Genomic DNA, 56,021 nt, shown 5'->3' on the forward strand with positions numbered 1-56,021 from the left:
ATCGCCCGCGCGATCCACGGCCGCGCCGACGCCGGGAACCCCAGTACCACCAGAGATCTCGCCGATGCGCAGGCTTTGTTGCCGACGGACGTTCCCACCGCGGTGACGTTCTCGGCCGCGCTCATGGAACTCGGTGCGGTGATCTGCAAGGCCCGAACGCCGGACTGCGGCCGCTGTCCGCTCCCGGAGTGTGCGTGGGTCTCGGCCGGTCGGCCGCCCCTCGAGGGCCCCGCGCGCTCCGTCCAGAAGTTCGCCGGGACCGACCGGCAGGTGCGCGGACTGCTCATGGACGTGTTGCGCGGCAGCGATTCTCCGGTGGCCAAGCCGCGGCTCGACCAGGTGTGGACCATCGATCCCGGTCAGCGGGAGCGAGCCCTGGCCTCACTGCTCGACGACGGATTGATCGAGCAGACGGCGCACGGGGACTTCGCCCTGGCCGGGGAGGCCGGGCGCTGACGCGCGACGACGGTCAGCGGGCGCGAAGGAAGTCGGTGACGATCCGGCGGTAGTCCTCGGGGCGGTCGTCGTGGACCAGATGCCCGGCGCCGGCCACCACCACGTGGGTCGACAACGGTTGCAGTGCATGCATTCTCGCCATCTGTCCCGACGGTGTCACGGAATGCCCGGCCTCGATCAGCAGCACCGGGGCGCGGACGGACGTCCACTCCGACCAGAAGTCGCGGCGACCCCACTCGTCCGCGATCGCGCGAAAGGTCGCCACGTCCCCGTGCAGCCACCAACCGTCGTCCCGTCGCTCGAACGAGTCGAGGAAGTACCGGCCGGCGACGTCGCCGAACCAGGACCGGACCGCGTCGGCATCGGGAAACGGCTGCGGCCACGCCTCGATCGAGGCCGCCCACCCGGCCGACGTGAGACCGCGGAAATCGGGCGCCATGTCCTCGACCACCAACGCGCGCACCAGATCCGGCCGTCGTGCCGCGAGGCACCACCCGTGCAGCCCGCCCATCGAATGACCGATCACCGTCGCGGGTCCGACGTCCCCCAGCACGTCCACGAGGTCGTCGACGAAGTCGTCCGTCGTCGGCACCGCACGAGATTCTCGCGCACCGCGATGTCCCTCGGCGTCGACGACGTACACCTGTCCGAACGCGCGCAGCCAGGGCACCTGACGACCCCAGGTTCGCCCACTGCCCATCAGCCCGTGCAACAGCACGATCGGCTCGCCCGTTCCCCCGACGTCGGTCAGCACGGCCACCACGACGCCCACCGTAGCCCCGCCGGCCTCGGTCGACCGCCCGGTAGCCTCGCGGTATGCCAGTGGTGAAGATCAATGCCATCGAGGTTCCCGACGGCGCGGGACCGGAACTCGAGAAGCGCTTCGCGGCGCGCGCCGGCGCGGTCGAGGGCTCGCCGGGCTTCCTCGGATTCCAGTTGCTTCGTCCGGTCAAGGGCGAGGACCGCTACTTCGTCGTCACCCAGTGGGAGGACGAGGAGTCGTTCCAGGCCTGGTCGAGCGGACCCGCCCGCGCCGCCCACTCAGGGGAGCGTGCCAAGCCGGTCGCGTCGGGTGCGTCGTTGCTCGAGTTCGACGTGGTCCTCGACGTCCCGGCCACCCGAACGGGCGACACGCCCGAATAACCCGGCCGTACCGGACCTCGGGACGGTCCCGCGGGACGGAATGGCTAGGGTCGGAGGCGACATCCCGGTCGGGGCACCCGCCTCGATCTCCCGACGGACGAGGCGGCGCACATGCGGCTGGCACTACCCCGGAACGGCGGCCACCGCACGATCGTCGCCGTCGTGGTCGCCCTCGGTCTGACCGCGTGCGGCAGCGTCGATCCCCTGCTCGAGTCCGGGGCGGCCCGCGGCGCCGCCACCACCTCCGCCGAGTCGGAGCCCGTCGAGCGCCCGGCCGCCGCGGTCACGCCCGTCGCCGACACCCTGCTCGGGTGGATCACCACGACCGACCCACTGTCCATCGACCCCGTCGCCGTCGACGCCCTCGCGACCCCCGAACTCACCGGTGAGCTGGCCCCCATCGGCGGACTGCTGGGCCCGATCGCCCAGATCCAGCAGAGCGCGCCGATCACGGTCACCGATCGCGTCGACGAGGGATCGGAGTCCACGGTAACCCTGCGGACGGGTCGGGGCACCGCAGTGACCCTCCGACTCGCCGCCGAGGGCGGGCGTCTGGCCGGAATCCAGGCGCTGCCCGACACCCCCGACGTGGCGACGTTCGCCGACGTCGACGCCGCTCTGCTCGCCCTCGGCGCCCGGACCTCCTTCACCGTCTCGCGGGTCGACGCCGGGAGCTGCACCACCGTCCACGACCTGAACTCGGGCGAGACACTCCCCCTCGCGTCCGTCGCCAAGCTCTACGTCCTGGGAGCCGTCGCTCGCGCGGTCGACGCCGGCACGCTGACCTGGGACGAACCGCTCACCGTCACCGACGCCCGCAAGTCGGCCCCGTCGGGACGATTACAACTCGCACCCGAAGGCACGGTCGTCACCGTGCGCGAGGCCGCCGACGCCATGATCGCGATCAGCGACAACACCGCCACCGACCTGCTGATCGATCGCGTGGGCCGCGCGGCGGTCGAGGCGGAGGTGGCCGCGACGGGCAGTTCCGACGTCGCTGCGCTCACGCCGTTCCTCACCACCCGCGAGTTCTTTCTGCTCGGTTGGGGCCGCCCCGACGGCCGGGCGCAGTGGCGCGACGCGAGCACCGCCGAACGACGGCAGATCCTGGCCGGGATCGCCGACCGGACCATCGACAGCAATCCGGTCGACCCCGCGACGGCCGATCTCGACTACGTCGGCATCGCGACGCGGCCGGCCACCGCGGATGGTATCGGGTGGTACGCGAGTGGGTCCGACCTCTGCGCGGCACTCGCGTCGCTGTCGGTCGGGCCGCAGAACGACGTCGTCCGGCAGATCCTCGCCCAGAATCCGGGTGGGCAGTTCGACCCGACGCGGTGGACCTACGCGGGATACAAGAACGGCAACGCCCCCGGCGAGGTCGCCGGTGCCTGGTTGCTGACGGACACGGCAGGGCAGGACTGGGTGATCTCGATCCAGCTCGCCTCCGACACCCCGATCGGCCCGCTGGACAACGCGTACGCCTTCGAGCTGGTGACGCGCAGCAGCGCGTTCCTCTGACACGCGAACGCCCCGCGCCACATCCTCGGGATGCAGGCGGGGCGTCGGGGACGGTGTCAGTCGAGCGAAGCGTCCAGCGTGATCTCGACGCCGGTGAGCGCCTTGCTGACCGGGCAGGTGTCCTTGGCGTCCTGCGCCGCCTTGGCGAACCCGTCGGCGTCCAGACCCTCGACCTCACCACGCACGGTGAGTGCGATACCCGTCAGCTTGAAGCCCTGCGTGTCCGGGCCGAGCGAGACGTCAGCACTGACCTCGAGGCTCTGCGGCGTGCCGCCGGCCTCGGCGATGAGGGCCGAGAGCTGCATCGCGTAGCACGACGTGTGAGCCGCGGCGATGAGCTCCTCGGGGCTGGTGGTGCCCCCCGCGTCCTCGGCGGCGCGCTTGGGGAACGAGACATCGAACGTCCCGGCCTTGGAGCTGGACAACTCCACCTGGCCGGACCCCTGCTCGAGGGTGCCGTTCCAGGCGGTGCGTGCGGTACGAGTAGGCATCTGCGGGTGAACCTTCCGATCGGGTGACAAGGATTCCGACATCACGAGGATGCCCGAACGGGCCGATTTTCATGCCTCGCCGCGGTCCCCGCCCGTCACTGCGGCGGCGGTCCCGCGGCGAGAACGGACACGACGTTGCCGGACGGGTCCGTGAACCACGCGATATCGGGCCCACGGCCCCGCATGACGCCGTGCTCGTCCTGCGGGAAGCCGTCGTACCGCAGGAAGTCGACTCCCTTGCCCGCGAGGTCCGCCACGGCGCTCGCGACGTCGGCGACCGGCAGATTGAGGACCGTGTGCTGCGCCGGGACGTGGTCCGGCTTCGGATAGAGCAGCACCGTCGTTCGACGGTCGATCCGCAGCCAGGCCGTGCCCATCGCGGTCGGCAGAACGCGCATGCCCAGCACGTCGCGGTAGAAGGCGGCGGCCTCCTCGATGTTTCGCACCGCGACCCCGCAGAACGGGGTGGTGGGCGCACCCATCTCCGCTTCCGCCTCGTCGCTCAGACGGATCAGTTGGATCCAGTTGCCGTCCGGATCCCGGGCGGTGGCGAACAGATGGCCGTCGCGGTTCTCCAGGGGACTCACCCAGGTGCCACCGAGGTCGTCGATTCGTGCCGCCACGGCCGCCGGGTCGTCGGGCTCGAGATTGAGGATGGACCGGGCGCCGTCCCGGTTGGGCCCGGTGACGTCGTCACGCTTGTCGAACATGACGAAGAAGCCGTCCAGGTCGAGCACGGCGTACGGCCCCATCTCGCGGTACACGGGCGCGTCGAACACCGCGCTGTACCACTCGGCGAGCGCGTCGGGGTTCTCGCTCGACAGAAGCATGCTGTTCACGGTTGCGGTAGCCATACCCGTACCGACTCCGCCGGGGCCGGGAACTCATCGGCCCCTCGCTCCCGCGCTGTGGTTTCCCCGGCGCTGCGAACGAGCAGCGCGGCTGCACGGTCGCAGCGCGGGTATGCACGCGGCCGGACACGACGAACGGGCCGCACCTCCTGAGGGGTGCGGCCCGTTCTCGTGACGTCTACTCCGAGCTCTCGCCCGACTTCGCCAGATCCACCGTGAGGTCGTCGGGAAGCGTGATCGGCTTCTTCTCGCCTCGGAAGGTGAACACGGCGTCCTCGCCCTGGCCCTCGCCGTCCCAGTTGTCGACGTCGACCAGCACGATCTGACCGGGCTCGACCTCGCCGAAGAGGATCTTCTCCGACAGCTGGTCCTCGATCTCGCGCTGGATGGTCCGACGCAACGGGCGGGCACCGAGGACCGGGTCGAAGCCGCGCTTGGCCAGCAGAGCCTTGGCCTTGTCGGTGACCTCGATGGCCATGTCCTTGTTCTTCAGCGCCACCTCCACGCGGCTCAGCATGAGGTCGACCATGCGAATGATCTCGTCCTGCGTGAGCTGGTGGAACACGACGATGTCGTCGATGCGGTTGAGGAACTCGGGCCGGAAGTGCTTCTTCAGCTCGTCGTGCACCTTGAGCTTCATGCGCTCGTAGTTCGAGCTGTTGCCCTCACCCGAGCTGAAGCCGAGGCCGACGGCCTTGGAGATGTCCGACGTACCGAGGTTCGAGGTGAAGATCAACACGGTGTTCTTGAAGTCGACCGTGCGTCCCTGACCGTCGGTGAGACGGCCGTCCTCGAGGACCTGCAGGAGCGTGTTGTAGATCTCCTGGTGGGCCTTCTCGATCTCGTCGAACAGCACCACGGAGAACGGCTTGCGACGCACCTTCTCGGTGAGCTGGCCGCCCTCTTCGTAACCCACGTAGCCGGGAGGCGCACCGAACAGACGCGAGGCGGTGAACCGGTCGTGGAACTCGCCCATGTCGATCTGGATGAGGGCGTCGTCCTCGCCGAAGAGGAAGTTCGCCAGGGCCTTCGACAGCTCGGTCTTACCGACACCCGAGGGGCCGGCGAAGATGAACGAGCCCGACGGGCGCTTGGGGTCCTTCAGACCGGCGCGGGTGCGACGGATCGCCTTCGACACGGCCTTGACGGCCTCGACCTGACCGATGATGCGCTTGTGGAGCTCGTCCTCCATGCGCAGCAGACGGGTGGTCTCCTCCTCGGTCAGCTTGAACACCGGGATGCCGGTCCAGTTGCCCAGGACCTCGGCGATCTCGTTGTCGTCGACCTCGGCGATGACGTCCAGGTCACCGGAACGCCACTGCTTCTCGCGCTCGGCGCGCTGCGCGACGAGCTGCTTCTCCTTGTCGCGCAGGTTCGCGGCCTTCTCGAAGTCCTGCGCGTCGATCGCGGACTCCTTCTCGCGACGCGCGTCGGCGATCTTGTCGTCGAACTCGCGCAGGTCCGGCGGCGCGGTCATCCGGCGGATGCGCATGCGCGCGCCCGCCTCGTCGATGAGGTCGATCGCCTTGTCCGGCAGGAACCGGTCGTTGATGTAGCGATCCGCCAGCGTGGCGGCGGCGACCAGTGCGCTGTCGGTGATGGAGACGCGGTGGTGCGCCTCGTACCGGTCGCGCAGACCCTTGAGGATCTCGATGGTGTGGTCGACCGACGGCTCGCCCACCTGCACCGGCTGGAAGCGGCGCTCGAGTGCGGCGTCCTTCTCGATGTACTTGCGGTACTCGTCCAGCGTGGTGGCACCGATGGTCTGCAGCTCGCCACGAGCCAGCTTCGGCTTGAGGATCGAGGCGGCGTCGATCGCGCCCTCGGCGGCACCCGCGCCGACGAGCGTGTGCAGCTCGTCGATGAACAGGATGATGTCGCCGCGGGTGTTGATCTCCTTGAGCACCTTCTTCAGGCGCTCCTCGAAATCACCGCGGTACCGGCTGCCGGCGACCAACGACCCGAGGTCGAGGGTGTACAGCTGCTTGTCCTTCAGCGTCTCCGGAACCTCGCCGTTGACGATGGCCTGTGCGAGACCCTCGACGACGGCGGTCTTGCCGACGCCGGGCTCGCCGATGAGCACCGGGTTGTTCTTGGTGCGGCGGCTCAGCACCTGCATAACACGCTCGATCTCCTTCGAGCGGCCGATGACCGGATCGAGCTTGCCCTCGAGGGCGGCCTGCGTCAGGTTGCGTCCGAACTGGTCGAGCACCAGCGACGTGGACGGCGTGCCGGCCTCGCCGCGGCCGCCGGTTCCGGACTCGCTGGGCTCCTTGCCCTGGTAGCCGGACAGCAGCTGAATGACCTGCTGGCGCACGCGGTTGAGATCGGCGCCCAGCTTCACCAGGACCTGGGCGGCGACGCCCTCGCCCTCGCGAATGAGGCCGAGCAGGATGTGCTCGGTGCCGATGTAGTTGTGTCCGAGCTGCAGCGCCTCGCGGAGGCTGAGCTCGAGGACCTTCTTGGCACGGGGCGTGAACGGGATGTGCCCGGACGGCGCCTGCTGGCCCTGGCCGATGATCTCCTCGACCTGGCTGCGCACACCTTCGAGGGAGATCCCGAGCGACTCCAGGGACTTCGCCGCCACGCCTTCACCCTCGTGGATGAGGCCCAGCAGGATGTGCTCCGTGCCGATGTAGTTGTGGTTGAGCATCCGGGCCTCTTCTTGGGCCAGGACGACGACGCGCCGTGCGCGGTCGGTGAACCTCTCGAACATCGCTCTCCCTCACACTCATGGCGGGCGGGTTCCGACACTCTGGTGCATCGAACCCCGGTCCCCCACGACTCACTCTAGTTGTCGTGACCGGGAGGGTGCCGGTCAGCGGGGAAGTTCCGCCGACGGCGAACGACGTGCATTCCGCACGTGCGCTCCGCCGGGGCGACAGGCCGCCCCGCGGCGAACCCTCGTACCGGACACAACGCACGGGGCGGGCCGATCGTTACCAGTCGGCGGGTGCGACATGGGACGCGGCCGTCCGCCGTCAGCGAACGGCCACGGAGACACTCGTGACCGAGAATAAAGAATGCGCCGTAGGATTGGATGTCGTGTCATTCGTCCGAATGACGACGGACGACGAGCCGCATTCCTGCCGACCGATCAGTTACGGCGTTCCCAGGCGCGCACGATCTCCGACGATATGCGGCCGCGCTCGCTGATCTCGAAACCCTGTTCCTTGGCCCATTCCCGGATCGCCGCGCTCCGGGCCCGATCCGCCGCGCCGCGCGGTCGCGACCGTCCCGCCGTCGGCGCCGTTCCCGGCTCCGAGTTCCCCCGCGACGTGACGCGACGCGCGTGATGGATCCACTTGTCCATGTGTTCACGCAGATCAGCGGCGTTGGATTCGGACAGGTCGATCTCGTACCACGTGCCGTCGAGACCGATGGAAATCGTCTCGTCGGCGGGGACGTCGTCCATGTCGTCAACCAACGTGACAGTGACCTTTTTGACCATTTTCACATTCCCCCGATCCCCGACCACGGCGGCTTTGTGTACCGTGCCAGACCATATTACGCGGAAAGCCCGATCGAGGGCACCTCTCGGACCGGAAAGCCCGTTTCGGGTCAGTGGCGTCCGCGGTCCGGCCGGACGAGCGGGAAGAGGATGGTTTCGCGAATCCCGTGTCCCGTGAGCGCCATCAACAGTCGGTCGATGCCCATTCCGGTGCCCGTGGTGGGCGGCATTCCGTACTCCATGGCCGCGAGGAAGTCCTCGTCCAGCACCATCGCCTCGTCGTCACCGGCCGACGCGAGCCGGGCCTGGTCGGCGAAGCGGTCGCGCTGCACCACCGGATCCACCAGTTCCGAGTAACCGGTGGCGAGCTCGAAGCCGCGAACGTAGAGATCCCACTTCTCGACGACGCCCGGCGTCGAGCGATGCGCGCGGACCAGCGGCGACGTCTCCACCGGGAAGTCGCGGACGAAGGTGGGCACCGTCAGCTGGTCGCGGCAGCTGTGTTCCCACAGCTCCTCGACGAGCTTGCCGTGGCCCCATCCCTTGCCCTCCGGCACCTCGAGACCGACCCGGTCGGCCAGGGCGCGCAGCTCGTCGACGCTCGTGTCCGGAGTCACCGACACCCCGATCGCCTCCGACAGCGACGGATACATCTCGATGCTCCGCCATTCGCCGGCGAAGTCGTACTCCGTCCCGTCGGCGAGAGTGACCTGCAGGCTGCCGTACACCGCCTGCACCACTTCCTGGATCAACTCGCGGGTCATGACCGCCGAGTCGTCGTACGTGCCGTAGGCCTCGTAGGTCTCGAGCATCGCGAACTCCGGCGAGTGCGTGGAATCCACACCCTCGTTGCGGAAGTTGCGGTTGATCTCGAAGACTCGGTCGATGCCGCCGACCACGGCGCGCTTGAGGAACAGTTCCGGAGCGATCCGGAGGTACAGGTCGATGTCGAGCGCATTCGAGTGCGTCACGAAGGGTCGCGCCGCGGCGCCGCCGTGGAGCGTCTGCAGCATCGGAGTCTCGATCTCGAGGAACCCTCGCCGCTCGAGACCGTCCCGCAGCGCACGCAGCGCCCGGACCCGCCGCCGCGCGTTCTCCCGCGCCTCCGGCCGGACGATGAGATCGACGTACCGCTGCCGGACCCGCGACTCCTCCGACATGTCCTTGTGCGCCACCGGCAAGGGACGCAACGACTTCGACGCCATCGCCCACCGGTCCGCCATCACCGACAACTCGCCGCGTCGCGACGCGATCACCTCGCCGCCGACGAACACGATGTCGCCGAGATCCACGTCCGACTTCCACTGCGCCAGCGACTCCTCACCGACACCGGCGAGCGAGATCATCGCCTGCAGTTGCGTCCCGTCGCCGTCCTGCAGCGTCGCGAAGCACAGCTTGCCGGTGTTGCGCAGGAAGATGACCCGACCGGCCACACCCACCCGCTCCCCGGTATGGGTGTCGGGCGCGAGGTCCGGATGCGCCGCGCGGACCTCGGCGAGCGAGTGGGTGCGGTCGACGGACACCGGGTAGGCCTCACGTCCGGACTCCAGCAGGCGCGCGCGCTTCTCGCGACGGATGCGCAACTGCTCCGGGGTGTCGTCGGGCGCGGGGGTGGGGGCTGCGTCGGTCACGGACGTTCAGCCTAGTGCGCCGGTCACCGGGCCTAGTGCGCGACCAGCGCACGCCCCTCACGGAGGCAGTGCCGCGCCCGGCCGACGACGCCCAGCAGACCGGCCGCGCGAATGGCCTGGTACCCGCCGACGACGTCCGTCGCCCGGTGCAGTCCGAGCTCCTGCAGCGCGGCGGCGGCGAGCGAGGAGGTGTATCCCTCCGAGCACAACACGATCCATTCGACGTCGTGGTCGACCGCGGCCGCGAGGCGTGCGGAGGACAGCGGATCGAGCCGCCACTCGAGCACGTTGCGTTCGACGGCGAGCGCACCGGGCATCGTGCCCTCCACCGCCCGCTGCGCCTGCGGCCTGATGTCCACGAGGATCGCCCCGCGAGCGACGGCGGCGGGCAGGTCCGCCGCCGGCATGCGGCGGTAGGTCGCGCGGGCCCGGTCGAGCATCTCGTCGATGGTCATCACGCGCTGCCCTCCGGGACGTCGGTCAGCTCGGTGCGCGTGCGACGCAGCCCGCCGCCGGCTCCGATGTCGTAATACGACATTGCCGTGAGCGGCGGTGAGTAGGCGTGCACGCTGAGGGTCGGCGTGGACTGCGCTGCGGCGGACCCGTCGTCCGTCGGCGCGTGCGTCACGTCGTGGACCCAGCCGAGCGGGAACAACGCCTGGTCACCGGCGCGAAGAAGCCTGTGCTGCAACGTGGTTCCGTTCCAGCGGTACTCGCTCAGCGCCCCGGAGAGCACGGTCAACGCACCCAGCGACCCGGCATGATCGTGCAGTTCGGTCGACCGATCGGGGACCCAGCTGATGAGCCAGAGGTCGACGATGTCGTCGGAATGGATGCGCGCGGACCACCGCTCGTCCAGCGGGAAGCCGCCCGGGGGCAGCAGCGCGTCGTGACGACCGTCGAGCACGTCGGCGGCGCTCTGATCGGTCAGTCGGAGCAGGTCCGCCGGCCGCAGTGACGTGGGTGCCAGCGTGGTCGGCACTGCCTCGGGGGCGAAAGCGCCGGGCCGGGACACGGCCGAGCGGGTGGAGGGACGACGAGAAGGGGTGCGCGTACGCGCAGGGAGGGACAGCACAGCGGAACTCCAGGGAGGTGTGACGACGAGTCGGGGGCAGGCGTCAGCCCCGACAACACTCCCGGTTCGCGCAGTAGGTCACGGCGACCAGTGTGGCAGAGACCCGACGAGTCCGCCACCCCTCCCGATCCGACACCGACCGACTCGATCAGCGACGCCGGGCGCGGTTCCGCTCGTGCACCAGCTGCAGTCCGTCCAACGTGAGGGTCGGCTCGACCCGATCGATCACCGTCGATTCCGGTGCCACGAGCGACGCACTGTCTCCCGTCGCCACCACGACCACGCCGGGTGACTCCATCCCCGGCACCTCGGCGCGAATTCGGGCGACCACTCCGTCCACCAGACCGGCGAATCCGATGACCGCACCGGACTGCATGGCTTCGACGGTGTTCTTGCCCAGCACGTGTCGGGGGCTGACCAGCTCCACCTTGCGCAGCGCGGCGGACCGCGACGCCAGCGCGTCCATCGAGATCTCGAGCCCCGGGGCGATGACGCCGCCCAGGAACTCACCCTTGCCGGAGACCACGTCCACACACGTCGAGGTGCCGAAATCGACCACGATGCAGGGGGTTCGGAACTTCTCGTACGCGGCCAGGCAGTTGACGATACGGTCGGCCCCGACTTCCTTGGGGTTGTCGACCAGCAACGGCACACCGGTACGCACACCGGGCTCGACGACCACCTGCGGGACGTGGGACCAGTAGCGCGCCAACATGGTTCGCATCTCGCGCAGCACCGACGGCACCGTCGACAGAGCGGCGACGGCGGTGATCCGGTCGACGTCCGGGCCCAGGAGACCGCGGAACGCGAGCGCGATCTCGTCCGCCGTCATCGCCGGATCCGTCCGAAGGCGGCGCTGGACCGTCAGGCTCGCATGGACACCGCTGCCGGTGAAGACGCCGAGGACCGTCGTGGTGTTCCGAACGTCGACGGCCAGCAACATCAGTAGGACACCGCGACGTCACGCCCCAGGGTGCGCGGCGAGATCAGCCCCGAGTCGGCCGGCACGTCGGCCGGGTCCGCGCCGAGATGAACCGGGCGGTTGTCGGCGTCGACGAAGACGACCCGAGGCGCGTAGTCGAGGACCTCCTGCTCGTTCAGGATCCCGTACGCGATGATGATGACCAGGTCTCCGGGATGCACCAGATGTGCTGCTGCCCCGTTGATTCCGATCACGCCGGACCCGCGGGTCCCGGCAATGGCGTAGGTCTCGAGCCGGGCGCCGTTGTCGATGTCGACGATGGTCACCTGCTCGCCCTCGAGCAGACCCGCCGCGTCCAGCAGGTCCTGGTCGACGGTGACGGACCCGACGTAGTGCAGATCGGCGTGCGTGACGGTGGCGCGGTGGATCTTCGACGTCATCATGGTGCGAAGCATGGCGTGGTCCTCGGGGTGTGGGGTGTCGTGAGGTGGGGATCAGGAGTGGCCGAGATGACGATCGCCGGTGGGGTCCGCGGGCGAACCCAGGGCCACTCCGACGTTGTCGATCAGGCGGGTCGTGCCGACGCGCGCGGCGACCAGGAGTCGGCCCCGCCCCTCGTCGGGCGGGTCACGCAGGTCGGCGCCGCGCAACTCCAGGTAGTCGACGTCCACGTCGGGCGCGGCGGCGAGCACGGCGCTCGCGGTCGAGAGCACGGCATCTGCACCGCGGTCGCCCGCGTGCTGACCGGCCACCAGCGCCGCGGACAGGACGACGGCGGCTTCCCGCTGCTCCGGCGTCAGGTAGCGGTTGCGCGAGGACAGGGCCAGTCCGTCCGACTCGCGCACCGTCGGGACACCGACGATCTCGACGTCGAGGTTCAGATCGCGCACCATCTGGTGGATCAGCACCAACTGCTGGTAGTCCTTCTCACCGAAGTACGCGGCGTCCGGGCCGACGATGGTGAGCAGCTTCGCTACCACCGTCAACATCCCCGCGAAATGGCCGGGGCGAGAGGCACCTTCGAGTTCCGAGCCCAACGGACCCGGGTGCACCGTGGTGCGCGGACCGTCCGGGTACATGTCCGACACCGAGGGCACGAAAGCCAACTCCACGCCGGCCTCACGCAGGACGTCGAGGTCGGCGTCGAGCGTCCGCGGATAGGCGTCGAGATCCTCGCCCGCGCCGAACTGCAGCGGGTTGACGAAGATCGAGACCACCACTACGGCGCCCGTCCGGCGCGCCATCTCCATCAACTGGACGTGCCCCGCGTGCAGCGCACCCATGGTGGGCACCAGAACCACCCGTCGTCCGGACGTACGCAGGACACGCGTCACGGTCCGAATCGCCTGCGGCGCATGATGCGTCGTCAATTCACCCGGCACGAACATGCCGCTCTCTCCGGTCACGACTGCCTCCTCAGGCGATCGACGATGTGGGTGGCACCCGTGCGTTGCGCACTGCGCAGGGACAGCGCGCGGTATCCAGCGGCGAGATCGTCGTCGAGGGCCGTCAACGCTTGCAGGTGCGCGTCGACCATGTCGGCGTCGCCCCGCGCTACCGGACCGGTCAAGGCGGCGGGCCCGCTGCGGAGGACGTTGTCGAGCGCCGCCGACAACAACGGCGCGAGCACCCGTTCCGCCACGCCGCCGGGGCGCGACTCCACCGGCTGCTGCCCCGTCAGTTCCGTGTCGGCGAGCGCGGTGCGCAGCGCGTCGAGAGCGTCGTTGACGACGGTCACCAGATGGTTGCTGCCGTGCGCCAACGCGGCGTGGTACAGCGTGCGGGCGTCCTCGCGGACCCCGACCGGTTCGCCGCCGATCTCGAGAACGAGCGACTGAGCGATGGCGAACCCGATCTCGTCCGCGGCGGTGATGCCGAAACACGCCGACGAAAGTCGCTCGGTGTCCTCCGGCTTGCCGCTGAACGTCATCGCCGGATGGACGGCCATGGTGACCACGCCGTTGCCCGCGAGCGGCGCGAGAACACCGACGCCGTTGGCCCCGGACGTGTGCAGGACGAGAGTTCCCGGGCTCACGGCCCCGGTGCGGGCCAGTCCCTGGACCAGGGCGGGCAGTTCGGCGTCCGGCACGGCGAGAACCAGCAATTCGCTACGAGCCGCGACCTCGGCCGCGGGGAGCACGGCGGCGTCCGGGAGACGGGTGCGCGCCCGCGCGAGCGAGGCGTCCGACACGGCGGAGCAGCCGAAGACGACGTGACCCACGCGGTCCAGGGCTTCTCCGAGCGCGGTACCGACGCGCCCCGCAGAGACGATGCCGACGGACAGACGCGCCGGCGCAGGATCGGTGGTCACCGATAATCTCCGTTCGTTCCAGTCCCGCCTGGCGGGTACCGGACTACTCGTGAGTGATCGAGCGCCACAGTAGTGCCGGGGACCGCACGGACGCCATGCGATGCACGTCACATGCCCGATCGGTCGGCGGCGCGACGGTATCGGCTCAGTCGGCGGCGCGACGGTGCTCAATCAGTCGGCGTCGCGACGGTGCTCAATCAGTCGGCGGCGCGACGGCGGCGCCGACCCCCACCCGACGCCGTGTCCGCCGACCCCACCGCGGCGAGGATTTCCGCCACCGACCGTCCCTGGCTGTGGGACCCGGGTCGCGGATCCTCGGCTGCGGGGGCCTGCTCGTCGGTGGGCACGCTGCGCGCCACGCGCGGGGGCGGGGCGACGTCCGGAATCGGGTTCGGCTCCGGTGCGGGCTCGGGTTGCGGCTCCGGCGTGGGCTCGGGCACCGGCTCGGGCTCCGGGACCGGTGTGGGCTCGGGCTCCGGAACCGGTGTCGGCTCGGGATCGGGCAGCGGGGCGGGTTCGGGCGGCGCCGGCACGGTCTCTGCGGCGACGGCGGGGCGCACCGGGGCCGGGCGGAAGGTGCCGTCGGCGTCGAACTCGCCGCCGATGATCGAGGTCTCGGCGGTCACCGGATCGTCGAACGGTCCCGCGAACCCGGCGTGTCCGTACGACGGCTCCGGGCTGTAGGCGGGCGCACGGCCCCGCGAGTTCCCGGGGACGTACAGGCCGGACGGAGCGGCCTCGTATCCGTGCGCGCGGTCGGCGATCTCGCGCATCCGATGTGCTTCGGCGAGGGCCGCGCGATCGTCCGGCAGGTCCCCGTCGAACAGCATCTCGAGGCTGCGACGCAGCGCGACGAGTTCGGCCCGCAACGCGCGCACCTCGTCCGAGCTCTCCCCGACCTCGGCACGCACCCGGTTCTCGACGCCCAGTTCGTACTCGCGCCGCGCCGCGATCTCGCGCTCGAGCTGGAGTTCGTAGACGGTCTGGAGGTCACGGGCCTTCATGCGATCGGCCGCGGCATCGCGTCGATACTTGGTCATCGCGAAGGCGCCGACGATGGCCGCCCAGAGCGCGGCCACGATGCCGACCCGCAGCAGCGGAACGCTGTCGCTGAGGATCAGCACCACGCTCGCGACGACGCCGAGAAGCACCAGACCAGCGAGAACGGTGTGATCGCCGCCACGTTTCGTGCGACGGTTCGCCTTGCCACGCCCGGTCTCCGTCATGTGTTCCAGGGTAACGGCAGCGAGGTCTGTTGCCTGTCACCAACCCGCCCGGAACGACGAGGTCAGGACGGGGCGGGATCGTCACCGGGTTCGTCGGGTGTGCGGCAGCAGTGCTCGACCCACAATGCGGCGCCCACGGTCACGACACCGGCGACGGCTCCGACGACGACGCCCGGCAGGTCCTCGCTCGCGGCCCGCAGAACCCCGCGCAGCGGCACGAGGTGGACCAGGACACCGGCCCAGACCCCGGCAGCGGCGGCGCCCACCAACGCTGCGGCCTTGGCCAACGCCGCAGCCCGCGCGACCGTGATCGGATGCAACTGCCCGGGCCCCGGCCCGATCCGTCGCGAGCGCAACCGCGATCGCACGACGACGCCGACCACCACCAGCACGACCGCCACCGGATAGAGCGACGCCCCCGCGAAGGGAGAGATCGGCGGGACGGTGCCGTAGAACGTCCGGATCAACAGCCATGCGGCGACGGCCGCGGTGACAGCGATCACCGCGAGGTCGCGGAGTCGGGTCGCCGTCATCGCACGGCGTCCACGCGTCGGACACCGTCCCGGTCGGCGGGACTCAGCGCGGCCAGATGATCACGGACCGGCACCCCGCCGAGGACGGCGTCGGGGTCGACGTCGAGCCACGGCCGCAGTACGAAGGCCCGCAGGTGAGCGCGGGGGTGCGGCAGGGTGAGGTCGGGATCGTCGCTGACGACGTCGTCGCACACGATCACGTCGACGTCGAGCGTGCGCGGCCCCCACCGCTCCGCACGGATGCGCTCGGCGACCTGCTCGAGCCGCTGGGCCCGCAGCAGCCATTCCCGCGCGTCGGCGTCGGCGTCCTCCGCCACCACGACGAGGTTCAGGAAATCGTCCTGCTCGACGCCGCCCCAGGGCGGCGTCGCGTACGTGGGTGAGACGGCGACGACGGTGTCGCCGAGTCCGTCGACGGCGGCACCGAGCAACGATCGCGAGTCGCCCAGGTTGCTCCCGAGCGACAGCACGACGCGGCTCACGGTCGCTCGCGCGTCACCACGACGGCGACGTCGGCGAAGGTGAGCGGGATCGGGGCAGACGGCTTGTGCACGGTGACCTCGACGCGCGACACCCGCGAATCGGTGAGCACGCCGTCGGCGATCTCGCCCGCCACGGTCTCGATGAGATCGCGCGGCGGGCCGGCGATCACGGCGGCCGCCGCCTCGGCCAGCTCGCCGTAGTGCAGGGTGTCGGTGAGATCGTCCGACGCGGCCGCGGGTCCGAGATCGAGATGCACGACGAGATCGACGACGAAGTCCTGGCCGTCGCGACGCTCGTGCTCGAAGACTCCGTGGTGGCCGCGAACCGTCAGCCCGCGGAGTTCGATGCGGTCGGTCACGGGTGTCCTCCGTCGTCGTCGGAAGCCGTCCACCGGTGGTGAACGGCGAGGGCGTCGACCGTGCTGCGGACGTCGTGCACCCGCACACCCCAGGCACCGGCCGAGGCCGCGAGGACCGAGATCGCCGCCGTCGCGACGTCGCGTTCGCCCGGCGGGCGGGGCACCCCGTCGCGGGCCAGAAGGGTGCCGAGGAACCGCTTGCGCGACGCGCCCACCAGGACCGGGAGCCCGGTGTCGACCAGGCGAGCGAGTCCACGCAGCAACGCCCAGTTGTGGTCGGCGTTCTTGGCGAAGCCGAGGCCGGGATCGAGCACGATCCGGTCCTCGCTCACGCCCGCGTCGACGGCGGCGTCCACCTGGCGAAGCAATCCCGTCCGCACGTCGTCGACGATGTCGCCGTACTCCTGCGCGCTCGGCGATCCGGGGCGGTGCGTCCAGTCCGGGGTGGCCGACCAGTGCATGAGCATCCACCCGACGCCGGCGTCGGCGACCGTGCGCGACATCGCCGGGTCGGCGAGTCCCGCGGAGACGTCGTTGATCCAGCTCGCCCCGGCCTCGACCGCCGCGGCGGCGACCGACGCCCGCATCGTGTCGACACTGACCGCCACGCCGCGCTCCGCCAGCGCCCGCACCACGGGGACGACGCGCGCCGTCTCGACGGCGGGTTCGACGCGATCCGCACCCGGACGTGTCGACTCCCCACCGACGTCGACGATGTCGGCGCCCTCGTCGATCAACTCGATCCCGCGCGCGACGGCGCGCTCGACGTCGAGAAAACGGCCACCGTCGGAGAACGAATCGGTGGTCACGTTGACCACCCCCATCACGACGGGCGGGCGGCCGGATCGGGCGGACGTCGCCGGCGCGGGATCGGTCACGGCAGCACTATCCACGCAGAATGAGGTCCAACGCCTCGGATCGGGACACCGCACTGGACTGGAACACACCGCGCACGGCGGAGGTGGTGGTCCGTGCGCCGGGCTTGCGGATGCCGCGCATCGCCATGCAGAGGTGTTCCGCCTCCATCACGACGATCACGCCGCGCGGCTCGAGCTTGCGCATCAGTGCATCCGCCACCTGGGTGGTGAGCCGTTCCTGCACCTGGGGACGCTTCGCGTAGAGATCGACCACGCGGGCGAGCTTGGACAGCCCGGTCACCCGTCCGGAGGGCCCGGGGATGTAGCCGACGTGTGCCACGCCGTGAAACGAGACCAGGTGGTGCTCGCAGGTGGAGTACATCGGGATGTCCCGCACCAACACCAGTTCGCGGTGGGACTCGTCGAAGGTGGTGTCCAGCACCGAGTCCGGGTCGACGAACAGTCCCCCGAACACCTCCGCGTAGGCCCGCGCCACCCGCGCGGGAGTGTCCTTCAGACCCTCCCGGTCGGGATCCTCGCCCACGGCGAGCAGCAGTTCACGGACGGCGGCCTCGGCGCGTTCGCGATCGAACGGGCGCCCGTTGGAGACGGACACCGGCTGATCGTAGGACTCGTCGACACGACTGAGAGACACGGTTTCGGCCCCTTCCGATGAGGCACTACGGGCGCTGGCGGCGCCGCCCTAGGGGACGGCACCGCCGCTGCGGCGGAGAACGTCGAGCGGACGTCGACGTGTCGAGCGACAACACCTGCGTCGCCACCGGTGGCGACGGCCAGACTCTAGCGGGAGTCCGGACCCTCCCACCGCTGGGTCGGCGGCGGTGTGGACGGCGGTTCGGTGCCGGGCACGTCCGAGCCGGCCTCACCGGGCGGAGAGTACCGACCCTCGGGCTGCGGATCGCCCTGACCGTACGGCTCGGGATACGGCACGGGCTCCACCTGCGGCTCGCGGTAGGGCTCCGGCTCGGCCTGCGGCTCGCGGTAGGGCTGGGGCTCCTGGTACGGCTGGGGCTCGCCCTGCGGTTGTCCGTAGCCCTGCGGCTGGCCGTAGCCCTGCGGTTGCCCGTAGCCCTGCGGCTGCCCGTAGCCCTGCGGCTGCCCGTATCCCTGCGGCTGCCCGTACCCCTGCGGCTGCCCGTATCCCTGCGGCTGGCCGTACCCCTGCGGCTGTCCGTACCCCTGCGGCTCGCCGGCGCCCGGCCCGTACTGGCCCGGGTAGCGCGGGACGTCGTCCTCCCGAGGCGGCCACCCGGGGGCGGACCAGCCGGCGGGAGCGCCGTAATCGGGCACCGACATCCCGGGACGGCCTCCGCGGTGGGCGCCACCGCCGGTGACGTTCCGCCCGTCGCTCCAGCCGCGCGGACCGTTCTGACCCGATCCGTGCTGGTTGCCGCCACCGTTCGAGGTGCCGCCGTACGGCGCGCTCCCGTTCGAGGGGGTGTTTCCGTTGGGCGCGCTGCCGTGGGGGGCGCCACCGTTGCCGTTGCCGCCGTTCCATCCTGCGGAGGCGTCGTTCCATCCTGCGGAAGCGTCGTCCCGGCCGGACCCGACCAGGCTGGGCTCCTTGACCACGGACACCGGCGGCCACGGCTCGCCGCGCTCGGCGGCGAGTTCGCGCGGCGTCTTCACGGGCGGCTTGGTGGACGGCGTGCGATCACCGAAGTCGTTGAAGGTGGTGATGCGGGGCCGCTTCTCGACGCCCGTGAAGATCTGCTCGAGATCCTTGCGGGTCAGCGTCTCGCGTTCGAGCAGCTGCGTGGCGAGTTCGTCGAGGATGTCGCGGTACTCGTTCAGGATGGACCACGCCTCGGTGTGGGCGGCCTCGATGAGGTTCCGCACCTCGCCGTCGATCTCGCGGGCCACCTCGTGCGAGTAGTCGGACTGCTGTCCCATCGACCGACCGAGGAACGGGTCGCCCTGTTCCTGGCCGTACCGGACGGCGCCGAGCTTGCTGCTCATGCCGTATTCGGTGACCATCGCGCGGGCGATCTTGGTGGCCTGGTCGATGTCCGACGACGCGCCCGTGGTGGGCTCGTGGAACACCAGCTCTTCCGCGGCGCGTCCGCCCATGGCCATCACCAGGCGCGCGATCATCTCGGACCGGGTCATCAGGCCCTTGTCGTCCTCCGGCACCGTCATCGCGTGGCCGCCGGTGCGGCCGCGAGCGAGGATGGTGACCTTGTAGATCGGCTCGATGTCGGGCATCGCCCAGGCGGCGAGCGTGTGGCCGCCCTCGTGGTACGCGGTGATCTTGCGCTCGTGCTCGCTGATGATGCGGCTCTTGCGGCGCGGCCCGCCGATGACGCGGTCCACCGACTCCTCGAGCGCGGCCTCGGTGATGACCGTGCCGTTCTCACGGGCGGTGAGCAGCGCGGCCTCGTTGATGACGTTCGCGAGGTCGGCGCCGGACATGCCGACGGTGCGCTTGGCCAGACCCTCGAGGTCGGCGTTCTGAGCGATCGGCTTGCCCTTGGAATGCACCGCCAGGATGGCGCGACGGCCGGCGAGATCGGGAGCGCCGACGGGAATCTGCCGGTCGAAGCGGCCGGGACGCAGCAGCGCGGGGTCGAGGATGTCGGGACGGTTGGTCGCCGCGATGAGGATGACGCCGGTGCGGTCACCGAAGCCGTCCATCTCGACGAGCAGCTGGTTGAGGGTCTGCTCGCGTTCGTCGTGACCGCCGCCGAGGCCCGCACCACGCTGGCGACCCACGGCGTCGATCTCGTCCACGAAGATGATGCAGGGGCTGTTCTGCTTGGCCTGCTCGAACAGGTCGCGCACGCGGGAGGCGCCGACACCGACGAACATCTCGACGAAGTCCGAGCCGGAGATGGTGAAGAACGGCACGCCCGCTTCGCCGGCCACGGCGCGCGCGAGCAGCGTCTTACCGGTGCCGGGCGGGCCGTAGAGCAGCACGCCGCGAGGGATCTTCGCGCCCAGCGACTGGTACCGGACCGGGTTCTGCAGGAAGTCCTTGATCTCGTAGAGCTCCTCGACCGCCTCGTCGGAGCCCGCGACGTCGGCGAACGTCGTCTTCGGCATGTCCTTGGTGAGTTGCTTGGCCTTGGACTTGCCGAATCCCAGTGCGCCGCCGCGGCCACCGCCCTGCATACGCGCCATCACGAAGACGAACAGGCCGAGCAGGATGATCATCGGCAGCAGGAACAACAGGATCGAGCTGAACCAGCTGTCGCGGGTGACGCGGGTGTCGAAGCTCTCGGCGCCGGACGCCGCGACCTTCTCGTAGATCTGACCGGCCACCGAATCGGGATACTGCGCGATGATCTGCGTCTGGCCCTCGGTGGCGTCGTTGCCCTGGTTCAGCTCCAGACGGACCTGCTGCTCGCGGTCGTCGATCTGGGCGGTCTTCACGTTCCGGTCGTCCAGCTGGGACACCGCGGTGGAGGTGTCCACGCGCGTCCACCCCCGCGTGTCGTCGCCGAAGTAGCTGAAGGCGAAGATCACCAACAGGATGGCGGCGACGATCGCCAGGTTGCGGAACAGGGTCTTGCGGTTCATACAGCGTCGCCTTCTGGGGCCGTCGGGCTCGTCGTCTCGTGCGTGGTTCGGGGCCGGGCACACCCTCTTCCCGACACCACACCGGAAAGGGTCAGGTTACCGCGAAGGTGGTCCTGCCCGCCGATGCACACAATCGGCCCAACGACGACGGACCGGCGATGGTTCCCCGTGCGCGGCGGGCCGTGGTCAGGAACGCGGGCGATTCGCGCGCGGCAGCACGTACCAGAAGCCGACCAGCAGCGTCGCCACCACCGCCGCGGCGACGAGCGACGCGAGCTCACCGACGACGATCTCGAACGTCAGGGCGGCGGCGCCGACCAGCGTCACTCCGAGCATCGCGATGCCGCCGATCGCGAGGCGGTTTCCCGTGGTGACCAGGACACCGATCGCGCGCTGCCGGAACAGCAGACGGTGCATCCCCACCGGCGCCACCAGGAGGATCGTCGCCATCGTGGACGCCGACACCGTGACCAGGTAGACGGCGTGACCGACGGTGGAGAGGTCGGGGAACCGACCCTGGAACGGCAGAGTCAGCAGGAAGCCGGTGAGCAGTTGCACACCCGTCTGCACCACGCGCAGCTCCTGGAGCAGCGCGAGCCAGTTGCGATCGAGCTGCTGCGTCGGGGTCTCGCCGCGCACCTCGCGGTTCCACTCGACGTGATCGTCGTCGTCCGTCAACGGTGTCCCCTTCCGCCCCGTCAGGTGCGGTCGGTGGCCGTCCGCGTCCAGGGTCGCTCGCGTTCGAGCTGAGCGGCGAGCGACAACAACACCGATTCGGATCCGGGCGGTCCGGCGATCTGCGCCGCCAGCGGAGTCCCGGAACGAGGATGCGTCCCCGGCACCGGCACGCTCAGGGCCGGCCAGCCCAGCAGGTTCCACAGCGCCGCGAACGGCGCGTACCGGATGTTGGCCGCCAGGTTGCTCACCCAGCTCTTCTCGCTCCACCGGTCGGCGGCGATGGGCGGCTGCGCGAGCATCGGCGTCACCACCACGTCGACGTCGGCGAAGTAGGCCGTCGCGCGCCTCTCCAGCGCGTCGATCTGCGACGACCGCACCCAGCGCCGACCGAATCGGCCGGCGGCGACGTGACGACGCGTGCGCTTCTGCAACGCCGATCGGTCCAGGCCGGCGGCATCGGCCGCCGCGCCCGCGGTCCAGCGCGCCAGTTGGCCCACCGGGCTCGCGGGGTACGGCAGCTCGGCGGACTCGACGCGGTGGCCGCACCCGGCGAGCGCGTCCGCGGTGTCCCGGGCGGCCTGCCGGAAGGCACCGTCGATCCGGACGACGGGCGACGGCGACCCCAGCGCGAGGCCGACGCGCAGCGAGCGGGGAGCACCGACGACGGCCAGGAACCGGTCCCCCGCCATCACCGACAGGGCGAGGGCGGCGTCGGCGACCGTTGTCGCCAACGGACCGTTCTCGGCCATGCCGAACCACGAGTTCGCGCCCAGGTTCGACGGCACCACACCGCGGCCCGGCTTGATGCCCACCAGACCGCAGTCGGCGGACGGAATCCGGATGGACCCGAGTCCGTCGTTGCCGTGAGCGATCGGAACCAGTCCCGCCGCGACGGCCGCCGCCGCGCCGCCGGACGAGCCGCCCGCGGTGAGGTCGGTGTTCCACGGATTGCGGGTGATGCCGTCGGCACCGTCGGTGGCGGCCCACAGGCACAGTTCCGGCACGGTCGTCAGCCCGATCACGACAGCGCCGGCGTCGCGCAACCGCGTGACGACGGCGTGGTCGACGGTCGACGGAGTGGTGGGCGTCGCCCGCGACCCGGTCCGCATCGGATAACCGGCGACGGGCACGTTGTCCTTCACCGCGACGGGCACGCCCGCAAGCGGAAGTGTCGCGAGGTCCGCGCGGGTGGCGACGGCGTCGGCCTCGCGCAGCACCTCGTCCGGACGGACGACGGCGAAGGCGTTCAGGTGCGCGGCCGCGGCGATGCGGTCGAGCGATTCCCGGGCGACCGCGGCGGGCTGGATCCGCCCCGCTCGGACGTCCTCGGCGATCGCGGTGGCGGTGCGCACGTCAGCCGCCGTAGACGTGCGGGGAGAGCGTGCCGATGTAGGGCAGGTCGCGGTAACGCTCGTCGTAGTCCAGGCCGTAGCCGACGACGAACTCGTCGGGGATGTCGAAGCCGACGTTGGCCACCTCGACGTCCACCTTCACCGCCTCGGGCTTGCGCAGCAGCGTCACCACCTGGAGCGACGCGGGCTGGCGGGTGGCGAGGTTCTTCATCAGCCACGACAGGGTGAGGCCGGAGTCGATGATGTCCTCGACGATGAGCACGTGCCGTCCGGCGATGTCGCGGTCGAGGTCCTTGAGGATGCGGACCACGCCGGACGACGACGTCGACGAGCCGTAGGAGCTGACGGCCATGAACTCGAGCTGACTCGGAATCGGCAGTGCGCGTGCGAAATCCGTCATGAACATGATGGCGCCCTTGAGGACGCCGACGAGCAGGAGATCGCCCTCGGGCGCTCCCACCGGGTAGCGAGCGGCGATCTCCTCGGCCAGCTCGGCGATACGCTTGTCGATCTCCTCGCGGGAGATCAGGATCGATGCGATGTCGCCCTCGTACACGGGTGGGTGTCCCTTCGGTCGCGCCGTCAGTGTTGTTCAGGTCCGTCAGGTGCCGGTGAATCGAGCGGGTCGAGCGGACGCCCGTCGCGCGAGTGTCCGGCCACCTCGAGCTTGCCATGTCGGCGGACCGCGACCAACCGTCCGCCCCCGAGTTCCGGGCGCGTACCGGGCGGTTCGGCGAGGGCGACCGCCCCCTGGCCCCGCCAGCGGACGACGAGATCGTCGACCGCGCGCAGGGTGGCGTCGGTCCGCACGTCCGCACCACGGTCGCGCAACCACGCCAGGAGCGCGCGTCGGCGCACGGCGACGGGGGCGCCCGCGAGAGTCTCGGCGTCGAGAGCCGACGCGCGGCGGGCCCGCGTGAGAAGCTCCGTGGCCGACGCGGCCAGAACCTCCTCGTCCTCCCGCAGGCGCCGTGCGGTCCGCGCCAACGCGTCGGCGACCCCGCCCTGCAGGACCTCCTCGAGCAGGGGCAGGACCTCGGTCCGGACGCGCACCCGAGCGAAGCGGGGATCGGCGTTGTGCGGGTCGGCCCAGGGCTCGATCCCGAGGTCCGCGCAGGCCGCCAGCGTGTCGGCCCGGCGGACGCCGAGAAGCGGCCGGCCCCAGGGCTCGGACCACGCGGCCATCGCCTGCAGCGATCCGGCGCCGGCGCCCCGGCCGAGTCCGAGCAGGACCGTCTCCGCCTGGTCGTCGAGCGTGTGGCCCAGCAGGATCGGTCTGCCGTCGGCCTCCGCCAGCAACGCCGCCTGTCGCGCCCGGCGTGCCGCCGCCTCGACACCACCCGGGCCGGCCACGTCGGCACGGACCACGGTCGCCGCCGCGCCCAGCGTCTCGGCGTGCGTGGCGGCGCCGGCAGCCACGTCCGCGGATCCTGCTTGCAGCCCGTGATCGACCACCACGGCGCGCACCGTCATTCCTTCCGCGCAGCAGCCGGCCACCAGCGCCGTCGAATCCGCACCGCCGGAACAGCCGACCACGACGAGGTCGAGACCCGAGACCTCCGTGCGCCACCCCCGCACGGCGAGCCGAACCCGCTGCAGCGCAGGGGTTTCCGGGAATCTCATCCGAGGACGCGCGCGGTCCACCGCTCGGGAGCCTCGATCTCGTCGGTGCGCGGCAGCGTCTCCGCGTCGGTCCACACGGCGTTGAACTGCGCCATGCCCACCTGCCCCACGACGGCGTCGACGAAGGCCTTGCCGCGCACGTACTGCGCCATCTTCGCGTCCATGCCGAGCAGCGCGCGCAGGATCCGCTGCACGGGGTTCTGCTTCCGGGTTCGCCTGGCGTCGAACGCTTCTCGGATCCGACCCACGGACGGCACCACGGTCGGCCCGACGGCGTCCATCACGTGGTCGGCGTGCCCTTCGAGCAGCGTCCCCAGCATGAGCAACCGGTCGAGGGCCTCACGCTGGGCGGGCGCCTGTGTGGCCCGGAGCAGGCCGACGATGCCGTCGGTCGGCTCGTCCCGGTTCCGCAGCGCCTCGGACAGGCGGGACACCACCGCGGACAGCGGCTCGTCCGCGCCGTCGCCGAGTGTGCTCACGCACTCCTTCATGTACCCCGCGAGCCACGGCGAGGACGAGAACTGCACCCGGTGGGTGACCTCGTGCAGACACACCCACAGCCGAAAGTCGGACGGCGGCACCCGCAGCGCCCGCTCCACCGCCACTACGTTGGGCGCCACCAGGAGCAGCGTTCCGTTCGGACCGGTGAAGGGGTCGTACTGGCCCAGGATGGCCGTCGAGAGGAACGCGAGCATGGCCCCGGCCTGGAGCCCGCCGGGCTTCCCACCGAGGAAGGAACGGTCCCCGTCCCCGTCGTCGTCCCCGTTGCGTTCGGCCATCAGCTCACGCATCGACGACGACGCCGCCGCGATCCACTCCGGCCGATCCAGGACGCGGGCGGCCGGCACGGGAAGCCCATCGGCGAGGCCGGTGACCTCCCGCACGGGGGCCTCGGCGCGCACGGAGGCGTCGGCGAGTTCGGCCAGGACGGCCTCGGCGGTGTAGCGGGACGTGCGCGGGCCGCGCGGCGCCAGTCGAGCGCCGGTCCGGGCCGCGAAGTCCCAGTCGATCACTCCTGCGTCACCCATCCGGGCACCTGCTTTCGATCACGAGTGGCCCCGGTGGGCACCGGGGCGTCTCTCACGTGCAGCCGCACGACCGCAGCGTCGACGCCACGGCGTCCAGGGCCGGTCGGCCCACGTCCGGCGGTCGGTCGTTGGACATCAACGCGAACGTCAGGACTCGCCCGCTCTCGTCGACGACGTACCCGGCCAACGCACTGGCATTCGACAGCGTTCCCGTCTTGGCCCGCAGCCACCCCGCCGCGGTGCGATCGCCCGAGGCGTAGCGCGCGGCGAGCGTCCCCGTCGCCCCGGCCACCGGCAGGTAGTCCAGCATCGGCCGGAGGGCGTCGGCGTGCGTACGACCGTCCACCGGTCCGGCGGCCGCGGTGACGATCGACGACAGCACGCGCGCAGGGATGCGGTTGTCCACCGACAGTCCGCTCGTGTCGGCGAGTCGCACGCCGGCCACGTCGACGCCGTTGTCCCGCAGGGTGGCCAGCACCGCGTCGGTGGCGCCGTCGAACGACGCCGGCGCGCCCTCGGCCGCCGCGACCTCGCGTCCGACCGCCTCGGCCAGCACGTTGTCGGAGAAACCGAGCATCTGACCGAGCCGCTGGCGCAGCGGAGCGGACTGCACGGTGGCGAGCGATCCGGCTCCGCTCGGCGCGGATGCGGCGGTCACGACGGCCGGGTCGAGGCCGAGCGCGCGGGCGAGCGCGCGTCCGGTGTCGAGACCGGGGGTGGCGCTGCGAGGAGATTCGTCGACCGTCGGGACCGTGCGTCCGCCGTCGAGCGTCAGCGGCTCGATGGGTGCGATGTACCCGGCGGCGACGTCGCCGGGAAACCACCCCTCGGCCGACGACGGTCCGCTGTACGCACCGAGGTCGACCCCGATCGAACTCACCTGCGCGCCCGAGCGACGGATCTGGTCCGCGAGATCGTCGATACGGGCGCCGCCGTCGTAGAACCCCGGCGTGCCGACCGGCTGCGCCGTCAGCGTGGGGTCGCCCTCCCCGACCAGGATCACCTGGCCCGGGCGGTCGCCCTGGACCACCTTGGTGGTGACCCGGTGGTCGGACGGCAGCGCGAGCATCGCCGCCGCCGCCGTGAGGATCTTGGTGGTCGACGCGGGCGTCATCGCGGCGTCGGGGTCGACGCTCCACAGCACCTCGCCGGTGATCGCGTCCGCGACCGACCCGGTGAAGCGGCCCAGATCCGGATTGCGGAGCGGCGCGGCCAGCGTGGCGGCGAGGGCGGCCGGGTTCGGCCGCGGGGCGTCGGCGGGGACGGGCGAGACCGCCGGGGTCGCCACGACGGGATCGGGCTCGGGGGCCGCGACCACCGGCGACTCCGGCTCGGTGAACGTCGGGGTCACGGCGGCGACGCCGACGATGCCGGCGATCAGGACCACGACGACGGCCGCGATGCCCCAGCGACTGCGCAGACGCGAGCGCATCGAGCCTCTGGCCTTGCCCACGTCACTCCTCACGCTGCCCGTCCGGATGCCGTCGCCCGGTGTCCCGACCACCCTAACGACCCTTCCGGCCGACCCGGCGTTCCGCGACCGCTACTGTCTGCGTGCACCGTACGTGGCCACCGAGCAAAGGACAGTGGACGTGAAGTTCGACGTGACCATCGAGATCCCCAAGGGTCAGCGCAACAAGTACGAGGTCGACCACGAGTCCGGACGAGTGCGTCTGGACCGCTACCTCTACACCGCGATGGGCTACCCGGCGGACTACGGCTTCATCGAGGACACCCTCGGCGAGGACGGCGACCCCCTGGACGCGTTCGTTCTCCTGCCGGAATCGGTGTTCCCCGGCGTGATCGTCGAGGCCCGCCCCGTGGCCATGTTCAAGATGACCGACGAGGCCGGCGGCGACGACAAGGTGCTGTGCGTCCCGGCCGGCGACCCGCGGTGGGACCACATCCAGGACCTCGGCGACGTCTCGCAGTTCGAACTCGACGCCATCGAGCACTTCTTCGTCCACTACAAGGACCTCGAGCCGAACAAGCACGTGACGGGCTCGAACTGGGTCGGCCGCGCGGAGGCCGAAGCCGAGATCACCGCGTCGGTCGAACGACTGAAGAACGACGCCGCGCACTAGAACTCTCGCCTCTCGGCGGGAGGCGAGTGTCCGCCACCCGCCGGAAGGTGCGTTGTCACCTCCCGGCGGCGAGGTGCGCTGCTACCATCGCTCCGTTCGACCCCGGTCCGGCCGGGGCGGGGCGGCGCCCGTGACAGCCGAGCGAGAACGAAGGACGCGGTACCCATGAGCGAAGCTGTCGGCGATCGTCGCAACCCGTCGTCCGCCGGGATCTCCGATCCCGCTCAGTTCCCGGCACTTCCGGTGTCGGTGGTGCTGGACCGGATCCCGCTGCCCGTGCTGGCGGTCGAGCCCGGCGGCACCGTGGTCTTCGCCAACGAGGCCTTCGATCAGCTCATGGGCTTCGACGAGCAGACGCCGCGGTCGGACGACGCGCTGCACCTCCAGGACATCTTCCCGGCCAACGAGCCGCTCGGCGTGAACATCGCGGAGACGTTCCTGACCACGGTGGCCACGCGCGCGGATTCGTTGTGGCGCATGACCGATGCCAAGGGCGACATCCTGCAGGTGCGCGCCAGCAAGTCCATTCTGCGGCGCGCGGAGGACTCCGTGGTGCTCGTGGTTCTCGAGGACTTCACCGACCAGCTGTGGAACGACCCGAAGAGTGCCTTCCGCTGATCGGGTCGTTCCCCCTCTGATCGACGCGCCGGCTCTCACGCACCCCGGAACTGCGGCGGCCGCTTCTCGAACACCGCCGTGATGGCTTCCGTCAGGTCCTCCGACGGCAGGAACGCCGAGTTCCACGCCGCGACGTAACGCAGCGACTCGTCGGCAGCGGCGCGACGACCGTGATCGAGCACGGTCTTGATGCCGTGCACCACCAGCGGCGGGTTCGCGGCGATCTGGGCGGCCGTCTCGTACGCATGCGCGAGGACGGCGTCCGCGTCGGGCAGCACGTCGTTGACCAGGCCGATACGTCGCGCGTACTCCGCGTCGACGTCCTTGCCGGTGAGCGCCAGCTCCCGGAGATGCCCGTCGCCGATGATCGCGGGCAGGCGGGCGAAGGAGCCCATGTCCGCGACGATCGCCACCTTGACCTCACGCACGCTGAACTGAGCGTCCGCGGAGGCGTAGCGGATGTCGGCGGCCGAGATCAGGTCCACCCCACCGCCGATGCACCACCCCTGCACGGCCGCGATCACGGGCTTGCGGCACTCGGCCACCGCGGTGATCGCATCCTGCATCCGCAGGATCAGATCGTGGAAGGTGCTGCGCGGCCCCGCCTGCGCCTTGTCGGCGAGCACGGCGCCGAATTCGCCTGCCATGGCGGGGAGGTCGAGTCCGTAACTGAAGTTGCGGCCGGATCCGGCGAGGACGACGGCCCGCACGTCGGGGTCCGCGTCGAGGCCACGGAAGATCAGGGGGAGCTCGGACCAGAAGTCGGGACCCATCGCGTTGCCCTTGCCGGGTCCGGTGAGGGTGACGGTGGCGACGTGGTCGGCGGTCTCGACCGTGAACGCGGTCCAGGAGGTGCTCGGCTGCGTGGGCTCGGGGGTCGTCATCGGCTCACCCTAGCCCGGCCGACCTTCGGGCACGACAGCGGTTTCCGCCCTATTCTTCGGTCATGGCCAGGACTCCGCACCCCGCCGCCGCGCACGTCGCGGACGTCCTCATCTCCCGTGGCCACCACGGCGTTCTGGTCACCCACGACGCACCCGTGCCGACCGCGCGCGCAGTGGCCGCGGCGCACGGGGTCGACGTGGGCGCCGTCGTCAAGTCGCTGGTCCATCTCCTCGACGACGATCCGGTGCTGCTGCTCGTCTCCGGCGCCCACAACGTCGATCTCGACGCGACCGGGCCACGGATCGGCGGCACCCTGACGCACGCGCCGGCGGACGTGATCCGGCACGCGACAGGGCAATCCGTCGGTTCGGTCTCCCCCGTCGGCCACCCGACCAACCTGCCGACGTTCGTCGACGAGGCACTCGGGACGTTCGACCGTCTCTGGGCGTCCGCCGGGCACCCCGACGTCACCTTTCGGACGTCCTACAGCGAATTGCTGCGTATCACAGCGGGTCTCGCCATCGACGTCGGTCCCTGACGCGAATCTCTAGGACGCGCGTGCGGTCCGCGTGTCGAGCAGCGACGCCACCTCGGTGGTGACGGTGCGGACGACGCGGTCACGAGCGCGGTCGAGAACGGGACGCACGGTGACGCCGTCCGCGACACCGGCGGCCACGATGTCCGCGATCAACCCGGCCAGACCGGCCGGCGTTCCCACGTACCGCAGGGTGTCCGGGCGTGGCGCGACGGCCGCGGCGAGCACTTCCCCGCGGGCCGTCCGAGCGTCGTGCGCGAGATGCACGTCGAGGTCGACGAGGATGCGCGCATCGGGGTGCTCGGTCCGCAGGCGGCGGTAGCGTGCCTGCGCGGTGGAGAGGTCGACGCCACCGAAGCGGACGACGCCGGGAACGTCACCGGTGACGTCGTGCGGGGACTCGACGACGTCGAGAGCGAGGGTGGGTTCGAGAAAGACGAGGGTCATGAGGGGTCCAGTCGACGGCGGGATCTTGCGAGACCGGGGCGATCACCGGGCCCGACACGCGCTGGACGTGGCACGGCACAGATCGACATGGCGTCGAGTCCAGAGCCGGTCACCCATCACGTTCGTCATGCTATCGATCACGCCGCGACGCCGCGGCGCAGTGAGAGGCAGGTCACAGTCAGCGCGTCGAGGAATGCCTCGACATCCGCCGCGGTGGTTCCCAGTCCGACCGACACGCGAACGGCGCCGTCGTCGGCACCGAGCCGCGCGAGCAGCGGATGCGCACAGAACTTCCCCGCGCGGACGGCCACCGCGTGGTCTCGGGCGAGGGCGTCCGCGACGACGACAGGATCGACCCCATCCACCGTGAAGGACACGATGCCGACGACGTCGTCCGAGTCGTCCCAGACGCGCAGCACCCGCACACCGCCCGTGCGCGTCAGTCCGCGCACGACGGCGTCGGTGGCGGCGCGATCGTGGGCCGCGACGGCCACCGGGTCCAGCCGGGCGATCTCCTCGCACGCGGCCGCGAGCGCGACCGCGCCGAGCAGGTTGGGCGTACCGCCCTCGTGCCGGGCGGGGGCGGGATGCCACCGGACGTCCACGTCGCCGTCCGTCAGAACCGACACTCCCGACGTCGCACCGCCCCCGGCGAGGTACGGATCCGCCGCGTCGAGCCAGTCGCGCCGGCCCACCAGAACACCGGCTCCGAAGGGCGCGTAGAGCTTGTGGCCGCTGAACGCGAGGTAGTCCACCCCCGCCGCGGTGATGTCGACGCGGCGATGCGGCACCAGCTGCGCGCCGTCGACGAGGATCCGCGCGCCGTGGCGGTGCGCCAGAGCCGCGAGTTCTGCGATCGGCAGCACCTCACCGGTCACGTTCGACGCACCCGTGACCGCCAGCAGGGCAGCAGGTTTCGCGGACAGCACCGCCTCGAGCCGAACGAGGGTGGCCGCGATCGTGCCTTCCGTCCGCACCACCCGACGACGACGCCAGGGCAGCAGATTCGCATGGTGCTCGACATCGAGGACCACCACGTCGCCGGGGACGCAGTGCGCCAACAGATTCAATGCGTCGGTGGTATTGCGCCCGAAGACCACGACGTCCTCGTCGTCCGCCCCGCAGAACGCGTGCACGGTCCGGCGGGCCGCCTCGTAGGCCTCGGTGCACACCGCCGACTTGTGTCCGGACCCGCGATGGACGCTCGCCGAGAACGGCACGACCTCCTGGACGCGGTCGACCACCGCGGCCAAGGCGGGCGCACTGGCTGCGTAGTCGAGATCGATTGTGCGACGGACGGTCCCGTCGGAACACCGCACGGTGTGATCGGATCCGAGAACGGCAGCGAGAGGGGTGGAGACAGTCATGGCGATACCCTTCGGTCCGGGACCGCAGACGACGCACGAGTACTCCCCGTGGCGGCGTGAGGCGATCCGCGCTTGCCGGTTCCGGTCGGAACTCGGCCAGGTCGTCACCCGGAGCACCCCACCGCGGAAGGAGGGTTGCCGACCAGCGAGCCGGGGCTTGACGCTGGTACTCGTGACCTGACAGCAGGATGGCAAAGGCTGCCGAGGCTGTCAACTCGGACGCCGCCCGCGAGCCACGCCGCACGGCGGAGGACAATCGTCACGATGCGGACGACCACTTCGGGACACCACACGGCAACTGCGAAGGGACGCTTCCGTTTTCCCCACCGCTGGCGACAGATCGACCCGGCGCGCCGAGGCATCGTCCTCGCCTGGCTGGCGTTCACCCTGACCTTCGGCGGCGCACGACTCGTCACGTGGCTCATCCAGATCGACACCAGCAACGTCGGGGACATCAGCGCCGGCGGCGTGCACCTGCACCACTACCTCTGGGGAATTCTGCTGCTCGCGGCCGTCGCCGTGTTCGGACTCGTCGACCGCTCTCCGAAAGCCCGATCGTGGATGGGCGCGGCACTCGGCATCGCCCTGGGACTGATCGTCGACGAGGCCGCCCTGCTCATCACCCTCGAGGACGTGTACTGGCACAGCGAGGGGTGGTCGTCGATAGCGCTCGCCATCACCATCATCGGGGTGGTGGGGACGGGCCTGGTGCTCACCCGCAGCGGCGCCGAGCGCGACGGGTCCGGCGGCGCCTGACTCCGCCGTCCGTCGGTTCCGGGACGCCCTCGCTCGCGAGCGCCACGCGACCGCCGCGCCGCTGTTCATCTGCCCGCAAACTGCGGGTGTCATAACCTTCTGCGACGAGAAGACCCGCTCATCGAAAGAGGCCGCCCGGCAGATGTCCACGCACCCCGCGATCCCCGAGGCGTTCCTGCGCTCGTCGGCCGCTGCGCCGCCGCGCACGCTGATCGACGTCCTCACCGACACGGCCGAGCGATTCCCCGACGCGCCGGCGGTGGACGACGGGGACAGCGTCGTCTCCTACGCGGAGCTGATGGTCAACATCGGCGAAGGTGCGCAGTGGCTGGCCCGGCACGGTGTCAGCGCCGGTGACCGCGTCGGGGTGCGGATGCCGTCGGGCAGCTACGGCCTCTACGCGGCCATCCTGTCGGTGATCGCGGCGGGTGCGGCGTACGTCCCGGTCGACGTGGACGACCCCGACGAGCGGGCGGACCTGGTCTTCTCCGAGGCCGGGGTCACCGCCATCGTGACCGAGAGCGGGATCACCGGCACCGGACGCATCGGGACCGGCCGCCCGGTGGGGCACCCGACCGTCGACGACGACGCGTGGGTGATTTTCACCTCGGGTTCCACCGGCACCCCGAAGGGTGTCGCGGTGAGCAACCGCAACGCGGCGGCGTTCGTCGACGCCGAGTCTCGGCTGTTCCTGCAGGATCGTCCGCTCGGCCCGGGTGACCGGGTGCTGGCCGGGTTGTCGGTGGCGTTCGACGCGTCCTGCGAGGAGATGTGGCTCGCGTGGGGTTCCGGGGCGTGCCTGGTGCCGGCGCCGCGCTCACTGGTGCGCTCCGGCATGGATCTCGGGCCCTGGCTCGTGGCGCGGGACATCACCGTGGTCTCCACCGTGCCCACTCTCGCCGCGCTCTGGCCGCGGGAGGCACTCGAGGACGTGCGGCTGTTGATCTTCGGCGGCGAGGCCTGCCCGCCGGATCTGGCCGAGCGGCTGGCGGTTCCGGGACGCGAGGTCTGGAACACCTACGGCCCGACGGAGGCCACCGTCGTGGCGTGCGCGGCGCTCATGGACGGCCGCGGACCGGTGCGCATCGGTTTGCCGCTCGACGGCTGGGATCTCGCGGTGGTCGGCCCAGACGAACAGCCGGTTCCCGTCGGCGAAGTGGGCGAGCTGGTGATCGGCGGCGTCGGCCTGGCCCGCTATCTCGATCCCGCCAAGGACGCCGAGAAGTACGCGCCCATGCCGAGCCTCGGATGGGATCGCGCCTACCGCAGTGGCGATCTGGTCCGGCTCGAGGTGGAGGGGCTCCTGTTCCAGGGCCGCGCGGACGATCAGGTCAAGGTCGGCGGGCGACGCATCGAGCTCGGCGAGGTGGATTCCGCGCTGCAGAATCTGCCCGGCGTCGGCGGCGCGGCCGCGGCCGTCCGCAAGACCGGTTCCGGCACACCGGTTCTCGTCGGCTACCTGGTGAGCACCGATGCCGACTTCGACCTGGTCCGAGCGAGAGAGCTACTCGCCGAACAGCTCCCGGCCGCCATGGTGCCGCGTCTCGCGCTCGTCGACGATCTGCCCACTCGGACGTCGGGCAAGGTCGACCGGAACGCCCTGCCGTGGCCGCTGCCCGGCCGCGCGCCCTCCCCCGACGGCTCCACACCCACCGTCGACCTCGACGAGACCGCCGCCTGGGTCGCCGCGGTGTGGACCGACGTGCTGGGGACCGAGATCACCTCGCTCGACGCCGATTTCTTCGCCGCGGGCGGCGGCTCGCTCACCGCCGCGCAGCTGGTGACCCGCCTGCGCGAGCGGTACCCGCTGATCACCGTCGCCGAGCTGTACGACCGGCCGCGCCTCGGCTCACTGGTCGACTTGCTCGAGGACATGGACCCCACCACCCGCCACGAGACGCGCACGGTCGAGCCGACACCCCGTCACGCGCAGCTGCTCCAGGTGGCGGCCACCCTGCCGCTGACCACCCTGACCGGACTGCAGTGGGTGACGTGGCTCGCCGTCGCCGCGAACGTGGCGTCGTGGATTCGCCCGATCCCCTGGTTGCCGACGGTCTCCTTGTGGTGGCCGCTGCTCGGCTTCCTGCTGGTGGTCACCCCCTTCGGCCGCATGGCCGTCTCGGTCGTCGGCGCACGCCTGCTGCTGCGCGGGGTCCGGCCGGGCAGCTATCCCCGCGGCGGCAGCGTGCATCTCCGGCTGTGGGCGGCGAACCGTCTGGCGGACGCGTCGGGCGCCACCAATCTGTCCGGGGCACCGTGGATGGTCGACTACGCCCGCGCCCTCGGCGCCCGCGTGGGCCACGACGTCGACCTGCACACACTTCCTCCGGTCACCGGCATGCTGACCCTCGGCGACGGCTGTTCCATCGAGCCGGAGGTCGATCTGACCGGGTACTGGATCGACGGCGACATCGTGCACATCGGACCCGTCGAGGTGGGTCCCGGCGCCACGGTCGGTGCGCGGTCGACGCTCCTGCCCGGCGCGAAGGTCGGCAAGAACGCCGAGGTCACCGCAGGGTCCGCCGTCGCCGGCAAGGTCAAGGCCAACCAGCAATGGTCGGGCTCCCCGGCGGGCAAGGTCGGCAAGGCCACGCGGCCGTGGCCGTCGTCCCGCCCCCCGCGCAGCCGCGCCTGGGTGCCGGTCTACGGCGTGACGTCCCTGCTGCTGTCGGGTCTGCCCCTGTTCGCCATCGCCGTCGGGCTGCTGGTGGTCGGGTGGGCTGCGGCCGGCGCCCGCACGCTCGCCGGCGCGATCGGTCGCGGAGCGCTCGCCCTCGCGCCCGCCACCCTGCTCTCGCTCGCGGTGTTCGCGCTGATCACGCTGGTCGCCGTCCGGCTGCTCGCGCTGGGAATGACCCCCGGCCACCACCCGGTCCGCAGCCGGGTGGGCTGGCAGGTCTGGACCACCGAACGTCTCCTCGACAGCGCCCGCACGTTCCTCTTCCCGCTCTACGCCTCGCTGCTCACGCCGGGGTGGCTCCGGCTGCTCGGCGCGGACATCGGCAAGGACGTCGAGGCCTCCACGGTGCTCATGGTCCCGAAGTTCACGACGGTCGGAGACGGCGCGTTCCTCGCCGACGACACGATGGTCGCGAGTTACGAACTGGGCGGCGGGTGGATGATGATCGGCCAGGCCAAGGTGGGCAAACGTGCCTTCCTCGGCAACTCCGGCATGGCCGCCGCAGGACGACGGGTGCCGAAGAACGGTCTGGTCGCGGTCCTGTCGGCCGCGCCGGCGAAGTCCAAGGCCGGGACGTCGTGGCTCGGCAGCCCGCCGGTGCGCCTGCGTCGCGCACCGGCGTCGGCCGACAGCAGCCGCACCTTCGACCCGCCGACGCGCCTCAAGGTCGCCCGCGCCGTCGTCGAGACGTGCCGCCTGGTTCCGGTCGTCGTCTCCTTCGGCATCGGTTTCGGCGTGATCGCCGCTCTCACCTGGATCGCCGGGACTCTCGGGTACGGGACGGCCGCCCTGCTCTCGGGGGTCGTGCTGCTGGTGGCGGGCGCCGTCGCCGCGGCCCTCTCCGCCGTCGCCAAGTGGACGCTCGTCGGCCGCATCGACGCCGTCGAGCATCCCCTGTGGAGTTCCTTCGTGTGGCGGAACGAGGTGGCCGACACGTTCGTCGAGGTGGTCGCCGCACCGTGGTTCGCCCGCGCAGCCGAGGGCACACCGGTGCTCAACGTGTGGCTGCGGTGGCTCGGCGCCCACATCGGACGAGGCGTCTGGTGTGAGACGTACTGGTTGCCGGAGGCCGACCTCATCACGCTCGGCGACGGCGCGACCGTGAACCGAGGGTGCGTTGTGCAGACCCATCTGTTCCATGATCGGATCATGAGCATGGACACCGTCACTCTCGGCCCCGGCGCGACGCTCGGGCCGCACTGCGTCGCCCTTCCCGCGGCCGGGATCGGCGCGGGAGCGACGGTCGGACCGGCGTCGTTGGTCATGCGTGGCGACACGGTTCCGGACTCGAGCCGGTGGCAGGGCAACCCCATCGCTCCGTGGTCCGCCTGATGGGGCGGCCCGTCCCCACGGCGTCCGCCGAACCGCTCGACCCGTACATCCCCGGTCACGGGAACCGCGGGTACACGGTGGAACGCTACGAGCTCGATCTCGAGTACAAGGTGCCCTCGAATCGGTTGAGCGGCACCGCCGTCGTCCATGCCGTCGCGACGCAGTCGGCGCCCACCGTGACGCTCGATCTCGGCCCGGCTCTCTCGCCGAGCAAGGTCGGCGTCAGCGGATCACGTCGTGCCAAGTTCACCCACCGCGGCGGCAAACTCGTCGTGACCCCGCAGACGCCCCTCACGGCCGGGACGTCGTTCACCGTCACGGTCACCTACGCCGGCAACCCCACTCCCATCGCCGGCCGGTGGGGCGAGGTCGGCTGGGAGGAGCTGACCGACGGCGTGATCGTCGCCAGCCAGCCCAACGGTGCGTCGTCGTGGTTCCCGTGCGACGACCATCCGAGTTCCAAAGCGGCGTACCGGATCTCGATCACCGCCGACTCCCCGTACCACGTAATCTCCAACGGCACGTTGCTCCACACCCGCGTGAAGTCGTCGCGCACCACGTGGACCTACCATCAGCCCGAGCCCATGGCGACCTACCTGGCGACGGTGCAGATCGGGCTCTACGAGAAGCGTCGACTCTGCAACACCCCGGTTCCCGTCGACGCCATCGCCCCGCCGCGACTACGGACACTGATCGACCACGATTTCGGTCGGCAGCAGCAGATGATGTCGGCTTTCGTCGAGCGGTTCGGGCCGTACCCGTACCCGTCCTACGGCGTGGTGATCACCGACGACGACCTCGAGATCCCCGTGGAGGCGCAGACTCTGTCGGTGTTCGGCGCCAACCACTGCGACGGGCGTCGTGGCTACGAGCGACTGGTCGCCCACGAACTGGCTCATCAGTGGTTCGGCAACAGCCTGACTCTCGGCCGGTGGCAGGACATCTGGCTGCACGAAGGGTTCGCCTGCTACGCCGAGTGGTTGTGGTCCGAGGCGTCGGGATCCTCCAGCGCGCACCAGCTCGCCACCCGCACCCGTGCCCGACTGGCCGCCCTGCCACAGGACCTCGTGCTGGGCGATCCCGGCCCTGCGGACATGTTCGACGACCGCGTCTACAAGCGCGGCGCCCTGACCCTGCACGCCCTACGGCGCACCGTGGGCGACGAGCCGTTCTTCACCCTCCTGCGCGAATGGACTGCTGCCCACCGGCATTCGGTGGTGGCCACGGCCGACTTCGTGGAGCTCGCGGAGCGGCACGGGGTCGACCCCGGGTTCTTCGGACCGTGGCTCGAGGAGACGGCGCTCCCGCGCCTGCCCTGAGTTCCTCACCCCGCGCCGACTTCCCGCGGATCGCTCCCGCAACTGCGGACGGTGCACCGTCCGCAGCTGCGGACAACGTCAGCGGGAAGCGGGAGCGGGCAGGTGGCGGCGGGAGTTCCGGGCCACCACCACGAACGACGCCGCCGCCAGAACCACTCCGGCTCCGAACAGTTGCGGGTACGTCAGGGCCGTCTCCTCGACCAGCAGCGCCAGCAGGGCGGGCACCGCGAAGCCGAGGTAGGTCACCGAGTAGAAGACGGCAGTCAGTCCGGCGAGATCCTTCGGCCCGGCGATGCGCTGCACCTCCTGCAGACCCGACACCATCGCCATGCCGTACCCGCCGCCGAGGACGGCGGCCGCGAGCAGGGCCATCGGCACCACCAGCACCTGCGCGGCGACGGCCACCAGCACCATGCCCACCACGACGACGGCCAGGGCCACGAGCACCGCACGGGCACTGGACGGCGTGTCGATGCGTCGCCCGAGCGCCTGGATCGCGAATCCCGACGAGAGGGCGACGACGCCGAGCAGCGCGGAGAAGGCCACGGGGAACGCCCCGGCATGGTCGGCCATCAACCCGGGCAGCACCGCGTAGGCCACGCTCGCGGCACCGAACACCCACGGCGCCACCGGAAGAACGACGGTGACGAAGCGGGCGTGACCCGCGGTCGGGATGCGGAGGTCGTCGCGCAGCGGCGTGGTGCGATCCGCGTTGCGCACGGTCTCGCGGACTCCGGCGAGCGCGAGCGTCGCGAGCACGGCCAGACCGATGTGCACCGCATAGGGCAACACGTCGGGCCAGGGCGCCCACTGGGCGAGCACCCCGGCCACTCCGGCGCCGGTGGCGAAACCGGCGGTGAGGGACATCGCGGCCCGACGTGCGCCCGCGGTGGGCGAGTCGACGGAGAGTTCCTTCACCCAGCTGCCGCCGACGGCCATACCGAGTCCGAGCGCGACGCCGCTGAGGACGCGGCCGGCGGACAACAGTGCGGCCGTGTGGGATCCGAGGGCGATGAGGAGCGACCCGGCGGCGGCGATCAGCGGCGCGGGCAGCATCAGCGGGCGACGGCCGTACCGGTCGGACAGCGGCCCGCCGACCAGCAACGCCGGCACGATGCCGACCACGTACGCGAAGAGGAAGACGTCGACGACGACGGGCGAGAAGCCGTACCCCTCGCGGTACATCACCAGGAGCGGCGTGAACTCGTTGCCACCCCAGGCGACGGCGAGCATGCCGAGGGCAACCGGTAACCAGGGCCGGGTCCCGGTGGTGGACGAGGCCGGAGCGGTGGTGGTCATGAAAGTCCTCTGCTGTGCGGCAAGGAGTGCGTGGCAGCCATGTGGCGGCTCAGCGCCACCTCGAAGCCGGCCACGTCGCCCTGCTCGACGAGTGCGGTCAGACGCGTGTGGTCGTCGACGATCGACGCCCACGCTGTCGGGTTGCGCGCCACGGAGTTGGTCGTCATCCGTCGTTGGCGGTCGCGCAGACCCGAGTAGAACGTCGACAGCAGGGGGTTCGCCCCGTGAGTCACGACGAGGGTGTGGAAGTCGGCGTCCTCGGCCGCGAACCGGAGCGCGTCGCCGTCGTCGGCGAGGGCGCGCTGTCGGTCGAGGCTGGCCCGCATGAGATCCGCGACGGCGCTGCGGGTGGCGGCGTCGTCGGCGAACGCGGCGAGGCTGCCGGTTTCCACGAGCCGACGGGCGTCCACGATGTGGGCCGCCTCGTCGGGTGCGATGGGCACGATCAGCGCCCCTCGCTTGGGGTAGAGCCGCATCCAGCCCTCGGCGGCGAGGCGCAGGAACGCCTCCCGCACGGGAGTGCGGCTGGTGCCGGTGCGCGCGGCGATCTGTCCTTCGCTGATGAGCTCGCCGCCGGGCAGTTCGCCCGAGACGATGAGTTCCTTCACGGTCGTGTAGGCCCGGTCGGCCGACGTCGGTTCCGTGTTGCGCACAACTTGTATCTAAGCAGACCGACGTTCTCGCCCGCAGGGCTGTGTGATCGACGAGACAAGCGACTACGACTTTATACCCCCTAGGGTACTTGCATACCCCCCGCCGTATCTGGCACCGTGTGGCCTCGACGGGGACAGCTCTCGACGCCCTGTCGGATACCCCCACCCGTATAAGGAGGATGCCGTGTCCCGACCCGCTACCACCGCCCCCGACGCGCCACCCGGCTCGCCGACCGACGGCGGCCCCGGACCTCTCGGCCGCTGGGGTGCGGCCATGGTCACCCGCCGTCGCTGGGTCCTCGGCGTATGGCTGATCGTGCTGATCGCGCTCGGATCCGCCGCGCCGTCGGTGTTCTCGTCCCTTGCCGGCGCCGGGTGGCAGGCCGACGGGTCGGAATCCGTCCAGGTGCGCGAGCTGGCAGAAGAGCACTTCGGCGGCAACTCCTCCGCCGCGCTGCAGGTCGTCGTCCACAGCGACACCGGATCCCTGACGGACCCTGCCGCAACCGCCGCGCTGGCCGACGCGACCCGAATCCTGTCCTCGGACCCGCGTTTCGGAGAGATCGTGCCCCCGCAGCCGGGGATGACGATCAGTCCCGACGGACGGACCGGGATCCTGATCGCCGGCGCCGCGGGCACCACCGACGAGATGGTCACCGCCGTCGACGACGTGAAGGGCCGACTCACCGCCCTGTCCGGGGACGGTGTCGAGGTCTACCCCACGGGCGCGTCCGCATTGTGGTCGGACTTCAACAAGGCCAACCACGACGCGATGATCCAGGCCGAGTTGATCTCCTGGCCCGTGACACTCGCGATCATGGTTCTCGCGTTCGGCTCGCTCGTCGCCGCCGGGCTGCCGCTGCTCCTCACCATCGCCGGACTGGTCGCCTCGGCCGGCGGACTGGTCCTGCTGAACGAGGTCACTCCGATCTCGGTGTGGGCGATGAACTTCGCCATGATGTTCGCCCTCGCCCTCGGCATCGACTACGCCCTGTTCCTCGTCGCCCGCTTCCGCGACGCCCTCCGCTCGAACGACCCCCGCGCCGCCGTCGCCGAGACCATGGACACCGCCGGCAAAGCCGTCGTCCTGTCCGGTCTCACCGTCCTGGTCAGCCTGTCCGCCGTCCTCATCGTGCCCGCCCCCGCGGTGCGCACCATGGCCGTCGGCATCATGCTCGCCGTCACCTTCGTCCTGCTGGCCACGATGACCCTGCTCCCCGCCGCCCTCGGCGCCCTGGGGCCGAAGGTCGATGCGGCCGCCCTCCCCTACGCCAAGCGCCAACAGCACCGCTCCCCCGTCTTCGCCCGCTGGGGTGCGCTCCTGCACCGCCATCCGTGGCCGTTCGCCCTCGCCTCGATCGGCGTCCTCGTCGCGCTGGCCCTGCCCGTCCTCGGCCTGAAGGTCGCGATGCCCTCCATCTCCGTCGTCCCCGAGGACGCACCGGTCCGCCGGGGTTACGCCCTGGTGCAGGAGCAGTTCGGCGAGGGCGCGCCCGGCGCACTGCAGATCGTGGTTCCGGGGTCCGACGCCGCCGCCACCGCCGCCGCGGCGTCGCAGGTGCCCGGCATCGCCGTGGTCACCCCGCCGCAGCCCGCAGCCGACGGATCCGGATACGCGCTGGTGCAGGCGATTCCGTCGGTCGACCCGTCGGACGGATCGATGGAGACCATCCTCGCCGACCTCCGCGGCGAGCTTCTCGAGTCCGCGCTCGTCGGCGGCGCACCGGCGGAGAACCTCGACCTACAGCAGGCCCTGAACGACTACCTGCCGCTGGTGATCTCGATCATCCTCGTCCTGGGATTCGTGCTGCTGCTCGTCGCCCTGCAGGCACCGCTCATCGCGTTCCTGGGCACCGCGGTCAGCCTGCTCTCCACCGCCGCCGCGTTCGGCGTCGCGAAGCTGATCTTCCAGGACGGGCACGGTGCGTCCCTGCTCGGTTTCACCCCGCAGGGCTTCCTGAACGGCTGGGGGCCGGTGTTCTTCTTCGCGATGATCTTCGCCATCGCCATGGACTACACCGTGTTCCTCCTCGCCACCGCCAGGGAACACCACGAACGCACCGGCGACGCCGCGACCGCGATGATCGACGGTCTGGCGCACTCCGGACGCGTCATCTTCGCCGCCGCCGCGGTCATGGTCGCGGTGTTCTTCACCTTCGCCCTCGCCGATCCGCTCCCGCCGAAGGAAATGGGCATCATCCTCGGTGTCGCCGTGCTTCTCGACGCCGTGCTCATCCGGCTGATTCTGCTGCCGGTCCTGCTGCGGGTGACCGGACGCGCCGCCTGGTGGTCACCGGCCTGGCTCCGCCGGGCACTCCCGTCCATCGGCTTCTCCCACTGACGTGTCACCACGACCGAAAGGATCGACCCCCGTGAGCATCGCCCTGTCCACCACACTGACCGACACCGACTTCGACACCGCCGTCCAGCGCACCCGAGATGCCCTGGCGGATCAGGGTTTCGGCGTCCTCACCGAGATCGACATGCAGGCCACCCTGCAGGCGAAGCTCGGCGAGGACATGGAGCGCTACCTGATCCTCGGCGCCTGCAATCCGCCCCTCGCCCACCGTGCCGTCGGCATCATGCGGACCATCGGCCTCCTGCTGCCCTGCAACGTCGTCGTCCGCGAGGACCCCGATCGCGACGGCGCGATCGTCGTCGACGCCATGAATCCCGACGTCATGGTCCAGGCCACCGGGGAGCCGGCGCTCGGCGACGTCGCTCGTGACGCCGGGGAGAGGCTGCGCGCGGCGATCACCGCCCTCGGTGGCACCCGTGACGGATTCGCGTGATGCCCCCGGGGGTACCATCGAACGCACAGTCGAGACGACGAAGGAGACGTTCATGGTCGGCGACGAGGACAGCATCGCCCTGGTACTGAACAGGCTGCGCCGGGCTCACGGCCAGCTGGCCGGGGTGATCTCGATGATCGAGAACGGACGCGACTGCAAGGACGTCGTGACCCAGCTCGCGGCCGTCTCGCGCGCGCTCGATCGCGCCGGCTTCAAGATCGTGGCGACGGGCCTTCGCGAGTGCATGACCGGAGATGCGGAGAACCGCGAACCGATGACCGAGGCCGAACTCGAGAAACTCTTCCTCGCACTCGCCTGAACCCGCCCGGCCGTGCCCGCCGGCTCCGCTGATCGGAGCCGGCGGGCACCCTGCGTCAGAGGACCGACGGATCGAGGTCCAGCAGGGTGCGGTCGAGCGACGCCACGAGGTCGAACTGCGGACCGACCTTGGGGAGCTCGTACCGGAAGAAGTACTGCGCAGCGGCACGCTTGCCGTCGTAGAACGCGCCGGTCTTGTCGCCCACGGCATTCAGCTGCTCGAGCCACAGCCACGCGACCACCAGATGGCCGGTGGCCTCGAGGTACGCCGTCGAGTTGGCCAGGGCCAGATCGGGATCACCCTGACTCCAGACCGTTCCGGTGACCTCCACCAACCGGTTCACCGCGGCCCGCAGGGCTTCTGCGTACTCGCCGGTGGACGCGTCGAGGGTGGTGGTGATCGCCTCCACGAGCAGTTGCAGGCCACGACCGTTCTGCGCCACCACCTTGCGACCGAGCAGGTCGAGACCCTGAATGCCGTTGGTGCCCTCGTGGATAGGGTTCAGCCGGTTGTCGCGGTAGAACTGCTCGACGTTGTAGTCGCGGGTGTAGCCGTATCCGCCGTGGACCTGGATGGCCAGGTTGTTCGCCTCGAGGCACCACTGCGAGGGCCACGCCTTCGCGATCGGGGTCAGCACGTCCAGCAGGAATCCCGCGCGTTCGGCGGCGTCGGGCTCACCGGTGATCTGCTCGTCGACCAGCCGCGAGCAGTACAGCCCCAGCGCGAGACCGCCTTCCGCGTAGGCCTTCTGGGCCAGCAGCATGCGCCGGACGTCGGGATGATCGACGATCGGCACCTGCGGAGCGGCCGGGTCCTTGTCCCCCACCGGGCGGCCCTGGGTCCGTTCCCGCGCGTACGCCAACGAGTGCAGATACCCGGTGTAGCCGAGCGCCGTCGCGCCCATGCCGACGCCGATCCGTGCCTCGTTCATCATCTTGAACATGTACGCCAGGCCCTTGTGCGGCTCACCCACCAGATAGCCTGTCGCGCCGCCCTTCTCACCGAAGGCGAGCAGCGTGTTGGTCGTACCGCGGTACCCCATCTTGTGGTTGAGGCCGACCAGGCTCACGTCGTTGCGCTCGCCCAGCGAGCCGTCCTCGTTCACGAGGTACTTCGGGACGACGAAGAGCGAGATGCCCTTCACCCCCGCCGGCGCGTCGGGCAGCTTCGCCAGGACCAGGTGGACGATGTTCTCGCCCAGCTCGTGGTCGCCACCCGAGATCCACATCTTCGTCCCCGTGACCGAGTAGGTGCCGTCGTCACGCGGGGTGGCCTTGGTGGTGATGTAGGCCAGCGACGATCCCGCACCCGGCTCCGACAGACACATGGTGCCGTGGAACCGACCCTCGAGCATGGGCCGGACGTACCGGTCGATCAGATCCTCGCCGCCGTACTCGATCAGCAGGTTGGCGTTGCCGATGGTGAGGAACGGATAGGTGGCGGTGCCGGTGTTCGCCGCCTGGAACCACGCCAGCGACGCCTTCGACACCGTCGTCGGCAGCTGCATCCCGCCGAGCGACTCGTCGAACTGCCCGGCGATCAGGCCCGCCTCGGTGAAGACCTGCAGGGCCTTCTCGACCTCGGGGATCAGCACGACCTTGCCGTCGTCACCCACCCGCGGTTCGTTCGCGTCGGCCTTCTTGTTGTGCGGCGCGAAGTGCTTGACGGCGATCTGCTCGCTGAGCTCGAGCACCGCGTCGAAGGTCTCGCGCGAGTGCTCCGCGAAGCGTTTGCGCTGGGTCAGCGACTCGACGTCGAGCCATTCGTAGAGCAGGAACTCGAGGTCCCGACGCGACAGGATCAGAGAGGCGGGAATATCGGCTGAGGACGACATTCTCCCGAGGGTAGTACCGACGACCGCGCAGGTCAGTCGCCCGTCGGACCGAGCGAGATCCCCCGGCCGATGAGCCACAGCTCGGGGTCGACGTGGGTGCCGTCCACCACGGTCTCGAAATGCAGGTGTGGTCCCGTGGAATCGCCCCGATTGCCCATGGTGGCGATCTGCTGGCCGGCGGACACCCGCTGACCGGCCACCGCGACGAGGGTGTCGACGTGGCCGTAGATGGACACCGTGCCGTCGTCGTGCCGCACCCGGACCCACAGCCCGAAGCCGCTGGCGGGGCCGGCCTCGATCACCTGCCCGTCCGCGACCGACACGATCGGCGTGCCGATGGGACCGGCGATGTCGATTCCGCGGTGCATAGTTCCCCACCGCGGTCCGAACGGCGAGGTGTAGGTGCCGCGGGCGGGCAGGGCGTAGGACCCGACCCGCAGACCCACCGCGGCCGGCGGCAATTCGGCGAGGCGGCGATCCTTCTCCGACGCACTGGCGGCGGTGGCGAGCACCGCGAGCGCCGCCGCGTACTCCTCCTCCGCGGTGGCGCGGTTGGCCTTCGCGATCTGCCGCAGCGGTCCCAGATTGCGTTCGGTTTCCACCAGGAACGACGGGCGCAGGTCACCGGTCGCGACCGGCGCGGCGGCGGGCTGCGTGGTCGGACCCGGGCGCGTCACCTGCACGACGAACACCACCGCGGCGAGAACCAGGACGATCGCCAACGCCTGCACCGACACCGTCCGCACGGGGACGGTGTCGGTCGTGGCCGCGTCCGGAGGTGTCGGGGCCGCCGCTGCCCCCGGGCCGACGACCTCCCCCTCGGGGGAGTCGCCCGACCGAGCGGGACGACGCGGGAGCAGCTGGACCACCGCAGGAACGCTACCGGTCGGTAGCGACACTCGAGTCGGGTTTCGGTCGAGCACGCGTGCGCGCCCGTGCCATAGTTGTCGACCGTGGCACACAACGGCGCCGGCCCGCTGGCCGACGACACCTCCGGTCGCACGTCGGGTGCGCGCCTGGCCGCCATCGTGGCGGCCGTGGGCGGCAGCGTGCGCGACGACGATCACCTGGCGACATTGCTGCAGCGCACCGCCGTGTTGGCGCAGGACGCCATCGCCGGCGCGACGGCCTGCGGCATCAGCATCGTGTTCGGCGGCATGACCTACACGGCCGTCCACACCGACGACCTCACCCTGCGCGTGGACGCGCACCAGTACGAGGTCGGCGAGGGGCCGTGCCTCGAGGCCGCTCGCACCGGCGAGACGGTTCGGATGGGCCTCGACGACGTCGCCCGCAACTGGCCGACCTTCGCCCGCCTCGCCGAGCGCGAGGGCGTGGAGTCGTTCCTCGCGGTCCCGCTGCGGGCGGACGGGGTGGAACTCGGCTCGATCAATCTCTACGGCACCGCGCCGGGCGCGTTCGACGCCGACGACGAGGCGGTGCTGCAGGTGGTCACCGACACCGTGGCCACCGCCATCGGCGATTACGCCCGCGTGCGCAGCGCGCGGGAGGTGGCGACGGGACTGCGGGACGCGCTGGACCACCGCGCCCCGATCGAGCAGGCCAAGGGCATCCTCATGGCCCTCCACGGCGTGGACGAGGACAGTGCGTTCGCGATGCTGTCCCGCGAGTCGCAGCACCGTAACCGGAAGCTGCGCGACATCGCCCGGGAGTTCGTTGACAAGGTGTCCGGTGGCGAGGTGTCCGGTGGCGAGGTGTCCGGCAGCTGACGCGGTCCGGCCGAAAGATCAGCAGCCGGCCGCGCGCGGAATGCCGAGAGCCACGATTTCGGCCTGCAGCCGCTCGCCCATCGTGCGATGTCCGTCCGCGTTCGGATGAATGCCGTCGGGCACGTAGTCGGTGGACCAGTCCAACCACCGCCCGCCGGCGGGATCGACGAACGGGACACCCGCGGCTCGCGTGACGTCGCCGAGAATCCCGCGGATGCGCCCGATGTTCTCGTGCTTGGCCAGAGGAGCGTCCGTCGGACCGACGACGACGACACGAGCGCGCGGCACGATCGCGGCGAGAGCCGCGTACATCGCCGTCGCCGCCGCGCGCAGTCCCTCGTCACCGACGTCGTTGCCGCTCCCCTGCACGACGACGACATCGGGGTTCGAGGCGGCCACCGCAGCGAGACGAGTCGGGTCGACGAAGGGCACGGTGCCGGGGAAGCGCACCCGCGCGTACCCGGTTCCCGACGACGCGACGACGGTCGGCGACCAACACCCGCGGGCGGCGGCGACGTGCGCGTAGCCACCGGTCGGCGAGTCGGCACCCACCCCGGCGGCGAAGGAGTCGCCCACGACGGTCACGCGCAGCGGGGCGACGCGGTCGGCGGCGGCCGCCACGTACCGGCCGTGCGGTGGGACCTCGCCGCGCAGCGTCGTGACGAGGACGGCCGCGACGATCACGGCGACGATCGTCAGCGCGAGCGCGACCGATCGGGGAGGGCGGATCCGAGAGGGCACGACGGTGATCGTAGAGACCCGCGGGGCGGTACTGCCGACGTTTCGAGCGCGGTCAGCTCGCGCTCCACCCGCCGTCCATGACGTAGGAGGTCCCGGTGACCATCGAGGCCTCGTCGGAGACGAGGAACCCCACCAGGGCGGCCACCTCGGCGGGTTCGACCAGGCGCTTCACGGCGCTCTCGGCGAGCAGCACCCGCTCCAGCACCTCGGCCTCGTCGATACCGTGCACGCGCGCCTGGTCCGCGATCTGCTTCTCCACCAACGGCGTCCGCACGTACCCGGGGTTGACGCAGTTGCTCCGCACACCACGCTCGGCACCCTCGAGGGCCGTCACCTTCGACAGTCCCTCGAGGGCGTGCTTCGCGGTGACGTAGGCGCTCTTGTTCGCCGAGGCCCGGATGCCGTGGACCGAGGACATGTTGACGATCCGCCCGTATCCCGACGCGTACATGTGCGGCAGGGCGGCGCGGATCAACAGGAAGGGCGCCTCCACCATGAGCGTGAGAATGCGCCGGAACGTCGCGGGATCGAACTCGTCGATCGGCGAGACATGTTGGATCCCCGCGTTGTTCACCAGGATGTCCGTCTCGAGGCGGAGGTCGGCCAGGGCGTCGACGTCGGTGAAGTCCACCGTCCACGCCCGGCCGCCGACCTCCCGCGCGACCCGCTCCGCTGCGTCGCCGTCGACGTCCGCCACCGTCACCTGCGCGCCGCGCCCGGCCAGGGTCGCGGCCACGGCGGCCCCGATCCCACTGGCCGCACCCGTGACCAGGGCCGTCCGGCCGGTCAGATCCGTCGTCCCGGGCCGCGTCGCGTCGTCGCTCATGCGGTTCAGTGTCGGTGGCCGGGGCCCGGGTGTCGATGACGCCTTCCGCACCCACGGCCTGCTTTTCTGCACACCCGGTTACCGTCGATCGACCCGGGTACCCGCGTGACATGGATCTCACTGCGCTGTTCCGACCGTTCGAGAAGGCGTCGCTGCTCGACCGGGTGAGCGATCCCGTCGCCGCTCGCCTGCGGTCCGTCCTGTCCGACACCCCGGTCGACGGTCTGCTGCGCGGCACCTTCGTCGGGCACCCGATGCACCCGATCATGGCGTACTCGTCCGTGGGCCTGTGGAGCAGCGCGGTATTCCTCGACGTCACCGGTCGCAGTCCCGACGCCGCCCGGACCCTGATCGGAGCCGGTCTCGTGACGGCACCGACCGCGCTGGCCACGGGCTGGGCGACGTGGTCGACGCTGACGCGGGAGCAGCGGCGCGTCGGACTGATCCACGCGAGCACGAACGCCGTGGCGATCGGACTGTTCACGGCGTCGTACAAGCGACGGGCGGCGACCGCAGCGACCGCAGCCGGGGTCGCTGTCGAGGCCGCCCCCTCGGCCGTTCCCGAGCCGGACGCCACCGCGAAGGCGCTGGCGTTGGCGGGATTCGCGGTGGCGGGTCTCGGCGGCGCCCTGGGCGGGCACCTCGGCTACAACATGGGCGCCGGCGTCTCCACCCGCGCCGTGGCGGCCGGCGTATGAACACCGTCTTCGAGGACCTGTGGCAGCGCGGAGTCACCGCCGAGGGTGCGAGGCGGTTCGCCGACGGCAGCTCCGAGAACCTCGATCCCGATGCGCTCGCCGCCCTCACGGAGGCGAACCTGTCCGAGTCGGACCTGCACTCCTACGTCACGTGGGCGGCGGCTCGATAGTGCGGTAGTGGTCGGCGATGTCGCCGGGAGTGGTGAGCCACACCCCGGGCGTCTCCACGACGTGGTGCAGCGCCCGGCGGAAGTGGCGCAACCGATCCGGCTGCCCGGTGAGGAACGTGTGGGTGGAGATCGACAGGACCACCGACTGCTGGCGCGACTGCTCGCTCAGCTCGTCCACGGTGTCGACGATGCGGTCGGCGAAGTCGCGCCCAGTGCCGTGGTGGTGCACGATCACCGGCAGATCGTTGATCTCGTGCGGGTACGGTACCGACAAAATCGGCCGGGACCGGGTGCGCAACCACACCGGGCGATCGTCCACCGGCCAGTCGAGGGTGTAGTCGAACCCGTTCTCCGCCAACAGATCCTCGGTCACCGCGCTCGGTGCGGCACCGGGACTCATCCATCCCCGCGGTGCCGCCCCCTCGTACCGCTCGATCACGGCGCGAACGTGCTCGATGCTCCGGCGTTCCTCGTCCTCGTCCTGCACCACCGGGATGCGTGAATTGGTGCGGCCGTGGGCGACCACCTCGCCACCGAGTACCCGCAACGCCTCGACCACCTGCGGAGCGTGGTCGTAGATCTCGGCGTTCACCAGTACCGTCGGACGAATACCCACCTCCCGCAGCGTGTCCGCGAGCCGGAACGCGCCCACGCGGTTGCCCCACTCACGCCACGCCCAGTTGTACGTGTCCGGCGACTGCCCACCGGGTGTGTAGCCCAGATCGGTGGCGCCGTAGGCGAAGTGCTCGCAGTTGACCGCCACGTAGACGGCCAGCGTGCCCCCGCCCGGCCAGGTGAACTGCGGGCGCTCGGTGATCGGGGAATAGCCGAAACGGTCGTGGGACGGCAGCATCTCACTCACCTCTGGCCGCGGCGATGGAGGACCGCAGGCCCTCGAAGTAGGGGTCGAGGTCGGCGGAGACCAGCGCCGCGTCGTCGATCGAGGTGTGACGACCTTCGAGAACCAGGCCACGCCCGTCGTGCGTTCCCCAGGCCCACCATCGATCCTCACCGCCGCGAACGTCGAGCCGGACCGCGTCCCCGTCCACGACCACCTGCGCCGCGCGAGTCGGTGCGTCCTCGATCGACTGCCGCCGACGGCGATACTCCGGAGACATCGGAGTCAGGCCCACGGCCGCGAGCATGGTCGACATCGCTTTGCGCGCCGGGTCTTTCGTGGTGGTGACGACGTCGAGAAACGGCGACGAGACGTCGTCTCCGGTCTCGAGTTCGGTCTCGAGCTCTCCGTGCCGCAGGGTCACCGTCGTCAGCACGTCGTTCTCACGCTCCCAGGGACCGAGCACGCGCGGACCGGTCCAGTCCCGCAGGGCGAACGTGGGGAAGGTCCTCGCCTCGGCGCGCAGCCGGTCCTCGATGGCACGCTGCATGGTCCAGAACTCGTCCGAGGTGAGGTGGCCGGTCGGATACATGCGGTGGGGATGCCCGGGAAGCCGCGGCGGCTAACCCCGGCGGACCCGATGCCCGGCGGCCGCGACGAGTTTTCGCCACGACCGCGGTCTACTTCCTCGAGGCGTCCCGTCCGGGACCGCAGAGACCATCGAGGGAGACACCATGACCCGAATGCTGTTCGTCAACACCTACGTCGAGGACGTGGCCGCGAGCCGCACCTTCTTCGGCGCCCTGGGGTTCGAGTTCAACGACGCCTTCTCGGACGAGAACACCGCGAGCATGATCGTCAACGACACCACCACGGTGATGTTGCTGGCCCGGCCGAAGTTCCAGGAGTTCATCCTCGACGAGATGACCGACACGAGCCGGAGCCGCGAGATGTTGCTGGCGGTCTCGGCGGACAGCCGCGAGGCCGTCGACACCCTCGCGGACACGGCGCTGAGCAACGGCGGCAGCGCGTGGACCGACCCGCAGGATCACGGGTTCATGTACGGGCGATCGTTCCGCGACCTCGACGGCCACGTGTGGGAAGTGATCTGGATGGACCCGGCCGTCGCCGCCGGTGACGGCCCGCCCGACAGGTGAGCACCCGCGCGAGTTCTGCCACACGATCCGACTCGATGCCGCGAGATCGCGGGATGCGACGCGATCGTGTGGAGATACTCGCGCAGCCGTCGTCAGTCCAGTACGTGCTCGCCGAAGATCAACCCGCGCACCACCCAGGTCAGGTCGTCCATCGTGCGCTGCTCACCGGGCGTCCAGGTGTGCGCGCACGGATGCCAGACGGTGAGCGCGCCGACCGCGCGCTCGTCGGCGTCGCGGAGCGGACGAGCAAGATAGGCTCCCACCGCTCCGCTACGCACGGCGGGGTGGGTGGCGATGCGGGCGTCCGAGGCCGCGTCGTGGACGACCCAGGATTCCGCGCCCGACTCGACGACCTGCGCGGCCAGAGACTCATTCAGGGGTGCCTCCCGCGCTTCGGCGAACGCCGGGGCCAATCCGATCGCGCCGAGATAGAACACCCGCTCGCGATCGACGAGCACGATGGCCGCCGACGGCACCCGCAACGACTCGACCGTGATCGCCACGGCACGCTCGAACACCGGGGCCCGTGGCGAATCGAGCAGCCCCGTTCGCCACACCGACCGCAATCGGTTGGGATCCCGCACCCGCCGACCCGCCTCGGGGCCGGCCGGTGTCCGCAGCAGGTGCGCGAGCACCGTGTCGTGGATGTACTGCTCGGGCGTCTGGCCGGCGGCGAGAGCCAGGGCAGCCAGCAGCGCCGTCATCTCGTCGTCGAAGCCCGCGTCCCGCGACATGGGTCGACGGTAACCCTCGGCGTGCCCTCCCGTCGTCATGTCGACGGCCGGTCGGCCGCGACGACGTCCACGTCGCAGGCCCCGAACGGCGTCCCGAGGATTGCGGTGAGTGCGCCGGCCGCGACGGACGCGGTCCGCCGGGACGACACGTCGCCCGGGGTCACGCGGGCACCGAGACATCGGTGGCCCTCGGTGTAGAGCTCGAGGGCCACCACCTCCGTCCCCGCGGCGATCAGTTCCCGCACGACGGCGGTGCGCACCACCGCGTCGCTCACCCGCAGCGTGTCCGGTCCGGCGTCGGTGGGGAACACGGCGTCCAGCGGCCACGTCCGGACGCCGACGGCACGCACCCGGGACACCGCGCGGTCGGTGATGTCCGTTCACCCCCCGACGCGAGCGGCACGACGGCGGATCACGTCGGCGGCGCGGTCGGCCGGGCCGCCGCTGGGGGTCATGTCCACGCGCGGGCGCACCCCACCCGTGTCGACCGCCGCCGGAGCCGGTCGGCGCGGTCCCGCCGCGGTGTCACGGCCCGAGTGCACCAGGGTCACACGTCTCTCCGCCTCGACGTGGTCGCCGATTACGGCCTTCCCATCGCGGAAGTCGCGGCAGATCTGCGGCGCGCGGTCGGGGCAGCCGTGCACGCCCACACCGGCATGACCGTCGACGCCATCGACATCGCCGTGCACGACGTCGTCGAGACCTCCGCCGCGTCCTGAGGCGTTCAGGGCACCCGGGTCGACAACTCCACCGTCATCGTCGCGCCGCCGCCCGCGGTGTCGGACACCGTCACGGTGCCACCCATGGCCTCGACGAATCCGCGCACCACGGACAGACCCAGCCCGACGCCGGTCGTGTTGTCCCGATCGCCCTGCCGCTGGAACGGCGCGAACACCGCGTCGGCCGCGTCCGGTGCGATGCCAGGGCCGTTGTCCGCCACCGTGATCACGGCGCGACCGGCCCCGGTGTCGGCGGCGGTCACCCGGATCGTCGACTCGGGCGCGTGCCGGACAGCGTTGTCGACGAGGTTGGCGAGCACCCGTTCGAGCAGTCCGGCGTCGGCGGCGACCACGACGTCGTCGACTCCGGTCTCGACACGGTCGATCGACACGCGACTGCTTGCCAGCGCGCGCTCGAGCACGTCGGCCACCGGCACCGCGGTCAGCGCGGGGCGGACGACCCCCGCCGCGAGGCGGGACGAATCGAGCAGATTTCCCACCAACGCGGTCAGGTGATCGGTCGACTCCTCGATGGTGGCCAGCAGCTCGGCGGTGTCCTCGGCCGAGAACTCCACGTCGGTACTTCGCAGACTCGACACGGACGCCTTCACGGCCGCGAGCGGGGTCCGCAGATCGTGACCCACCGCCGACAACAGCGCTCGACGCAACCGGTCCGCCTCCGCGAGAGCCGCTGCCGCACTGGCTTCCTCTGCCAGCTCGGCCTGGCGAATCAGTCCCCGGGACTGGTTGGCGACGGCCGTCAGGACTCGCCGATCGTGAGCGCGAGTCGCCGGACCGGCGAGAAGCAGCGTGTAGTCGCCGTCGGCCGTCGTGACCACGGTGTCGGCGTCGTCCGGTGACGCGGGTGGGCCGTCACCCGCGGACCCGACGACGGTCCCGTCGTCGTCGACGAAGGCCACCGACCGCTGACCGTAGGTCTCGCGGACGCGTTCGAGCAGCGCCGGAAGATCGGCCCCCCGCAACACCGTTCCGGCGAACAGCGCCAGCAGTTCCGCCTCCCGAGACGCGCGCCGGGCCTCCCGCGACCGCCGAGCGGCGGCGTCGACGAGCACCGCCACGGCGACGGCCATGATGAGCAGGACCACGGTGGTGACGAAGTTGTCGGGCTCGGCGATGGTCAGGCTGTACCGCGGTTCGGTGAAGAAGAAGTTCAGCAGCAGCCCTGCGATCAGGGCGGACAACGCCGCGGGGATCACGCCGCCGAGCAACGCCACGGCGAGCACCACCACGAAGAACAGCGCACTCTCGCCGCCGAGGTCGAGGTAGGGGTCCACCAGCATCATCGCCAGCGCGGACAACACCGGCACGGCGACGGCCGCCACCCACGCCAGGGCGCGTCGACGCGCGGTGTCCGGTCGCAGGAGACGTCGCCACCGCCACCCGCCGGCCACCTCGGCGTGTGTGACCATGTGCACGTCGATCTTTCCCGACTCCGCGATGACGGCCGCGCCGATGCCCTCGTCGAGGATGCGCGCCCACCGCGAGCGTCGCGACGTGCCGATGACGAGTTGCGTCGCGTTGGCCCCGCGCGCGAAATCGAGCAGCGTGGCGGGGACGTCGTCGCCGACGACGCTGTGCATGCTCGCGCCCAACGCGGCCGCGAGGCGACGCACCTTGCCCATCTGGGGGGCCGAGACGCCGGTGAGCCCGTCGCCGCGCACCACGTGCAGCACCATCAGTTCGGCGCTCGACTTGGACGCGATCCGGCGAGCCCGTCGCACCAGGGTCTCCGACTCCGGCCCCCCGGTGACGGCCACCACAACACGCTCGCGCGCCTCCCACGTATCCGTGATGTGGTGTGCCGAGCGGTATTTCGCCAGGGCGGCGTCCACCTGATCGGCGATCCACAGCAATGCCAGTTCGCGGAGTGCGGTGAGGTTGCCCTGCCGGAAGTAGTTCGACAGGGCCGCGTCGACCTTGTCCGGGGCGTAGACGTTGCCGTGAACCAGACGGCGCCGCAACGCTTCCGGGGCCACGTCGACCAGTTCCACCTGCTCGGCGCCACGCACCACGGCGTCGGGAACCGTCTCGCGCTGGCGGACCCCGGTGATCTGCTCGACGACGTCGTTGAGGCTCTCGAGGTGCTGGACGTTGACGGTGCTGACGACGTCGATGCCGGCGTCCAGGATGTCCTCGACGTCCTGCCAACGCTTCTCGCGCCGGCTGCCCGGGGTGTTGGTGTGGGCCAGCTCGTCGACGAGCACGAGGGCGGGTGCGCGGGCGATCACGGCGTCGACGTCGAGCTCCCGCGCCTCGGCGCCGCGGTAGCGCACGGTCCGCAGCGGGACCTGCTCTATGCCGTCGAGCAGGTCCGCGGTGTGGACGCGGCCGTGGGTCTCGACGATGCCGGCCACCACGTCGCAGCCGCGACCCATTCGCCGGTGCGCCTCCCCCAGCATCGCGTAGGTCTTGCCGACGCCGGGGGCGGCACCGAGGTAGATCCGGAGTTCGCCCCTGGTGCTCACGTCGTCCATCGAACCGTGTGACGTCTCGGTTGTCAGGAGGGGGTGCAGGTCGGCGCGGTGAGACCGAGCGCGACGTTGAGCTCGGGCACGTTCACCGCCTCGGCGCCGAGGAAGCCGAACTGCCGCCCGTCGGTGTGCTCGGCGACCAGCGCCCGCACGTCGTCCTCGGATCGACCGGTGGCCGCGGCGACCCGCGGCACCTGGATCGCCGCGTAGGCCGGGCTGATGTGGGGATCGATCCCCGACCCGGAGCCGGTCACGGCGTCCACCGGAACCGCCTCGGGCGGGACGTTCTCTCGTTCGGCGACGGCGGCGCGTCGTTGCTCGACGAACGAGGCCAGGATCTCGCTGCTCGGTCCCTGATTGGTCGGCACTGCCGCCGCGGGGTCACCGGGGGCGAACGCGTCGTCGTCGGCGACGGATCCGGTGGTGCGGGTGTGGAAGAACGGATCCGGTTCACCCTCGGGTACCTGCGGATCGACGCCCACCAGCGAGCTGCCGACAACGCACCCGTTCGCGTCGCGCAGCGGTGAGCCCTCGGCGCTGTCGGCACCCAGGCGCGAGACCGCCCACACCGCAGCGGGATACGCGATGCCGAGAATCACCGTCAGCGCCAGCAGCACCGACAGGCCGGCGACGATCTGTCCGAGAAAGCGTTGTGTCCAGCGCATGATCAGCCCATTCCGGGAACGAGTCGGACGACGAGGTCGATGAGCCAGATCCCGACGAACGGGGTCACCACCCCACCCACGCCGTAGATCAGGAGGTTCCGCCGCAGCAGCGCCGCCGCACCCGCCGGGGTGTATCGCACGCCCTTCAGCGCCAACGGGATCAACCCGATGATGACGAGCGCGTTGAAGATCACGGCGGAGAGAATGGCCGACTGCGGTGTCGCCAGACCCATGATGTTCAGTGCGCCGAGCTGCGGGTAGACGCCGCTGAACAGGGCCGGGAGGATCGCGAAGTACTTGGCCAGATCGTTCGCCAGCGAGAACGTCGTCAGCGCACCGCGCGTGATGAGCAACTGCTTGCCGATCTCGACGATCTCGATCAGCTTGGTGGGATCGGAATCCAGATCCACCATGTTCCCGGCTTCCTTCGCCGCCGAGGTGCCCGTGTTCATGGCGACGCCGACGTCGGCCTGTGCGAGCGCGGGGGCGTCGTTGGTGCCGTCGCCGGTCATCGCGACCAGACGTCCGCCCTCCTGCTCGGACCGGATGAGGGCCAACTTGTCCTCCGGCGTCGCCTCGGCCAGGTAGTCGTCGACCCCGGCCTGCGCCGCGATGGATGCCGCGGTGAGCGGGTTGTCACCGGTGACCATGACGGTGCGAATTCCCATGGCGCGCAACTGCGCGAATCGATCGGCGATGTTCGGCTTCACCACGTCGGAGAGCTCGATCACGCCGAGCACGCGCGCGGACCCCGGGGCCGATGTCGCCACCACCAGCGGGGTGCCACCCCGGCGGGCGATC

General features: G+C 70.8%; 58 protein-coding genes, 1 pseudogene and 1 riboswitch (2 of these 60 only partly in view). Of the genes and pseudogenes, 17 read left to right on the forward strand and 42 right to left on the reverse strand.

Features of this window, described 5'->3' with window-relative positions; all coding sequences use genetic code 11:
* Positions 1-456: the 3' portion of an A/G-specific adenine glycosylase gene (locus tag A3Q40_RS15915; protein WP_371831351.1), read on the forward strand. It extends 444 nt beyond the left edge of the window; 456 of the gene's 900 nt are visible here — the last part of the coding sequence; its start codon lies beyond the left edge, outside the window; it ends in the stop codon at positions 454-456.
* Positions 457-469: 13 nt separating this feature from the next.
* Here the strand turns inward: A3Q40_RS15915 and A3Q40_RS15920 are convergent, their stop codons facing one another.
* Positions 470-1,210 carry an alpha/beta fold hydrolase gene (locus A3Q40_RS15920; protein WP_068106417.1) on the reverse strand — a complete coding sequence of 247 codons (741 nt, stop codon included), beginning with the start codon at positions 1,208-1,210 and terminating at the stop codon, positions 470-472.
* Between the two features lie 62 nt (positions 1,211-1,272).
* Between A3Q40_RS15920 and mhuD the strand changes: the two genes are divergently transcribed.
* Positions 1,273-1,599: a mycobilin-forming heme oxygenase MhuD gene (gene mhuD / locus A3Q40_RS15925; RefSeq protein ID WP_068103618.1), complete on the forward strand. Its 327-nt coding sequence runs from the start codon at positions 1,273-1,275 to the stop codon at positions 1,597-1,599.
* 111 nt (positions 1,600-1,710) lie between these two features.
* Entirely contained in the window at positions 1,711-3,120 is a 1,410-nt protein-coding gene (locus A3Q40_RS15930) for a serine hydrolase (RefSeq protein ID WP_068103621.1), read from the forward strand.
* Positions 3,121-3,176: 56 nt separating this feature from the next.
* Here the strand turns inward: A3Q40_RS15930 and A3Q40_RS15935 are convergent, their stop codons facing one another.
* From A3Q40_RS15935 to dacB, 24 genes and pseudogenes are all read right to left on the reverse strand, one after another.
* Positions 3,177-3,611 carry an OsmC family peroxiredoxin gene (locus A3Q40_RS15935; protein WP_068106420.1) on the reverse strand — a complete coding sequence of 145 codons (435 nt, stop codon included), beginning with the start codon at positions 3,609-3,611 and terminating at the stop codon, positions 3,177-3,179.
* A gap of 95 nt (positions 3,612-3,706) precedes the next feature.
* Positions 3,707-4,465 (reverse strand): VOC family protein, encoded by a 759-nt coding sequence (locus tag A3Q40_RS15940; RefSeq protein WP_068103623.1) that lies wholly within the window; start codon positions 4,463-4,465, stop codon positions 3,707-3,709.
* A gap of 175 nt (positions 4,466-4,640) precedes the next feature.
* Positions 4,641-7,178 carry an ATP-dependent Clp protease ATP-binding subunit gene (locus tag A3Q40_RS15945; protein WP_068103625.1) on the reverse strand — a complete coding sequence of 846 codons (2,538 nt, stop codon included), beginning with the start codon at positions 7,176-7,178 and terminating at the stop codon, positions 4,641-4,643.
* 381 nt (positions 7,179-7,559) lie between these two features.
* Complete coding sequence (locus A3Q40_RS15950; protein WP_068103627.1) at positions 7,560-7,913, reverse strand: histone-like nucleoid-structuring protein Lsr2; 354 nt, start codon at positions 7,911-7,913, stop codon at positions 7,560-7,562.
* A 110-nt stretch (positions 7,914-8,023) separates the two neighbouring features.
* Positions 8,024-9,544 carry a lysine--tRNA ligase gene (lysS, locus tag A3Q40_RS15955; RefSeq protein WP_068103629.1) on the reverse strand — a complete coding sequence of 507 codons (1,521 nt, stop codon included), beginning with the start codon at positions 9,542-9,544 and terminating at the stop codon, positions 8,024-8,026.
* A 32-nt stretch (positions 9,545-9,576) separates the two neighbouring features.
* Positions 9,577-9,999 (reverse strand): rhodanese-like domain-containing protein, encoded by a 423-nt coding sequence (locus A3Q40_RS15960; protein ID WP_068103631.1) that lies wholly within the window; start codon positions 9,997-9,999, stop codon positions 9,577-9,579.
* A complete protein-coding gene (locus A3Q40_RS15965; protein WP_068103633.1) occupies positions 9,999-10,559 on the reverse strand; it encodes a cysteine dioxygenase in 561 nt (186 codons plus the stop codon). Before A3Q40_RS15965 ends, A3Q40_RS15960 begins: the two co-directional genes overlap by 1 nt.
* A gap of 208 nt (positions 10,560-10,767) precedes the next feature.
* Positions 10,768-11,562 (reverse strand): type III pantothenate kinase, encoded by a 795-nt coding sequence (locus A3Q40_RS15970; protein ID WP_068103636.1) that lies wholly within the window; start codon positions 11,560-11,562, stop codon positions 10,768-10,770.
* Positions 11,562-11,996, reverse strand: a complete 435-nt coding sequence (gene panD, locus A3Q40_RS15975; RefSeq protein ID WP_068103643.1) for an aspartate 1-decarboxylase — start codon at positions 11,994-11,996, stop codon at positions 11,562-11,564. Before panD ends, A3Q40_RS15970 begins: the two co-directional genes overlap by 1 nt.
* A gap of 39 nt (positions 11,997-12,035) precedes the next feature.
* Positions 12,036-12,947, reverse strand: coding sequence for a pantoate--beta-alanine ligase (panC, locus tag A3Q40_RS15980; protein ID WP_371831150.1), 912 nt, complete (start codon positions 12,945-12,947; stop codon positions 12,036-12,038).
* On the reverse strand, positions 12,944-13,852 hold the full coding sequence (locus A3Q40_RS15985) for a Rossmann-like and DUF2520 domain-containing protein (protein ID WP_068103646.1): 909 nt from the start codon (positions 13,850-13,852) through the stop codon (positions 12,944-12,946). The genes panC and A3Q40_RS15985 overlap by 4 nt, the downstream gene beginning before the upstream one ends.
* Positions 13,853-14,049: 197 nt before the next feature.
* A complete protein-coding gene (locus tag A3Q40_RS20525; RefSeq protein WP_068103648.1) occupies positions 14,050-15,078 on the reverse strand; it encodes a DUF6779 domain-containing protein in 1,029 nt (342 codons plus the stop codon).
* Between the two features lie 62 nt (positions 15,079-15,140).
* Positions 15,141-15,611 carry a DUF3180 family protein gene (locus tag A3Q40_RS15995; protein ID WP_068103650.1) on the reverse strand — a complete coding sequence of 157 codons (471 nt, stop codon included), beginning with the start codon at positions 15,609-15,611 and terminating at the stop codon, positions 15,141-15,143.
* Complete coding sequence (gene folK / locus A3Q40_RS16000) at positions 15,608-16,093, reverse strand: 2-amino-4-hydroxy-6-hydroxymethyldihydropteridine diphosphokinase (RefSeq protein ID WP_068103651.1); 486 nt, start codon at positions 16,091-16,093, stop codon at positions 15,608-15,610. Before folK ends, A3Q40_RS15995 begins: the two co-directional genes overlap by 4 nt.
* Complete coding sequence (folB, locus tag A3Q40_RS16005; protein WP_068103652.1) at positions 16,090-16,452, reverse strand: dihydroneopterin aldolase; 363 nt, start codon at positions 16,450-16,452, stop codon at positions 16,090-16,092. The genes folK and folB overlap by 4 nt, the downstream gene beginning before the upstream one ends.
* Positions 16,449-17,276 carry a dihydropteroate synthase gene (gene folP / locus A3Q40_RS16010; protein WP_068106427.1) on the reverse strand — a complete coding sequence of 276 codons (828 nt, stop codon included), beginning with the start codon at positions 17,274-17,276 and terminating at the stop codon, positions 16,449-16,451. The genes folB and folP overlap by 4 nt, the downstream gene beginning before the upstream one ends.
* A gap of 61 nt (positions 17,277-17,337) precedes the next feature.
* A complete protein-coding gene (gene folE, locus A3Q40_RS16015; protein WP_308124999.1) occupies positions 17,338-17,925 on the reverse strand; it encodes a GTP cyclohydrolase I FolE in 588 nt (195 codons plus the stop codon).
* Between the two features lie 637 nt (positions 17,926-18,562).
* A pseudogene (gene ftsH / locus A3Q40_RS16020) lies at positions 18,563-20,849 on the reverse strand (ATP-dependent zinc metalloprotease FtsH); the annotation flags it as partial.
* 186 nt (positions 20,850-21,035) lie between these two features.
* On the reverse strand, positions 21,036-21,527 hold the full coding sequence (locus tag A3Q40_RS16025) for a DUF6328 family protein (protein ID WP_068103655.1): 492 nt from the start codon (positions 21,525-21,527) through the stop codon (positions 21,036-21,038).
* A gap of 20 nt (positions 21,528-21,547) precedes the next feature.
* Positions 21,548-22,879 (reverse strand): amidase, encoded by a 1,332-nt coding sequence (locus A3Q40_RS16030; RefSeq protein ID WP_068103657.1) that lies wholly within the window; start codon positions 22,877-22,879, stop codon positions 21,548-21,550.
* A gap of 1 nt (position 22,880) precedes the next feature.
* Positions 22,881-23,435 (reverse strand): hypoxanthine phosphoribosyltransferase, encoded by a 555-nt coding sequence (gene hpt, locus A3Q40_RS16035; RefSeq protein ID WP_068103659.1) that lies wholly within the window; start codon positions 23,433-23,435, stop codon positions 22,881-22,883.
* A 26-nt stretch (positions 23,436-23,461) separates the two neighbouring features.
* On the reverse strand, positions 23,462-24,502 hold the full coding sequence (gene tilS / locus A3Q40_RS16040; RefSeq protein ID WP_068106429.1) for a tRNA lysidine(34) synthetase TilS: 1,041 nt from the start codon (positions 24,500-24,502) through the stop codon (positions 23,462-23,464).
* Positions 24,499-25,530 (reverse strand): zinc-dependent metalloprotease, encoded by a 1,032-nt coding sequence (locus A3Q40_RS16045; protein ID WP_068103661.1) that lies wholly within the window; start codon positions 25,528-25,530, stop codon positions 24,499-24,501. Before A3Q40_RS16045 ends, tilS begins: the two co-directional genes overlap by 4 nt.
* A gap of 52 nt (positions 25,531-25,582) precedes the next feature.
* A complete protein-coding gene (gene dacB / locus A3Q40_RS16050; RefSeq protein WP_068103663.1) occupies positions 25,583-26,962 on the reverse strand; it encodes a D-alanyl-D-alanine carboxypeptidase/D-alanyl-D-alanine endopeptidase in 1,380 nt (459 codons plus the stop codon).
* Between the two features lie 160 nt (positions 26,963-27,122).
* On the opposite strand from dacB, the gene A3Q40_RS16055 reads away from it, so the two are divergent.
* Complete coding sequence (locus tag A3Q40_RS16055; protein WP_068106431.1) at positions 27,123-27,614, forward strand: inorganic diphosphatase; 492 nt, start codon at positions 27,123-27,125, stop codon at positions 27,612-27,614.
* 165 nt (positions 27,615-27,779) lie between these two features.
* A complete protein-coding gene (locus A3Q40_RS16060) occupies positions 27,780-28,232 on the forward strand; it encodes a histidine kinase (RefSeq protein WP_068103665.1) in 453 nt (150 codons plus the stop codon).
* Between the two features lie 35 nt (positions 28,233-28,267).
* On the opposite strand, the gene A3Q40_RS16065 is transcribed toward A3Q40_RS16060, so the two are convergent.
* Entirely contained in the window at positions 28,268-29,116 is an 849-nt protein-coding gene (locus A3Q40_RS16065; RefSeq protein WP_068103667.1) for a crotonase/enoyl-CoA hydratase family protein, read from the reverse strand.
* Between the two features lie 62 nt (positions 29,117-29,178).
* On the opposite strand from A3Q40_RS16065, the gene A3Q40_RS16070 reads away from it, so the two are divergent.
* A complete protein-coding gene (locus A3Q40_RS16070) occupies positions 29,179-29,655 on the forward strand; it encodes a YbaK/EbsC family protein (RefSeq protein ID WP_068103670.1) in 477 nt (158 codons plus the stop codon).
* Positions 29,656-29,664: 9 nt separating this feature from the next.
* Here the strand turns inward: A3Q40_RS16070 and A3Q40_RS16075 are convergent, their stop codons facing one another.
* Together A3Q40_RS16075 and A3Q40_RS16080 are read right to left on the reverse strand one after the other, a co-directional pair.
* Positions 29,665-30,099 (reverse strand): hypothetical protein, encoded by a 435-nt coding sequence (locus tag A3Q40_RS16075; RefSeq protein WP_068103672.1) that lies wholly within the window; start codon positions 30,097-30,099, stop codon positions 29,665-29,667.
* A gap of 137 nt (positions 30,100-30,236) precedes the next feature.
* The gene (locus A3Q40_RS16080) at positions 30,237-31,466 is read right to left on the reverse strand and encodes an aminotransferase class V-fold PLP-dependent enzyme (RefSeq protein WP_068103674.1); all 1,230 of its coding nucleotides are present in this window, start codon (positions 31,464-31,466) and stop codon (positions 30,237-30,239) included.
* A 63-nt stretch (positions 31,467-31,529) separates the two neighbouring features.
* Positions 31,530-31,644: riboswitch (SAM riboswitch) on the reverse strand.
* A gap of 86 nt (positions 31,645-31,730) precedes the next feature.
* Here A3Q40_RS16080 and A3Q40_RS16085 point away from each other — a divergent pair.
* The 3 genes from A3Q40_RS16085 to A3Q40_RS16095 all read left to right on the forward strand — a co-directional run bounded on the left by A3Q40_RS16085 (position 31,731) and on the right by A3Q40_RS16095 (position 37,553).
* Positions 31,731-32,222, forward strand: a complete 492-nt coding sequence (locus A3Q40_RS16085; RefSeq protein WP_068103676.1) for a hypothetical protein — start codon at positions 31,731-31,733, stop codon at positions 32,220-32,222.
* 142 nt (positions 32,223-32,364) lie between these two features.
* On the forward strand, positions 32,365-36,234 hold the full coding sequence (locus A3Q40_RS16090; protein WP_068103678.1) for a Pls/PosA family non-ribosomal peptide synthetase: 3,870 nt from the start codon (positions 32,365-32,367) through the stop codon (positions 36,232-36,234).
* Positions 36,234-37,553 carry a M1 family metallopeptidase gene (locus A3Q40_RS16095; protein ID WP_068106433.1) on the forward strand — a complete coding sequence of 440 codons (1,320 nt, stop codon included), beginning with the start codon at positions 36,234-36,236 and terminating at the stop codon, positions 37,551-37,553. Before A3Q40_RS16090 ends, A3Q40_RS16095 begins: the two co-directional genes overlap by 1 nt.
* Before the next feature lie 78 nt (positions 37,554-37,631).
* Here the strand turns inward: A3Q40_RS16095 and A3Q40_RS16100 are convergent, their stop codons facing one another.
* Together A3Q40_RS16100 and A3Q40_RS16105 are read right to left on the reverse strand one after the other, a co-directional pair.
* Entirely contained in the window at positions 37,632-38,852 is a 1,221-nt protein-coding gene (locus A3Q40_RS16100) for an MFS transporter (protein WP_068103680.1), read from the reverse strand.
* A complete protein-coding gene (locus tag A3Q40_RS16105) occupies positions 38,849-39,505 on the reverse strand; it encodes a GntR family transcriptional regulator (RefSeq protein ID WP_068103681.1) in 657 nt (218 codons plus the stop codon). The genes A3Q40_RS16100 and A3Q40_RS16105 overlap by 4 nt, the downstream gene beginning before the upstream one ends.
* A gap of 274 nt (positions 39,506-39,779) precedes the next feature.
* On the opposite strand from A3Q40_RS16105, the gene A3Q40_RS16110 reads away from it, so the two are divergent.
* The 3 genes from A3Q40_RS16110 to A3Q40_RS16120 are packed head-to-tail and all read left to right on the forward strand — an operon-like array spanning position 39,780 to position 42,616.
* Positions 39,780-41,846, forward strand: a complete 2,067-nt coding sequence (locus tag A3Q40_RS16110) for an MMPL family transporter (RefSeq protein ID WP_068103683.1) — start codon at positions 39,780-39,782, stop codon at positions 41,844-41,846.
* A 31-nt stretch (positions 41,847-41,877) separates the two neighbouring features.
* Entirely contained in the window at positions 41,878-42,297 is a 420-nt protein-coding gene (locus tag A3Q40_RS16115) for a DUF302 domain-containing protein (protein ID WP_068103685.1), read from the forward strand.
* 52 nt (positions 42,298-42,349) lie between these two features.
* On the forward strand, positions 42,350-42,616 hold the full coding sequence (locus tag A3Q40_RS16120; protein WP_068106436.1) for a metal-sensitive transcriptional regulator: 267 nt from the start codon (positions 42,350-42,352) through the stop codon (positions 42,614-42,616).
* Between the two features lie 55 nt (positions 42,617-42,671).
* On the opposite strand, the gene A3Q40_RS16125 is transcribed toward A3Q40_RS16120, so the two are convergent.
* Both A3Q40_RS16125 and A3Q40_RS20915 read right to left on the reverse strand, forming a co-directional pair.
* Positions 42,672-44,450 (reverse strand): acyl-CoA dehydrogenase, encoded by a 1,779-nt coding sequence (locus A3Q40_RS16125; RefSeq protein WP_068103687.1) that lies wholly within the window; start codon positions 44,448-44,450, stop codon positions 42,672-42,674.
* Between the two features lie 32 nt (positions 44,451-44,482).
* Positions 44,483-45,319 carry a M23 family metallopeptidase gene (locus A3Q40_RS20915; RefSeq protein WP_235606331.1) on the reverse strand — a complete coding sequence of 279 codons (837 nt, stop codon included), beginning with the start codon at positions 45,317-45,319 and terminating at the stop codon, positions 44,483-44,485.
* 84 nt (positions 45,320-45,403) lie between these two features.
* On the opposite strand from A3Q40_RS20915, the gene A3Q40_RS16135 reads away from it, so the two are divergent.
* A complete protein-coding gene (locus A3Q40_RS16135; RefSeq protein ID WP_068103689.1) occupies positions 45,404-46,180 on the forward strand; it encodes a GAF and ANTAR domain-containing protein in 777 nt (258 codons plus the stop codon).
* Between the two features lie 18 nt (positions 46,181-46,198).
* On the opposite strand, the gene A3Q40_RS16140 is transcribed toward A3Q40_RS16135, so the two are convergent.
* Complete coding sequence (locus A3Q40_RS16140) at positions 46,199-46,921, reverse strand: SGNH/GDSL hydrolase family protein (RefSeq protein WP_157889635.1); 723 nt, start codon at positions 46,919-46,921, stop codon at positions 46,199-46,201.
* A gap of 52 nt (positions 46,922-46,973) precedes the next feature.
* Positions 46,974-47,747: a 3-hydroxybutyrate dehydrogenase gene (locus A3Q40_RS16145; RefSeq protein WP_068103691.1), complete on the reverse strand. Its 774-nt coding sequence runs from the start codon at positions 47,745-47,747 to the stop codon at positions 46,974-46,976.
* A gap of 110 nt (positions 47,748-47,857) precedes the next feature.
* On the opposite strand from A3Q40_RS16145, the gene A3Q40_RS16150 reads away from it, so the two are divergent.
* Positions 47,858-48,445, forward strand: a complete 588-nt coding sequence (locus A3Q40_RS16150; RefSeq protein WP_068103693.1) for a DUF2231 domain-containing protein — start codon at positions 47,858-47,860, stop codon at positions 48,443-48,445.
* Entirely contained in the window at positions 48,442-48,615 is a 174-nt protein-coding gene (locus A3Q40_RS20530; RefSeq protein WP_162269833.1) for a hypothetical protein, read from the forward strand. Before A3Q40_RS16150 ends, A3Q40_RS20530 begins: the two co-directional genes overlap by 4 nt.
* Here the strand turns inward: A3Q40_RS20530 and A3Q40_RS16155 are convergent.
* Positions 48,593-49,468 (reverse strand): polysaccharide deacetylase family protein, encoded by an 876-nt coding sequence (locus tag A3Q40_RS16155; RefSeq protein ID WP_068106451.1) that lies wholly within the window; start codon positions 49,466-49,468, stop codon positions 48,593-48,595. The two genes, A3Q40_RS20530 and A3Q40_RS16155, sit on opposite strands and share 23 nt — an antisense overlap.
* Position 49,469: 1 nt before the next feature.
* A complete protein-coding gene (locus A3Q40_RS16160; RefSeq protein ID WP_068103695.1) occupies positions 49,470-50,045 on the reverse strand; it encodes a hypothetical protein in 576 nt (191 codons plus the stop codon).
* Between the two features lie 142 nt (positions 50,046-50,187).
* Between A3Q40_RS16160 and A3Q40_RS16165 the strand changes: the two genes are divergently transcribed.
* The gene (locus tag A3Q40_RS16165) at positions 50,188-50,610 is read left to right on the forward strand and encodes a VOC family protein (protein ID WP_068103696.1); all 423 of its coding nucleotides are present in this window, start codon (positions 50,188-50,190) and stop codon (positions 50,608-50,610) included.
* Positions 50,611-50,702: 92 nt separating this feature from the next.
* Here the strand turns inward: A3Q40_RS16165 and A3Q40_RS16170 are convergent, their stop codons facing one another.
* Genes A3Q40_RS16170 through A3Q40_RS20925 form a run of 3 tightly spaced genes read right to left on the reverse strand, consistent with a single transcriptional unit; the run spans position 50,703 to position 51,895 of the window.
* Positions 50,703-51,344 carry a GAF domain-containing protein gene (locus A3Q40_RS16170; RefSeq protein ID WP_068103698.1) on the reverse strand — a complete coding sequence of 214 codons (642 nt, stop codon included), beginning with the start codon at positions 51,342-51,344 and terminating at the stop codon, positions 50,703-50,705.
* A 35-nt stretch (positions 51,345-51,379) separates the two neighbouring features.
* Positions 51,380-51,703, reverse strand: a complete 324-nt coding sequence (locus tag A3Q40_RS20920; protein ID WP_235606624.1) for a hypothetical protein — start codon at positions 51,701-51,703, stop codon at positions 51,380-51,382.
* A gap of 21 nt (positions 51,704-51,724) precedes the next feature.
* Entirely contained in the window at positions 51,725-51,895 is a 171-nt protein-coding gene (locus A3Q40_RS20925; protein ID WP_235606625.1) for a hypothetical protein, read from the reverse strand.
* Between A3Q40_RS20925 and A3Q40_RS20930 the strand changes: the two genes are divergently transcribed.
* Positions 51,881-52,063 carry an Asp23/Gls24 family envelope stress response protein gene (locus A3Q40_RS20930; protein ID WP_335340803.1) on the forward strand — a complete coding sequence of 61 codons (183 nt, stop codon included), beginning with the start codon at positions 51,881-51,883 and terminating at the stop codon, positions 52,061-52,063. The two genes, A3Q40_RS20925 and A3Q40_RS20930, sit on opposite strands and share 15 nt — an antisense overlap.
* A gap of 5 nt (positions 52,064-52,068) precedes the next feature.
* Here the strand turns inward: A3Q40_RS20930 and A3Q40_RS16180 are convergent, their stop codons facing one another.
* The 3 genes in view from A3Q40_RS16180 to kdpB are tightly spaced (at most 23 nt apart) and all read right to left on the reverse strand, a layout consistent with a single transcriptional unit that may run on beyond the window.
* The gene (locus A3Q40_RS16180) at positions 52,069-54,558 is read right to left on the reverse strand and encodes a sensor histidine kinase (protein WP_068103702.1); all 2,490 of its coding nucleotides are present in this window, start codon (positions 54,556-54,558) and stop codon (positions 52,069-52,071) included.
* 23 nt (positions 54,559-54,581) lie between these two features.
* The gene (locus tag A3Q40_RS16185; protein ID WP_068103704.1) at positions 54,582-55,220 is read right to left on the reverse strand and encodes a potassium-transporting ATPase subunit C; all 639 of its coding nucleotides are present in this window, start codon (positions 55,218-55,220) and stop codon (positions 54,582-54,584) included.
* A gap of 2 nt (positions 55,221-55,222) precedes the next feature.
* Positions 55,223-56,021 carry the 3' end of a potassium-transporting ATPase subunit KdpB gene (kdpB, locus tag A3Q40_RS16190; RefSeq protein ID WP_068103706.1) on the reverse strand. 1,295 nt of this gene lie beyond the right edge of the window, so 799 of the gene's 2,094 nt are visible here — the last part of the coding sequence; its start codon lies beyond the right edge, outside the window; it ends in the stop codon at positions 55,223-55,225.

The sequence above is a fragment of the Rhodococcus sp. PBTS 1 genome (genome assembly GCF_001620025.1).
Taxonomy (GTDB): domain Bacteria; phylum Actinomycetota; class Actinomycetes; order Mycobacteriales; family Mycobacteriaceae; genus Rhodococcoides; species Rhodococcoides kroppenstedtii.

Excerpts from the sequence above, each read along its gene's own strand:
- A3Q40_RS15995 (WP_068103650.1), bottom strand. The coding sequence starts at position 15,611 with ATGACGGCGACCCGACTCCGCGACCTCGCGGTGATCGCTGTCACCGCG.
- panD (WP_068103643.1), bottom strand. The coding sequence starts at position 11,996 with ATGCTTCGCACCATGATGACGTCGAAGATCCACCGCGCCACCGTCACG.
- A3Q40_RS16065 (WP_068103667.1), bottom strand. The coding sequence starts at position 29,116 with ATGACGACCCCCGAGCCCACGCAGCCGAGCACCTCCTGGACCGCGTTC.
- A3Q40_RS16085 (WP_068103676.1), top strand. The coding sequence starts at position 31,731 with ATGCGGACGACCACTTCGGGACACCACACGGCAACTGCGAAGGGACGC.
- mhuD (WP_068103618.1), top strand. The coding sequence starts at position 1,273 with ATGCCAGTGGTGAAGATCAATGCCATCGAGGTTCCCGACGGCGCGGGA.
- A3Q40_RS16100 (WP_068103680.1), bottom strand. The coding sequence starts at position 38,852 with ATGACCACCACCGCTCCGGCCTCGTCCACCACCGGGACCCGGCCCTGG.
- A3Q40_RS16150 (WP_068103693.1), top strand. The coding sequence starts at position 47,858 with ATGGATCTCACTGCGCTGTTCCGACCGTTCGAGAAGGCGTCGCTGCTC.
- A3Q40_RS16045 (WP_068103661.1), bottom strand. The coding sequence starts at position 25,530 with ATGGGTGACGCAGGAGTGATCGACTGGGACTTCGCGGCCCGGACCGGC.
- A3Q40_RS15930 (WP_068103621.1), top strand. The coding sequence starts at position 1,711 with ATGCGGCTGGCACTACCCCGGAACGGCGGCCACCGCACGATCGTCGCC.
- folP (WP_068106427.1), bottom strand. The coding sequence starts at position 17,276 with ATGGGGGTGGTCAACGTGACCACCGATTCGTTCTCCGACGGTGGCCGT.
- A3Q40_RS16185 (WP_068103704.1), bottom strand. The coding sequence starts at position 55,220 with ATGCGCTGGACACAACGCTTTCTCGGACAGATCGTCGCCGGCCTGTCG.
- A3Q40_RS20525 (WP_068103648.1), bottom strand. The coding sequence starts at position 15,078 with ATGACGGAGACCGGGCGTGGCAAGGCGAACCGTCGCACGAAACGTGGC.
- A3Q40_RS16060 (WP_068103665.1), top strand. The coding sequence starts at position 27,780 with ATGAGCGAAGCTGTCGGCGATCGTCGCAACCCGTCGTCCGCCGGGATC.
- A3Q40_RS15970 (WP_068103636.1), bottom strand. The coding sequence starts at position 11,562 with ATGTTGCTGGCCGTCGACGTTCGGAACACCACGACGGTCCTCGGCGTC.
- A3Q40_RS16090 (WP_068103678.1), top strand. The coding sequence starts at position 32,365 with ATGTCCACGCACCCCGCGATCCCCGAGGCGTTCCTGCGCTCGTCGGCC.
- A3Q40_RS16110 (WP_068103683.1), top strand. The coding sequence starts at position 39,780 with ATGGTCACCCGCCGTCGCTGGGTCCTCGGCGTATGGCTGATCGTGCTG.
- A3Q40_RS15935 (WP_068106420.1), bottom strand. The coding sequence starts at position 3,611 with ATGCCTACTCGTACCGCACGCACCGCCTGGAACGGCACCCTCGAGCAG.
- A3Q40_RS15945 (WP_068103625.1), bottom strand. The coding sequence starts at position 7,178 with ATGTTCGAGAGGTTCACCGACCGCGCACGGCGCGTCGTCGTCCTGGCC.
- A3Q40_RS16145 (WP_068103691.1), bottom strand. The coding sequence starts at position 47,747 with ATGAGCGACGACGCGACGCGGCCCGGGACGACGGATCTGACCGGCCGG.
- A3Q40_RS15950 (WP_068103627.1), bottom strand. The coding sequence starts at position 7,913 with ATGGTCAAAAAGGTCACTGTCACGTTGGTTGACGACATGGACGACGTC.
- A3Q40_RS16170 (WP_068103698.1), bottom strand. The coding sequence starts at position 51,344 with ATGTCGCGGGACGCGGGCTTCGACGACGAGATGACGGCGCTGCTGGCT.
- A3Q40_RS16070 (WP_068103670.1), top strand. The coding sequence starts at position 29,179 with ATGGCCAGGACTCCGCACCCCGCCGCCGCGCACGTCGCGGACGTCCTC.
- A3Q40_RS16125 (WP_068103687.1), bottom strand. The coding sequence starts at position 44,450 with ATGTCGTCCTCAGCCGATATTCCCGCCTCTCTGATCCTGTCGCGTCGG.
- A3Q40_RS15940 (WP_068103623.1), bottom strand. The coding sequence starts at position 4,465 with ATGGCTACCGCAACCGTGAACAGCATGCTTCTGTCGAGCGAGAACCCC.
- A3Q40_RS16095 (WP_068106433.1), top strand. The coding sequence starts at position 36,234 with ATGGGGCGGCCCGTCCCCACGGCGTCCGCCGAACCGCTCGACCCGTAC.
- A3Q40_RS16160 (WP_068103695.1), bottom strand. The coding sequence starts at position 50,045 with ATGTATCCGACCGGCCACCTCACCTCGGACGAGTTCTGGACCATGCAG.
- A3Q40_RS16165 (WP_068103696.1), top strand. The coding sequence starts at position 50,188 with ATGACCCGAATGCTGTTCGTCAACACCTACGTCGAGGACGTGGCCGCG.
- A3Q40_RS16180 (WP_068103702.1), bottom strand. The coding sequence starts at position 54,558 with ATGGACGACGTGAGCACCAGGGGCGAACTCCGGATCTACCTCGGTGCC.
- A3Q40_RS15960 (WP_068103631.1), bottom strand. The coding sequence starts at position 9,999 with ATGACCATCGACGAGATGCTCGACCGGGCCCGCGCGACCTACCGCCGC.
- A3Q40_RS16155 (WP_068106451.1), bottom strand. The coding sequence starts at position 49,468 with ATGCTGCCGTCCCACGACCGTTTCGGCTATTCCCCGATCACCGAGCGC.
- tilS (WP_068106429.1), bottom strand. The coding sequence starts at position 24,502 with ATGAGATTCCCGGAAACCCCTGCGCTGCAGCGGGTTCGGCTCGCCGTG.
- A3Q40_RS20530 (WP_162269833.1), top strand. The coding sequence starts at position 48,442 with ATGAACACCGTCTTCGAGGACCTGTGGCAGCGCGGAGTCACCGCCGAG.
- A3Q40_RS16080 (WP_068103674.1), bottom strand. The coding sequence starts at position 31,466 with ATGACTGTCTCCACCCCTCTCGCTGCCGTTCTCGGATCCGATCACACC.
- A3Q40_RS16120 (WP_068106436.1), top strand. The coding sequence starts at position 42,350 with ATGGTCGGCGACGAGGACAGCATCGCCCTGGTACTGAACAGGCTGCGC.
- dacB (WP_068103663.1), bottom strand. The coding sequence starts at position 26,962 with ATGCGCTCGCGTCTGCGCAGTCGCTGGGGCATCGCGGCCGTCGTCGTG.
- A3Q40_RS16075 (WP_068103672.1), bottom strand. The coding sequence starts at position 30,099 with ATGACCCTCGTCTTTCTCGAACCCACCCTCGCTCTCGACGTCGTCGAG.